The sequence below is a fragment of the Clostridium sartagoforme genome, assembly GCF_004794105.1.
GTDB lineage: Bacteria > Bacillota > Clostridia > Clostridiales > Clostridiaceae > Clostridium > Clostridium sartagoforme_B.
The window spans coordinates 1-57,671 of sequence record NZ_SRYR01000008.1; the positions used below are offsets into that span (position 1 = coordinate 1).

The 57,671-nt window shown below is 28.7% G+C and carries 55 protein-coding genes, 2 tRNA genes and 1 riboswitch; of the genes, 7 read left to right on the forward strand and 50 right to left on the reverse strand.

From position 1 onward, the window contains the following. Positions 1-2: 2 nt before the first annotated feature. The 5 genes from E5347_RS12680 to rph all read right to left on the reverse strand — a co-directional run bounded on the left by E5347_RS12680 (position 3) and on the right by rph (position 2,164). Positions 3-76: transfer RNA gene (locus tag E5347_RS12680), tRNA-Gly, on the reverse strand. A 15-nt stretch (positions 77-91) separates the two neighbouring features. Further along, a tRNA-Pro gene (locus E5347_RS12685) sits at positions 92-167 on the reverse strand. Positions 168-314: 147 nt separating this feature from the next. Next, positions 315-794 carry a metallophosphoesterase gene (locus E5347_RS12690; RefSeq protein ID WP_136007600.1) on the reverse strand — a complete coding sequence of 160 codons (480 nt, stop codon included), beginning with the start codon at positions 792-794 and terminating at the stop codon, positions 315-317. Between the two features lie 9 nt (positions 795-803). Continuing rightward, positions 804-1,415 (reverse strand): XTP/dITP diphosphatase, encoded by a 612-nt coding sequence (locus E5347_RS12695; protein ID WP_136007601.1) that lies wholly within the window; start codon positions 1,413-1,415, stop codon positions 804-806. Between the two features lie 2 nt (positions 1,416-1,417). Further along, entirely contained in the window at positions 1,418-2,164 is a 747-nt protein-coding gene (rph, locus tag E5347_RS12700; RefSeq protein ID WP_136007602.1) for a ribonuclease PH, read from the reverse strand. A gap of 96 nt (positions 2,165-2,260) precedes the next feature. On the opposite strand from rph, the gene E5347_RS12705 reads away from it, so the two are divergent. After that, a complete protein-coding gene (locus E5347_RS12705; protein ID WP_136007603.1) occupies positions 2,261-3,817 on the forward strand; it encodes a hypothetical protein in 1,557 nt (518 codons plus the stop codon). 152 nt (positions 3,818-3,969) lie between these two features. Here E5347_RS12705 and E5347_RS12710 read toward each other — a convergent pair whose 3' ends face one another. After that, positions 3,970-5,484, reverse strand: coding sequence for an ABC transporter substrate-binding protein (locus tag E5347_RS12710; protein WP_136007604.1), 1,515 nt, complete (start codon positions 5,482-5,484; stop codon positions 3,970-3,972). Positions 5,485-5,640: 156 nt separating this feature from the next. On the opposite strand from E5347_RS12710, the gene E5347_RS12715 reads away from it, so the two are divergent. Continuing rightward, positions 5,641-5,907, forward strand: coding sequence for a Vpu (locus E5347_RS12715; RefSeq protein WP_136007605.1), 267 nt, complete (start codon positions 5,641-5,643; stop codon positions 5,905-5,907). Between the two features lie 114 nt (positions 5,908-6,021). On the opposite strand, the gene E5347_RS12720 is transcribed toward E5347_RS12715, so the two are convergent. The 3 genes from E5347_RS12720 to E5347_RS12730 form a co-directional block, all read right to left on the reverse strand. Beyond that, positions 6,022-8,166: a sensor histidine kinase gene (locus tag E5347_RS12720; protein ID WP_136007606.1), complete on the reverse strand. Its 2,145-nt coding sequence runs from the start codon at positions 8,164-8,166 to the stop codon at positions 6,022-6,024. Continuing rightward, positions 8,141-8,842 carry a response regulator transcription factor gene (locus E5347_RS12725; RefSeq protein ID WP_136007607.1) on the reverse strand — a complete coding sequence of 234 codons (702 nt, stop codon included), beginning with the start codon at positions 8,840-8,842 and terminating at the stop codon, positions 8,141-8,143. Before E5347_RS12725 ends, E5347_RS12720 begins: the two co-directional genes overlap by 26 nt. A gap of 111 nt (positions 8,843-8,953) precedes the next feature. Next, on the reverse strand, positions 8,954-9,256 hold the full coding sequence (locus E5347_RS12730) for a thioredoxin family protein (RefSeq protein WP_136007608.1): 303 nt from the start codon (positions 9,254-9,256) through the stop codon (positions 8,954-8,956). A gap of 296 nt (positions 9,257-9,552) precedes the next feature. Here E5347_RS12730 and E5347_RS12735 point away from each other — a divergent pair, with 296 nt between their 5' ends. Beyond that, a complete protein-coding gene (locus tag E5347_RS12735) occupies positions 9,553-10,266 on the forward strand; it encodes a superoxide dismutase (RefSeq protein WP_136007609.1) in 714 nt (237 codons plus the stop codon). 143 nt (positions 10,267-10,409) lie between these two features. Here the strand turns inward: E5347_RS12735 and E5347_RS12740 are convergent, their stop codons facing one another. The 7 genes from E5347_RS12740 to E5347_RS12770 form a co-directional block, all read right to left on the reverse strand. Further along, positions 10,410-11,519, reverse strand: a complete 1,110-nt coding sequence (locus E5347_RS12740) for an ABC transporter ATP-binding protein (RefSeq protein WP_136007610.1) — start codon at positions 11,517-11,519, stop codon at positions 10,410-10,412. 351 nt (positions 11,520-11,870) lie between these two features. Next, entirely contained in the window at positions 11,871-13,949 is a 2,079-nt protein-coding gene (locus E5347_RS12745; RefSeq protein ID WP_136007700.1) for a HelD family protein, read from the reverse strand. Between the two features lie 107 nt (positions 13,950-14,056). Then, the gene (ftsH, locus tag E5347_RS12750) at positions 14,057-15,976 is read right to left on the reverse strand and encodes an ATP-dependent zinc metalloprotease FtsH (RefSeq protein ID WP_136007611.1); all 1,920 of its coding nucleotides are present in this window, start codon (positions 15,974-15,976) and stop codon (positions 14,057-14,059) included. A 21-nt stretch (positions 15,977-15,997) separates the two neighbouring features. Next, a complete protein-coding gene (gene lepB / locus E5347_RS12755; RefSeq protein WP_136007612.1) occupies positions 15,998-16,531 on the reverse strand; it encodes a signal peptidase I in 534 nt (177 codons plus the stop codon). Further along, on the reverse strand, positions 16,531-16,755 hold the full coding sequence (locus E5347_RS12760; protein ID WP_136007613.1) for a DUF3006 domain-containing protein: 225 nt from the start codon (positions 16,753-16,755) through the stop codon (positions 16,531-16,533). The genes lepB and E5347_RS12760 overlap by 1 nt, the downstream gene beginning before the upstream one ends. 394 nt (positions 16,756-17,149) lie before the next feature. Next, entirely contained in the window at positions 17,150-18,442 is a 1,293-nt protein-coding gene (lysA, locus tag E5347_RS12765; RefSeq protein ID WP_136007614.1) for a diaminopimelate decarboxylase, read from the reverse strand. Positions 18,443-18,670: 228 nt separating this feature from the next. Continuing rightward, positions 18,671-19,348: a hydrolase gene (locus E5347_RS12770; protein ID WP_136007615.1), complete on the reverse strand. Its 678-nt coding sequence runs from the start codon at positions 19,346-19,348 to the stop codon at positions 18,671-18,673. 411 nt (positions 19,349-19,759) lie between these two features. Here E5347_RS12770 and E5347_RS12775 point away from each other — a divergent pair, with 411 nt between their 5' ends. Continuing rightward, positions 19,760-20,956, forward strand: coding sequence for a DUF1576 domain-containing protein (locus E5347_RS12775; RefSeq protein WP_243109781.1), 1,197 nt, complete (start codon positions 19,760-19,762; stop codon positions 20,954-20,956). Positions 20,957-21,167: 211 nt separating this feature from the next. Here E5347_RS12775 and E5347_RS12780 read toward each other — a convergent pair whose 3' ends face one another. Further along, positions 21,168-21,668, reverse strand: coding sequence for an NAD(+) diphosphatase (locus E5347_RS12780; protein ID WP_136007617.1), 501 nt, complete (start codon positions 21,666-21,668; stop codon positions 21,168-21,170). A gap of 33 nt (positions 21,669-21,701) precedes the next feature. After that, positions 21,702-22,397, reverse strand: coding sequence for a DNA/RNA nuclease SfsA (gene sfsA, locus E5347_RS12785; protein ID WP_136007618.1), 696 nt, complete (start codon positions 22,395-22,397; stop codon positions 21,702-21,704). A 525-nt stretch (positions 22,398-22,922) separates the two neighbouring features. Here sfsA and E5347_RS12790 point away from each other — a divergent pair. Then, positions 22,923-23,606: a DUF1700 domain-containing protein gene (locus E5347_RS12790; RefSeq protein ID WP_136007619.1), complete on the forward strand. Its 684-nt coding sequence runs from the start codon at positions 22,923-22,925 to the stop codon at positions 23,604-23,606. Further along, positions 23,606-24,604: a DUF4097 family beta strand repeat-containing protein gene (locus tag E5347_RS12795; protein ID WP_136007620.1), complete on the forward strand. Its 999-nt coding sequence runs from the start codon at positions 23,606-23,608 to the stop codon at positions 24,602-24,604. Before E5347_RS12790 ends, E5347_RS12795 begins: the two co-directional genes overlap by 1 nt. Positions 24,605-24,655: 51 nt before the next feature. Here the strand turns inward: E5347_RS12795 and E5347_RS16930 are convergent, their stop codons facing one another. From E5347_RS16930 to E5347_RS12840, 10 genes are all read right to left on the reverse strand, one after another. Beyond that, positions 24,656-24,823, reverse strand: a complete 168-nt coding sequence (locus E5347_RS16930) for a hypothetical protein (RefSeq protein WP_168354968.1) — start codon at positions 24,821-24,823, stop codon at positions 24,656-24,658. A 205-nt stretch (positions 24,824-25,028) separates the two neighbouring features. After that, positions 25,029-25,307: a DUF3892 domain-containing protein gene (locus tag E5347_RS12800; RefSeq protein ID WP_136007701.1), complete on the reverse strand. Its 279-nt coding sequence runs from the start codon at positions 25,305-25,307 to the stop codon at positions 25,029-25,031. Between the two features lie 252 nt (positions 25,308-25,559). Next, complete coding sequence (locus E5347_RS12805; RefSeq protein ID WP_136007621.1) at positions 25,560-25,997, reverse strand: hypothetical protein; 438 nt, start codon at positions 25,995-25,997, stop codon at positions 25,560-25,562. A gap of 140 nt (positions 25,998-26,137) precedes the next feature. Continuing rightward, entirely contained in the window at positions 26,138-26,728 is a 591-nt protein-coding gene (locus tag E5347_RS12810) for a response regulator (protein ID WP_136007622.1), read from the reverse strand. Between the two features lie 12 nt (positions 26,729-26,740). Then, complete coding sequence (locus E5347_RS12815) at positions 26,741-28,573, reverse strand: sensor histidine kinase (protein WP_136007623.1); 1,833 nt, start codon at positions 28,571-28,573, stop codon at positions 26,741-26,743. A 140-nt stretch (positions 28,574-28,713) separates the two neighbouring features. Continuing rightward, positions 28,714-29,301 (reverse strand): rubrerythrin, encoded by a 588-nt coding sequence (gene rbr, locus E5347_RS12820; protein WP_136007624.1) that lies wholly within the window; start codon positions 29,299-29,301, stop codon positions 28,714-28,716. 160 nt (positions 29,302-29,461) lie between these two features. Next, positions 29,462-31,333 (reverse strand): PTS fructose transporter subunit IIABC, encoded by a 1,872-nt coding sequence (locus E5347_RS12825; RefSeq protein ID WP_136007625.1) that lies wholly within the window; start codon positions 31,331-31,333, stop codon positions 29,462-29,464. 15 nt (positions 31,334-31,348) lie between these two features. After that, the gene (gene pfkB / locus E5347_RS12830; protein ID WP_136007626.1) at positions 31,349-32,254 is read right to left on the reverse strand and encodes a 1-phosphofructokinase; all 906 of its coding nucleotides are present in this window, start codon (positions 32,252-32,254) and stop codon (positions 31,349-31,351) included. Further along, on the reverse strand, positions 32,251-33,003 hold the full coding sequence (locus tag E5347_RS12835; protein WP_136007627.1) for a DeoR/GlpR family DNA-binding transcription regulator: 753 nt from the start codon (positions 33,001-33,003) through the stop codon (positions 32,251-32,253). The genes pfkB and E5347_RS12835 overlap by 4 nt, the downstream gene beginning before the upstream one ends. A 189-nt stretch (positions 33,004-33,192) precedes the next feature. Continuing rightward, positions 33,193-33,513 carry a (2Fe-2S)-binding protein gene (locus tag E5347_RS12840; RefSeq protein ID WP_136007628.1) on the reverse strand — a complete coding sequence of 107 codons (321 nt, stop codon included), beginning with the start codon at positions 33,511-33,513 and terminating at the stop codon, positions 33,193-33,195. A 245-nt stretch (positions 33,514-33,758) separates the two neighbouring features. Here E5347_RS12840 and pflB point away from each other — a divergent pair, with 245 nt between their 5' ends. Continuing rightward, positions 33,759-35,987 carry a formate C-acetyltransferase gene (gene pflB, locus E5347_RS12845; protein ID WP_136007629.1) on the forward strand — a complete coding sequence of 743 codons (2,229 nt, stop codon included), beginning with the start codon at positions 33,759-33,761 and terminating at the stop codon, positions 35,985-35,987. 35 nt (positions 35,988-36,022) lie between these two features. Here pflB and E5347_RS12850 read toward each other — a convergent pair whose 3' ends face one another. The 22 genes from E5347_RS12850 to rlmD form a co-directional block, all read right to left on the reverse strand. Next, positions 36,023-36,910 (reverse strand): tocopherol cyclase family protein, encoded by an 888-nt coding sequence (locus E5347_RS12850; RefSeq protein WP_136007630.1) that lies wholly within the window; start codon positions 36,908-36,910, stop codon positions 36,023-36,025. Beyond that, entirely contained in the window at positions 36,897-38,342 is a 1,446-nt protein-coding gene (locus E5347_RS12855; RefSeq protein ID WP_136007631.1) for an FAD-dependent oxidoreductase, read from the reverse strand. The genes E5347_RS12850 and E5347_RS12855 overlap by 14 nt, the downstream gene beginning before the upstream one ends. A 31-nt stretch (positions 38,343-38,373) precedes the next feature. Next, positions 38,374-38,829, reverse strand: coding sequence for a metal-dependent transcriptional regulator (locus E5347_RS12860; protein ID WP_136007632.1), 456 nt, complete (start codon positions 38,827-38,829; stop codon positions 38,374-38,376). Positions 38,830-39,031: 202 nt separating this feature from the next. Further along, positions 39,032-39,772: an amino acid ABC transporter ATP-binding protein gene (locus E5347_RS12865; protein WP_136007633.1), complete on the reverse strand. Its 741-nt coding sequence runs from the start codon at positions 39,770-39,772 to the stop codon at positions 39,032-39,034. 19 nt (positions 39,773-39,791) lie between these two features. Further along, on the reverse strand, positions 39,792-40,559 hold the full coding sequence (locus E5347_RS12870; RefSeq protein WP_136007634.1) for an amino acid ABC transporter permease: 768 nt from the start codon (positions 40,557-40,559) through the stop codon (positions 39,792-39,794). 183 nt (positions 40,560-40,742) lie between these two features. Continuing rightward, entirely contained in the window at positions 40,743-41,558 is an 816-nt protein-coding gene (locus E5347_RS12875) for a transporter substrate-binding domain-containing protein (protein WP_136007635.1), read from the reverse strand. Between the two features lie 144 nt (positions 41,559-41,702). Next, positions 41,703-41,886, reverse strand: a riboswitch (Lysine riboswitch). Between the two features lie 258 nt (positions 41,887-42,144). Beyond that, positions 42,145-43,119: an ABC transporter ATP-binding protein gene (locus tag E5347_RS12880; protein ID WP_136007636.1), complete on the reverse strand. Its 975-nt coding sequence runs from the start codon at positions 43,117-43,119 to the stop codon at positions 42,145-42,147. A gap of 17 nt (positions 43,120-43,136) precedes the next feature. Next, positions 43,137-44,162 (reverse strand): ABC transporter ATP-binding protein, encoded by a 1,026-nt coding sequence (locus tag E5347_RS12885; RefSeq protein WP_136007637.1) that lies wholly within the window; start codon positions 44,160-44,162, stop codon positions 43,137-43,139. Positions 44,163-44,170: 8 nt separating this feature from the next. After that, positions 44,171-45,016, reverse strand: a complete 846-nt coding sequence (locus E5347_RS12890) for an ABC transporter permease (RefSeq protein ID WP_136007638.1) — start codon at positions 45,014-45,016, stop codon at positions 44,171-44,173. Between the two features lie 4 nt (positions 45,017-45,020). Then, a complete protein-coding gene (locus E5347_RS12895) occupies positions 45,021-45,974 on the reverse strand; it encodes an ABC transporter permease (protein ID WP_136007639.1) in 954 nt (317 codons plus the stop codon). 154 nt (positions 45,975-46,128) lie between these two features. Continuing rightward, the gene (locus tag E5347_RS12900; protein ID WP_136007640.1) at positions 46,129-47,718 is read right to left on the reverse strand and encodes an ABC transporter substrate-binding protein; all 1,590 of its coding nucleotides are present in this window, start codon (positions 47,716-47,718) and stop codon (positions 46,129-46,131) included. A gap of 809 nt (positions 47,719-48,527) precedes the next feature. After that, complete coding sequence (locus E5347_RS12905) at positions 48,528-49,325, reverse strand: MerR family transcriptional regulator (RefSeq protein ID WP_136007641.1); 798 nt, start codon at positions 49,323-49,325, stop codon at positions 48,528-48,530. 78 nt (positions 49,326-49,403) lie between these two features. After that, a complete protein-coding gene (locus tag E5347_RS12910) occupies positions 49,404-50,039 on the reverse strand; it encodes a GyrI-like domain-containing protein (protein ID WP_136007642.1) in 636 nt (211 codons plus the stop codon). A 165-nt stretch (positions 50,040-50,204) separates the two neighbouring features. Next, positions 50,205-50,540: a branched-chain amino acid transporter permease gene (locus E5347_RS12915; RefSeq protein WP_136007643.1), complete on the reverse strand. Its 336-nt coding sequence runs from the start codon at positions 50,538-50,540 to the stop codon at positions 50,205-50,207. After that, the gene (locus E5347_RS12920; protein WP_136007644.1) at positions 50,537-51,253 is read right to left on the reverse strand and encodes an AzlC family ABC transporter permease; all 717 of its coding nucleotides are present in this window, start codon (positions 51,251-51,253) and stop codon (positions 50,537-50,539) included. The genes E5347_RS12915 and E5347_RS12920 overlap by 4 nt, the downstream gene beginning before the upstream one ends. A 123-nt stretch (positions 51,254-51,376) precedes the next feature. Further along, positions 51,377-51,616 carry a hypothetical protein gene (locus tag E5347_RS12925; protein ID WP_136007645.1) on the reverse strand — a complete coding sequence of 80 codons (240 nt, stop codon included), beginning with the start codon at positions 51,614-51,616 and terminating at the stop codon, positions 51,377-51,379. Between the two features lie 177 nt (positions 51,617-51,793). Further along, positions 51,794-52,303 carry a ferritin family protein gene (locus tag E5347_RS12930; RefSeq protein WP_136007646.1) on the reverse strand — a complete coding sequence of 170 codons (510 nt, stop codon included), beginning with the start codon at positions 52,301-52,303 and terminating at the stop codon, positions 51,794-51,796. Positions 52,304-52,437: 134 nt separating this feature from the next. Further along, positions 52,438-53,250 (reverse strand): alpha/beta hydrolase, encoded by an 813-nt coding sequence (locus E5347_RS12935; protein WP_136007647.1) that lies wholly within the window; start codon positions 53,248-53,250, stop codon positions 52,438-52,440. 228 nt (positions 53,251-53,478) lie between these two features. Continuing rightward, positions 53,479-53,733: a hypothetical protein gene (locus E5347_RS12940; protein ID WP_136007648.1), complete on the reverse strand. Its 255-nt coding sequence runs from the start codon at positions 53,731-53,733 to the stop codon at positions 53,479-53,481. 9 nt (positions 53,734-53,742) lie between these two features. After that, the gene (locus tag E5347_RS12945; protein WP_136007649.1) at positions 53,743-54,321 is read right to left on the reverse strand and encodes a TetR/AcrR family transcriptional regulator; all 579 of its coding nucleotides are present in this window, start codon (positions 54,319-54,321) and stop codon (positions 53,743-53,745) included. Between the two features lie 218 nt (positions 54,322-54,539). Beyond that, positions 54,540-54,935 carry a bacteriohemerythrin gene (locus E5347_RS12950; RefSeq protein ID WP_136007650.1) on the reverse strand — a complete coding sequence of 132 codons (396 nt, stop codon included), beginning with the start codon at positions 54,933-54,935 and terminating at the stop codon, positions 54,540-54,542. A gap of 802 nt (positions 54,936-55,737) precedes the next feature. Beyond that, positions 55,738-57,120 carry a 23S rRNA (uracil(1939)-C(5))-methyltransferase RlmD gene (rlmD, locus tag E5347_RS12955; RefSeq protein ID WP_136007651.1) on the reverse strand — a complete coding sequence of 461 codons (1,383 nt, stop codon included), beginning with the start codon at positions 57,118-57,120 and terminating at the stop codon, positions 55,738-55,740. Between the last annotated feature and the right edge of the window lie 551 nt (positions 57,121-57,671).

Sequence of the window (57,671 nt, forward strand, 5' to 3'; positions counted from 1 at the left end):
AATGGAGCGGGTGATGAGAATCGAACTCACGTAACTTGCTTGGAAGGCAAGGGCTCTACCATTGAGCTACACCCGCATATTAGGTTAAAAATGGTCGGGGTGACAGGGATTGAACCTGCGACCTCATGGTCCCAAACCACGCGCGCTCCCATCTGCGCCACACCCCGAAACACTAACATCTCTCAGCGACAATGTTTATTCTACAATAGGAATGGCAATCCGTCAATATATTTTTTAAAAAACTTTGTATAAATTTAATGCCATAATATAGCAACAATATATTGATGGATTGCAATTATAGTTATCATCTTATATTAAGCTAATTCTATTAAATATATATTGGGCATTTTCCCTTCAGTTAACTCTATAAATCCCATAGTTTTCTTAGCACCACCAAAAGGTAATGCTATACTTCCAGGATTCATTAATGTCATATTTTCTAAATTGCTTACCATAGCCCTATGAGAATGTCCGAAAAGTACTATATCAGCTTCTACTTCTTTTCCCTTATAGAAAATACTATTATATTCACTTTTTACATTATACATATGCCCATGAGTAACAAAGATCTTAGTTCCAACAAAGTCTAATATCCTTTCATTAGGATATTTATTGCTTATATCGCAATTTCCTCTAACAGCATATACTTCACCATTAAAGTCTTTTTCTAATAACTTCGTATCTTCTGCTCCATCTCCACAGTGAATTAATACATCTACATCAGAAAGGTATTTCTTTACCAGCTTAATAGATGAAGCATCATAATGAGAATCACTTATTACAGCTATTTTCATTTTTGCCTCCTAAATTAAACCTTCTAATATTTTAGCAGCCTTTTGTAGTGCTACTCCCCTATGAGATATCTTATTTTTTTCTTCCATACTTATTTCAGCCAAAGTCTTATTAAAAGGTTCATATAAGAATAACGGATCATATCCAAATCCACCTTCCCCATATTCCTCTTCTAATATTATTCCATCAACATATCCCTTTACATTGAAATATTCATTTTTATCAGTTACTAAAGCTAACTCACATACAAATCTAGCTTTTCTATCTTCTCTTTTTACTCCACTTAACTTATTAAGAAGTTTTTCATTGTTCTTTTTATCATTTCCATGTTCCCCTGCATATCTTGCTGAGAAAACTCCAGGTTCTCCATTTAAGTAATCTACTTCTAACCCTGAATCATCTGACATAACAATAAAATCTTTTTCGCCTCTTCCTATAAGCTCTTTATAAATTTCTACACTTTTCTTTTTAGCATTTTCTTCAAAAGTTAAGCCATCTTCTTCTACATCTATATCTATTCCCATGTCCTTCAAAGATAATACTTCAATTGGAAACTTTTCTAATAGCCTTTTTATTTCTACTATTTTGCCCTTATTATTGCTTGCTAATACTAACCTCTTCATATTTAATTTCCCCCAGTACCTATCCATAACGCATCCATCTTCAATGCATCCTTTTGTAATTGTGTCATTTGCTTAATTCCTTTTTGAGCTAAATCTAATAATTCATTTAATTCAGCCCTATTAAAAGGTGCTTCTTCTCCTGTACCTTGAATTTCTATAAATTCACCCTCATCAGTTGCTATAATATTCATATCTACCTTTGCTTTAGAGTCTTCTTCATAACAAAGATCAAGTATCTTCTCATCATTTAATACTCCAACACTTGTGGCACTAACAAATTTTCTGATAGGATATACATTAAACGGTTTTTCCTTATGAAGTTTATTCACTGCATCTACTAAAGCAACAAAAGCTCCAGTAATAGATGTGGTTCTAGTTCCTCCATCTGCTTGAATAACATCACAGTCTATCCAAATTGTTTTTTCGCCTAATGCCTTTAGGTCCATAACAGATCTTAATGCTCTACCTATTAATCTTTGTATTTCCATAGTTCTTCCGTCTATCTTAAGTTTTGCTATATCCCTAACTTTTCTAGTACCAGTTGACCTTGGAAGCATATTATACTCTGCTGTAATCCATCCTTCTCCCTGACCTTTAAGGAAAGGAGGTACTTTATCCTCAATAGAAGCTGTACATATTACCTTAGTATCTCCAACCTCTATCAAAACAGACCCTTCTGCATATTTTGTGTACCCTCTAGTTATCTTTGTACTTCTTACTTGATCGTTTTTTCTTCCATCTATTCTCATAATTCAGCCTCCACTCTTAATATTATTAAAAATTATGCACTATTTTAACATTAAACTCATATTATTAATATAAGGATTAATGAAGAGGTGACAATTTTGCGATATATTGGACCATATTTTAGAATGAATAAATTATCTTATAAAGAGGTTAATGGCCAACTTTTCCACTTATCAAAAGAAGCCATTAGAACCTTAGTTCTAGAATCAAAATGTGGATTAGTAGATTCAATTAAAAATTATAAAAAACTATCATCCAACTTTGATATTACCACATCTAGCAACTTTTCTCCACTACTATGTATATATAGAAAATCTTCTCCTAATTATATTCATAGTAAAAATTATAATGGTTTTGATGAGGAATCCTTTAAAAAAGATATCTCACCAATAACTAATGCTTTATTGACTACTAGTGTACTTAATTTATCTACTTATTATTCTCGTTTTAAAGGTATAGATGAGAAATTATATTCATACTCAAAAGCTTATAAAACTTTAGCAAAAAATCAATTGAAATTTTATTCTCAAAATTTACGTAGTAATGAGGGAGTTTTTATTGAAAAAAGAAACCTATCAGAAAATAACTATAAGGGTTTTAACTTAGTAGATAAAAATAATAAATTTAGATTTTCAGACCAAGCCTTTATGATGGTCTCATATAATTTATATTCAATGATGTATGAAGAAGATGATTTATCTGAAGACTATAAGAAATTCTCATTAGAAATTCTGCAAACACTTATTGAGTTTAAAGAAAAAATATACGACTCTTCCTTTGAAGAAATATGTAAAGTCTTGACTGCAATAAACATGTTTTATAGCAATTCAAAAAATAAAGATGCTCAAGTACTTATAATAGACCTAACTGACTTTTTAATTAATAAATTTGATGATAAAGATTATTACGTAGAATCCTTGGACTATACATCTCTTTTCTCAATAAATTTAATCTTATCTTATAAAAATACTAATATAATTACATTTAAAGATAAATCAAAAGAAATAAACAGTAAATTATCCTCTTTATATGATGAAGAGAAGGAAGTATTTCTCAAGCTTACTAGTAAAAAAGAATTAAAATATTCTTGTTTTGATATAGTATTTTACTTTTTGGCTATCTATATTTATTCAAAAGAAGATGATAGAGAAAATGAATATAAATCCATGATATCATCACTATATAAAAAATACTTTATAGGTTCAGGTTTAATTACTTCTTGGCCTGATGCACCAACTTTAGATGAAGCTGAAAGATATAGAGGCTTAACCTTTAGTTCATCTGATATGCTTGATGAGGGTTTCTTCAGAACTACAACTACACCAACCCCATCTAGTTTAGGTGTTGCTCCTATATTTAGACGAAACATATCTTACTCTAAAAAGAAGAATACATTTTCTAATTCAAGTTCTTCTTTTGATAGCTTTAAAAACTTATTCATTTATCAATTAATTATTTTTCTTTTTAGAGATGACTTTCTTAAAGAAGTTAGTTTAATAAAATTAGAGGCACCTTTAAGAAGTTCAGAAAAATCTTCTTCTAATGATACTGATATAAATATTGAATCATCACTTAAAGTTCAAGAAAATGAGGATGATAGAATCGAAGAAGAAAATTTAAGTAATGAAGATTTATCTAATTCAGAAGAAATTTAAAGGGGCTGTTGCACAAACAGCCCAAATTAAGAATTAAAAATTAAAAATGAAGAATTATTGATGTAATTCTTACAGAATTACTAAAATTAATTTCTTTTCAAAACTCCTTCGGGAGTTTTTTCATTAATTTTTCATTATTCATTCTTAATTTTTCATTGTGCGACAGCACCATTTTCTATTTTACTAAAGTCTATATTTCCATTTCCATCTAAGCTCATATTTTTAAACTTTTTATTAACAGCAACATTATCATTATAGAAAAATAATGGCAATATCTTATATTGATTAAATAACTCATCCTCAATACTTAAAAAATTTTCTAGTCTTTCACCTTCAGTTTTCAATGAAATAAACTTTTCTCTTCTTTCTCCATCTAAAAACTTCACTAAATCATTATATATTGATACTTCATCTGTTAATGATAGATTTCCACTAATCAAAGCCATATCATAATAATTTTCTTGATTTATTTTTTCTAATTCAGATAGCTTTACCAAATCATAAATCAACTGTATATCAGTGTTATTTTCAAACCATTTTACTAAATATTCAGAAATCTCTTTGTTTTCGCTACTTTCTTCTGCTATAAGATGTATAATTTCAGGCTTCTCCCACTCCGTTTCACCTACACTCATAACTTTTCTAGCCTGTAATTTTGATAAATCATCTTTATCAGATCTAAAGTAGCTCCCTTCAGCTAGCTCCATGTACAAACTGTTATTTAATTGATAACTTTCAAAAGCTTTATTAAATAGCTTATATATTTCCTTTCTTCCTTCTAGTTGTAACCTATCATCCTTGGAATTAAATGCTAGATACATAGCCTTATTGGCTTTTAAGTTTATTAATCTCCCCTCATCATTTAGTCTGTTAAGCTGACTCTTAGGTGGATTAATAACTATATCCCTTTCTCCTATCTCAAAGGCTGCCATAGCAACCTCTTCCCCCTCATCAATTATTACTTTAATATTACTTACAATATTTAAATTTATGTAATCATTCTTCTTTAAATTAATTTCAGATAGGGACATATTAGCAATTGTATAATTACCTGAATATATTAATGAATTATAGTTATTATTAATATCTTCCCATAACAATACATTCTTTCTTAATCTATATTGGGACATAGTAAGCTCCTCAATAAATTTATCATCCTTAGAGTTTAACCTAAAAACTATATTATTTTCTCCATAACTAATTCCTACATCCTTTGAAAATGACCCACTTCCCCCTCTATACGCCTTAGCTCCATATACATTTAATAAAGCATAGATATTTTCTTCATCTTCTTCAGTTAATATTTCCCTAAAAAATGTTGCTATGTCTGAAGGAGTTATCTTAGTACCATCACTCCAGTATATATCATCACGCAATTTAAAATCATATTCTAAACCATCATCTTTAACTTCAACACTCTCAGATAAAGATGGTGATATTTCATTATTAGAGTTTAACTCAACTAGCCCTCTACTAGTTGCATTAACTACATCTTGCATCCTCTTATCTAAACTACCAACTGATTTAAGGTTATAGTTTATTTCTGGTATTGAGTAGACAAAGTCCTTTCCACTCTCTTTTTTCTGTGGTTCTGCAACATCTATAAATACTATTAAAAATAGAATTAAGCATAATGCTAACACTATAGTAGTTATAATTTTCTTCATAATATGCTTCTCCTTATATTTAATATCCTTTAAAATTATATCCACATAGATAAGTTAGTAATCATCATATATAAAAAAATTGACTTTTTAAATTTATACTTAATAATATTATTTGTGCTATAATATTTTTATATAGTGTTTCTGGAGGATGAGTTTATGGATTTAGCAGTTAAAATTTTTCAAATAGTTTTTTACAGCATTGGTGCTTTATTTATGCTGACCTTTGCTATTATAGGTGTATGGGCTTTTATAATTTTTAATAAATACTACAAAACTAAAAGAATAGAAAATTATCTTTTAGAAAAAATCTATCAAGCTATAAATCAAATTACATATAAGAATAATAGTTCTCTTAACGAAAACACTGATGAAGATTTACTTGGCTTAGATAATTTACTAGATGAAAATGCAGATAATGAATAACTTATAATGAATAATGGATAATTCATAATTGATAATTAAGGTTGCAATTTGTTCCAAATTGCTAAAAAAATAAGAAAACTCTATTTTGAGTTTTCTTATTTTTATTTCTAATCTTTATTTTTTGAATTTGGTGCTTACCTTAAATAAGTCACCATCTATTTCAATTTTAAATTCCCCGCCTTGAAGTTCTACAATACTTTTTGCTATTGAAAGACCTAGTCCTGAACCTTCTGTAGTTCTTGATTGATCTCCTCTTTTAAATCTTTCAACTATTTCTTCTGTTGTAAAATCAATTTGATATGCTGAGATATTTTTCATAACAACAGTAGCGTAGTTTTCATCATTTATTATTTCAATATAAACCCTTGAATTTTTCATGGAGTACTTAATTATATTATTTACTAAATTTTCATAAACCCTATAAGTTTTTCTTCCATCTAAATATAGCATTACTTTTTCTTCAGGCCATTTAGTTACTACATTTAAATCTGCTTTTGAAATCTTTTCTTCTAATTCACCTAAAACTTGTCTTAATAAAGAAGTTATATTTAAATCTTCTTTTTTAAAGTTCATATTTCCAGAAGCTGCTTTTGAAGCTTCAAATAAATCTTCTATTAATACTTTTAGCCTTTTTGCCTTCATCTCTAAAACTTCAATATATCTAGCTTTCTTTTCATCGCTTACATCTTCTTTAAGTAAATCAATATAATTAATTATTGAAGTTAGTGGTGTTTTTAAATCATGAGAAACATTAGTAATTAATTCACTCTTCATCTTCTCACTAACAACAGCCTTTTCTATAGCATCTTTTAACCCATCTTCTATAGTAATAAGATTATTTTCTATACTTTTTAACATTACTGTCTTACTTTCATTCTTATTATTATAATTTCCCTTAGATATCTCAAGAACTTTCAAATCCAGCTTACTGGCATCAAGAATGAATACTATAAAAATAATCACTGTCACTATTGTATAAAAAGCTAAAAATATACCAGCAGCAATTTCATACATATACCACCATGAATTTTTATATACCCATAATGAAATCAATGCAAGTATAGACATTATAACAATAAAAGATATTTTAAATTTGTTACTTTTTATAAAGTTTGTACTCTTAGTATTATTCTTTATTAATTTATATATCTTAAAAATAAATATTTTACCTAATTGTCTTCTTCCTTCTAATATTAAAATTACATCTTTAATTAAATAAAAATCTAAAACTATTAATGGTATAACATAGATAATGCCATTAACACTATATTCATCAAAACTAAAATATGGAATTATATTGAAAATTAGATTTTTTATAGAGTTTATACTGTGAATAAAAATTATTGCTCTAATATCTATAGGAACTTTAATATATAGCTTTTCTATTATAGTCATTTCACTATCTTTTCTTTTTTTATAAAGAATATATACTATAGCCAATGTAAGTATTGCATATACTGATGATTTCAATCCGTTTTTATACAGTGATTTAACTGCCACATCTCTCTGTTCCCATACATCGTATAAATAATCTCCTTTTACAGGCTTCTTAGGAAATCTATAAAACCTAAGTGTTTCCTTGTCACTATAATTCAGTGAATTATATAATTTTTCTAATCCACTAGAATACTTCTCCTTATTTACACTAGGATCTTCAGCTGGGAAATAAACATAATAATACTTATTATCCTTTATAAACTCTTCACTATTTATTTTATTTTCAATATCATTATCATTGATATTAGTTATTATATCTCCACTACTATCTTTAAAGAAAAACTCTAAATTTATATTATTACTTAATAAATATTGAAAATTATTTTTAGCGCTATAAAATAAATCATCTACATAGCTTTCATCACTTAATATTATTTTCTTTGCTTCCTCTATGAGCTTATTTATTTCTTCTTCTGGTAAGTTATCTGCTTTTCCATCTTCTCTTATACTTTTTTCTGATAATTTCACCTCTTCTTCCTGTCTTCTTTTATATTCTTCTACTTGCTTTTTATAGACATCTTCTTTCTTATTTCCATCAATATCCTTATAATTTTTACTATACTCAGCTATTACACTGTCATAATACTGAATATTACTTATTAGCGAATGATCAATTAAATAACTACTACCATAATCTCTTTCTAGCCTACTATATTCTGTAATAGTCTTTTTCAATGAAATAGCAAAACATATAACTAAAGTAACTAGTGCTATTATCCCCAAATCTTTGATAATCTTATTTTTTGTCGACTTTGTATCCAATTCCCCACACCACCTTTAAATATTGAGGATTTCTAGGGTCTACCTCTATCTTTTCCCTTATCCTCCTAATATGGACAGTTACTGTGTCTACATTATAAGGTGCTTCGTTCCAAACTCTTTCATAGATCTCTTCTATAGAAAATACCCTACCTAGATTACTCATTAATAAGCTTAAGATCTTAAATTCTAATGGAGTTAGTTTAACTTCTTTATTATCTACAGTTACGCTTTTACTTTCCTTGTCTAATTCTAAAGCTCCTACTGTAATTATGTTGTCATTATTATTTAAGCTATTTAATGATGAGAATCTAGTATATCTTCTAATTTGAGAATTTACTCTAGCAATAAGCTCTAAAGGATTAAAAGGCTTTGTTAAATAATCATCTGCCCCTAAATTTAGTCCTAGTATAATATCAGAGTCCTCAGACTTAGCTGATAACATTATTATTGGTATCTCCTTTTCCTTTCTTATTTCCATAGTTGCTCTAGTACCATTAAGATTAGGCATCATTATATCCATAATTACTAAATGGATATCTTCCTTTCTTATAGTAGCTAATGCTTCCATTCCATCATAAGCTACAAATACCTTATATCCTTCATTTAAAAGATATATTTCTATTGCTTCGGTTATTTCCTTATCATCATCTACCACTAAGATATTATAATTATTCATATATACTCCCCTATTAACTGTAGTTTTTAAATGTAGTTCAAGTAACTTCCTATACTGATGATATTAAATTAAATAAGTTACAAAGTTTATATCAAAATTCTTAAGGAATTCTTAAAAAACCATATTGTAATATCTATCTATAGAATTTTTAAACTCTAAAATGTCAAAATATCTTCCAAATCTTAATACTTCTTTACCATCTACAAATAAAATTAATATTGGTAATGTAAAAACATCATACTTTGCTGATATTTCTTTATTTTCAACTGCATTTATTTCTAAGAAATCAATTTTTTCATAATCTTTAATAAGTCTCTTAACTTTATCTCTAATTACATCACATGCTCCACAAATAGATCCACTAAAGTAAACTATACTTATTAAATTATCCTTCACATATTTTTCTACATCCATCTCTGAATTTCCTCCAAAAACAATCTATTATTCAATTGATAACTTTTATCTATAATCTTATAAAATTTTAGATTAAAGCATTTTTAATTAAATTATCTTAATTGAAATTATAAACCTTTAAATTTTATATAAGTTATTAAGATACCTATCTATCTAAAATATTTCTAACTTAGAAAGTAACTTTATATAATGTAGATTCTTTCTTACAACTTATATACTTATTTTATTATAACATTTTTAGTATTTATTAATAAATTTTCTTCCAATTGTAAAGACTAATAAAGGAGGTGTATTTTATGAAGAAAAAATATTCAATACTTTTATTAGCAACTTTATCTATAGTTACTTTTATAGCTTTAATCCCTACTATCTCTGCAAAGAGTAGTAACTTAAGTGATTCACAGTTTGAACTTAAGCCATTACCCTATGCTTATGATGCCCTTGAGCCATATATAGATAAAGAAACAATGATGCTTCATCATGATAAGCATGAAAAAGCATATTTAGATAATCTTAATAAAGCTATTTCTAAATATCCTGAACTATATAAGATTGGTATAGAAGGAATGCTAAAAGATTTAAACTCAGTTCCTGAAGATATAAGGGAAACTGTAAAAAATAATGCTGGAGGAGTTTATAACCACGAATTTTTCTGGTCAATAATGTCTCCTGAACAAAATCAAACTCCAGCTGGAGATTTGTTAAAGGCAATAAATAAGGATTTCCAATCCTTTGATAATTTCAAGGCTAAATTTAAAGAAGCTGCTTTAGGACGCTTTGGATCAGGTTGGGCTTTCCTTGTTAAAGATAAGGATGGAAAACTATCTATTATTTCTACAGCTAATCAAGACTCACCTATTTCTCAAGGCTTAACCCCTATATTAGGTATAGATGTATGGGAACATGCTTATTATCTAAAATATCAAAATAGAAGAGGGGATTATATAGATAATTGGTGGAATGTAGTTAATTGGAAGCAAGCAGAAAATAATTATTCAGATAAAAAATAGATAATATAGAATTGCTAAAAGCCAAGTACTTTATATCTTATAAGGATTTTATTCCTTATTGGCTTTAGATTATAGTATAAAGTAGAAATTTATAATAAAAATTTGCATTTAAATAGGGCTACCTTACAGTAGCCCTATTATCACTAAAATATAGTATTTTGTTCTTCTTTATCAAAAATATGAATCTTACTAGCATCAAATCCAAATTCTATAGTATCTCCTATAGCATAATTTGCTGCTGTTCTAGACTTAATAATAAAGTTTGCATTATCCTTTTTAATATGAATATAAGTTTCTGATCCTAAATTTTCAGTTAAATCAACTTGTCCAGTAACTTTTACTACTCCTGGCTTTTCTAATTCTTCTTTAGTGTAATAGATATTTTCTGGTCTAACTCCAACTATAACTTCTATATTCTCAGCATTTTTCTCTTTAATCTTTTTAACCTTATCTTCAGGTATTTCTAAAAGCTTATCAAACACCTTTACATAATGTTTTCCATCCTTAACTAATGTTTGTCCATAAGTCATATTCATTTGAGGACTTCCTATAAACCCAGCAACAAAAAGATTTGCAGGATGGTTATATATTTCATCAGGAGATGCAACTTGTTGTACCACTCCATCTTGCATAACTACTATTCTTGTACCTAATGTCATGGCTTCAGTTTGGTCATGAGTTACATATATAAATGTTGTTTTTAATTCATTATATAGCTTAGATATTTCTATTCTCATTTGAACTCTTAACTTAGCATCAAGGTTTGATAAAGGCTCGTCCATTAGGAATACTTTAGGATTTCTAACTATAGCTCTTCCCATAGCTACTCTTTGTCTTTGTCCTCCAGATAAAGCCTTTGGTTTTCTATCTAAAAGATGTTCTATATCTAATATCTTAGCTGCTTCTCTAACTTTTTCTTCTATTTCTTGCTTTGGTAGCTTTCTTAATTTTAATCCAAATGCCATATTTTCAAATACAGTCATATGAGGATATAAAGCATAGTTTTGGAATACCATAGCTATATCTCTATCTTTAGGTGCCACATCATTAACTAGATTATCACCTATGTATAATTCTCCTTCTGATATCTCTTCAAGACCTGCAATCATTCTTAAAGTTGTAGACTTACCACAACCTGAAGGTCCAACAAAAACTATAAATTCCTTATCTTCAATATCTAAATTAAAATCCTTAACTGCCTCAAATCCATTATCATATATTTTTTTAATACCTTTTAATTTTAAACCTGCCATATTTATCTCTCCTTTTACTTATCATAATAATTTAATAAACCTACCTTGTTTATCGTTTTCAATCATGATTTAATTATAACTTTCTATAACTAATATGCAATTGTTTTCATAATATCTTAGTTTATTTCCTTATATTGAATAATAAATTGACAGTTTTTTTGTGCATTTTTACAAATAGATATTTAGAATCATTTCTGCTATTGTTTTAATGACTTAAAAGAAAATACTTTTTTATTCTTTATTAATAATTTATCAAGTTCAGAGTGATAGTTAACTTAACAATTCACCTAATAAAAAGAGGGCTGTTACACAATATTTGTGTAGCAGCCCAAATTTTAATAGTTTCTAAGATTATCTTACCTTCACTACAGATAATCTATGAAGAGCTCTTGTACTCATAATATACTTAATTAAATTATCAGTATTTTCATCAAAATCTACAATTATAACGCCATCAAATTCTAAACCCTTAGCATAGTATGAAGGCACCATAACTTTTCCACCTCTATATACTATATCTGAATTATTAAATGCTAATATCTTAGTATATTTTTTTATTTCAGGTGCTATTCTATTTAACTCTTCCTTATCCTTAGTAATAACAGCTATATTTTCATACTTTTCTTCTTGGTAATCTTCTAATAAGTTTAATATAACATCTACTAGCTCTTCCATATTATCTTTTGGAACTGTAGTTTCTAATACATCAAACTCACCTTTTCTTACGAATGGAACTACTGCATTTTCGTCTAATAACTTACTTGCATAATCCATTATTTGATAAGTAGATCTATAACTCTTTTTAAGTTCAAATAATTCAAAGAACCCACCAAAGATTTCTTTAAGTCTAAGCATTGCAGGCACTTCTTCAGCTTTTACTAACCTTTGATTTGAATCTCCAACAATAGTATAACTTCTGCAGCCTGTTAGTTCTTTTATAACTATAAATTGAAGCATATTATAATCTTGAGCCTCATCAATAACTACATGTTTTATTTCATAATTAGATTTCTTACCATCAAGCTTTATCATTAGATATAAAATACCAGCTAAATCTAGATAAGATAGCTTATCAATTTCTAAAGCTTTCTTATATATATCAACTATAGATTCATTTTCTATCCACTCTTCAATTTGAGATTTAACCTTCATCACTTCTCTTACAACATCTCTTATAGCAAGTCTTCTTCTAAATTCAATGTTATTTTCCTCAATTTGAAGATCTTCTGGAGATAAAGCTTCTCTTTCTTCTTTTGCTTTTAAATTTATTGCTCTTACTGCATCATCTCTTTTATCTTTTAACTTTGAAACTAATATTCTTTTTACCTTTTGGCTTCTTCTAAATATAGGCATATACTTATAATGAATATTAAATAACTCTTCAATTTCTTCTCTAGATACAATTTCTTCATTTAAGAAATTAACTGGTCTTAAGTTAAAGTAACATTCTTCTATTTCATTTGCCTTTTTATCTAGGAATTCTATAAATTCATTAGATGATTTATATTTAATTTCATCTATAATCTTTTCATTTCCTTTTAGAACTTCTTCTAAATAAGATGTAATATCTGAAACTTCCTCTTGCAAGTTAATTTCTTTATATGCAAAAGATAAGAAGGTTTCATTTTTAACTGCTGTTTCACCTAAATTAGGTAATACTTCTGAAATATAATCCATGAAAATATCATTAGGACCTAAAATTAGAACTTTATCAGTTAATTGATTTCTGTAATTATATAAAAGGTAGGCAATTCTATGAAGTGCAATAGTTGTTTTTCCTGAACCTGCTACTCCATTAACTACTATCGCCTTACTTCTATCAGCTCTTATAATTTCATCTTGCTCTTTTTGTATAGTATTAACTATATCCTTTAATTTTTCCCCTGATTTAGATGATAATACCATTTGTAATATTTCATCTTGAATATTAATATCTGAGTCGAAGAATCCTTCAAGCTTAGCCTTCTTTACCATTAGCTGTCTTCTTCCTATTATATCTACAGGTATCTCTCCATTAGGTGTTTTATAAGAAGTCTTTCCTAACATTCCCTTATAAAATAATGAAGCTACTGGTGCTCTCCAGTCAACTACTGCTGGATCATAGCTACCTTCAGGTGTTAATCCATATCTACCTATATATAAACTTTCAGCTATATCATCATCAATAAAGTTTACCTTACCAAAGTAAGGTGATTCTTTAAGCTTAACAAATTCTCCCAGCTTTCTATCAATAGTTTTATAACTTTCTTCTTTAATATATCTTTCGTGATCAAAATACTCTATAAGCTTATCTTCATCATCTCTATATTCTTCAATATATTTCTTTCTATAATCTAATATATAATCAGCTATAGCTTTTCTCTTTTCTATATAATTTAAAGTTTCCTGATTTAATATATCTAAAGTCTTTTGTAAATTTTCTTCTTCCATTAATAATTCTATTCTATCCAAGGTTCTATCCCCCTTATCTATTTACCAAAGAAAGAGTGTAGCAAAATTATGCACACTCTCTCTTAGTATTGACTAACTTTTAAATTTTAGACTTCTATAATATCCTCTTCTTTTTTATCCTTATCAGAATCTACTCTTTTACCTTTTTTCAGTCTAAGCTCCGGATATTTTTCAAATACAAATTCCATAAACTCATCACCAAAAATTGTTTCTTTTTCTAATAGGTATTCAGAGATTTTATCTAATAAATCCCTATTTTCTCTTAAAAGCTTTCTAGTATTTTCATGACAAGTTCTAATTATGCTAAGAATCTCTTCATCTATTAATGTAGATGTTTGATCACTACATTCTCTAACTGCTCTTCCATCTAAATATCTATTTTGTACTGACTCTAAAGCCATCATATCAAACTTATCTGTCATACCATAGATTGTTACCATGCTTCTAGCAGTTTGAGTAGCTCTTTCTATATCATTAGATGCACCAGTTGAAACTAAGTTAAATACTTCTTCCTCTGCTGATCTACCACCTAACATAACCATTATTTGATTAGTTAGTTCTTCCTTAGAAACTAAATATTTTTCTTCTTCAGGAAGTTGCATTGTATATCCTAAAGCTCCCATAGTTCTTGGAACTATAGTTATTTTATGAACAGGATCAGTATTATCTAAAAGAGCTGCTACAAGGGCATGCCCAACTTCATGGAAAGCAACTATTCTCTTTTCTAAAGTAGATAATATTCTATCCTTCTTTTCTTTACCTGCAATTATTACTTCAACAGCTTCTCTTAAATCTTCTTGCATTACAAATTCTCTGCCATTTTTAACAGCAGCTAAGGCACCTTCATTAACTATATTAGCTAAATCTGCACCTACAGCACCAGGAGTACTCTTTGCAATTTCCTCTAGACTTACATCATCACCAAGCTTTACTCCCTTAGAGTGTACTTTTAGTATATCTATTCTTCCCTTTAAATCTGGTCTATCTACTATTACTCTTCTATCAAATCTACCTGGTCTTAACAATGCCTTATCTAATATTTCTGGTCTATTAGTTGCAGCTAAAACTACTATAGCCTTTGTAGAATCAAAACCATCCATTTGAGTTAATAATTGATTTAAAGTTTGTTCTCTTTCATCATTAGTTTGAAGCTGAGAATCTCTACTTTTACCTATAGAATCTACTTCGTCTATAAATATTATACAAGGAGCATTTTTTTCTGCTTCTTGGAATAAATCTCTAACCTTAGCTGCTCCCATTCCAGCAAACATTTCAACAAAGTTTGAACCTGAAATTGATAAAAATGGTACATTAGCTTCCCCTGCAACTGCTTTTGCAAGTAAAGTCTTTCCTGTTCCAGGAGGCCCAACTAATAAGGCACCCTTAGGTAACTTTGCTCCTATATCTATGTATTTTTCTGCATGATTTAAATAATCTATTATCTCCTTTAATGACTCTTTAGCCTCATCTTGACCTGCAACATCATTAAATGTAATTTTTATATCATTTTCCTTATAGACCTTAGCATTGCTTTTTCCCATGCCCATCATAGGTCCACCCATGCTCATTTTCTTTCCAAGTCTTCCAAATACAAATCTAAAAATACTAAATAATATTAAAGGCATTATGACCCAATTAAAAATAAAATCAGACATAAAGTTACTTTGAATTGGTTCTGCCTTATAATCTACCCCTGCTTCATTTAGTAAATTTATTAAATTAGGATCTTCCACATTACCTGTATATAGTAATTTCCTTCTATTTGATTTTTCATCCTCATCTTCTTTAGGTAAAATTTTTATTTCCCCTGATGATATAATTACACTTTCTACTTGATCTTCTTGTATCATAGAAAGAAATTTATTATACGTTATTTCATCTGTTGTCATAAAATTCTTAGTTGAAGTAAATGCATATAAAAATAAAAACGCTAAAATTATATACAACATACTACTATTTTGCTTTTTTCCGTTATTGTTATTTTCTTCAGTATTTTTGTTATTCATATTTCTTCCTTTCTATATTCTCTACTTTATCCTTCCTATTTCACTAAAAGGATATACTTTTATTTGAGCTTTTCCACTTATATCTTCTCCATCGATATAAGGGTTAATCCAATATCTTGAATCCTTTGACCAAAGCCTATTATCCCCTAAGAAGAAATATTTACTTTCTGGAACTTCATATTCCCCATTAAAATTATCTGCTGTTCCTATATAATCTTCTTTTAAAACTTCTCCATTAACTGAAACTATTCCATTTTCAATTTTAATCTTATCTCCAGGTAGACCTATTAATCTCTTTATTAAATCTGCTTGAAGCTCTTCTGAATAAAATACTACAATATCTCCTCTTTTTAAATTATCTAAGTCATAAACTCTTGTTACAAATAGCCTATCATCAACATTTAACGTAGGTACCATAGATTCTGATGGAATTATAACTTTAAATAATAAAAATTTATTTATAAGAAATGCTATTATAATTGCAGAAATTATTGGAATTCCCCATTCACTAATAAAACTTTTTTTAGTTACTTCTTCTTTTTCATCAATTTCCATTAATCCTCCCACAATCCTTTCAATAAATTATTTATTTCTTCATTTCTTTTTTTAGTCTCTTCTTCATCTATAAAATATAGGTCATCCTTTTTATAAAGAACCTTACCCTCTTTTAAATCACCTTTTACATTTATAATCTCTACGTTAATTATATTCTCTTCGTTATCTTCTAATACTGCATAACTACCTTCTATTCTATCTACTGTATAAAACACCTTTTTCATCCCAATACCAATAATCACCTCTCTTTTTTTAGCTTATATTATAGTATAACATATTTACAATAATTTTAAATAGACTAAAAATTAAAATACTATTATATAAGTTGATTGTATAATTGCCTAATTGAACTATCTTACATATTAAGGAACTTAATAGAATATAAAAAAACTATTGCAACTTATATATGATTCATAATTTATAAATAAAAAAGAGTTGTCGCAAAACAACAACCCTTTAGCAATTAATAATTAACAATTAACAGTTAACAATTGTGGATGTAATTCCTTCGGAATTACTTAAATTAAATTTAATTTCTAAAACTCCTGTGGAGTTTTTTCATTAATTACACATTATCAATTCTAATCCTCCTGGGGAGTTCTTCATCAATTATGCATTCTAAATCTCGTCTTTTACTAAATCTTCGTAAGTTTGTCTCTTAGAAACTATTCTTGCTTCTCCATTTCTAACAAAGACTACAGCTGGCTTTAATATTCTATTATATCCACTTGCCATTGAGAATCCATAAGCTCCTGTAGATAAAACAGCTAATATATCTCCACCTTCTGCTTTCTGAATTTCTATATCATTAATTAATATATCTCCAGACTCACAGCATTTTCCTGCTACTGTAACCTTGTCATTAGCAGGTGAATCTGCTTTGTTTGCTATAAAGGCTTCATACTTTGCACCATAAAGAGCAGGTCTTATATTATCAGTCATACCACCATCTACAGCTACATACTTTCTTATTTCTGGTATTTCTTTAATTGATCCTACTGTATATAAAGTTGTTCCTGAATTTGCTACTATAGATCTACCTGGTTCAATTGTTAATATAGGTCTTTTTAAATTTAATTCCCTGCAAACTTCATCAACTCTATCTAAAATAACATTACAATAATCTTCAATTGACTTTGGCTTATCTCCTTCAGAATAATATATTCCAAAGCCACCACCTAAATCTAATTCTTCTATTAAATGTCCAGTTTCTTGCTTTATTTCGTTTATAAACTTTAACATAACTTCTGCAGCATCTCTAAAAGGTTCTGTTTCAAATATTTGAGATCCTATATGGCAGTGTAATCCCACCAAATTAACACTTTCTAAAGATAACCCTTGCTTTACCGCCTCTAAGATTATGTTTCCAACAGGCGCAAATCCAAACTTAGAATCAATTTGACCTGTCTTTATATAATCATGAGTATGAGCTTCTATTCCAGGTGTTAATCTTAAATATATATCTTGCTTCTTATTATATTTTTCTGCCACTTCATTTATCTTAGACATTTCCCATAAATTATCTACAACAAATCTTCCTATTCCTAATTTAATTCCTAATTCTATTTCATCTAATGTTTTGTTATTTCCATGAAAATATATCTTATCCATAGGGAAATTAGCCTTATATGCAGTATATAGCTCTCCACCTGAAACTACATCTAAGTATAAACCTTCTCTATCAATAAGTTTACACATTTCTACAGTTAAAAAAGCCTTTCCCGCAAAAGCAACTCTATTTTTTTCTTCTTTAGCCCTAAATGCATTTATATAGCCCCTGCAATTATCTAACAAAAGTTGTTCATCCATGACATATAATGGAGTTCCAAACTCCTTGGCAAGGCTAGTAGCCTTGACCCCTCCAATATACAAATCACTTCCTTCTATCTTGCTCGCCCCAAATAACTTCATAAAACAACCTCCAATTTTTTATTTTATATAAAAGTATTTAATATAAATTCATATCTTAACTGCTTTTAGCACGAAATATATTCTAATAAAATATATAATCTTTTTTACAACTTATACAATAAAACCACTATGGAATTCCATAGTGGTATCTTAACTTAAAAGTTTAATTATATATATATTATTATACACCATTTTCAGAATTATTCTATAATTATAAAAATTTATTTTCTAATTTTCCCCTCTATATTTATCCATTAAATCACCCATAATATCTCCTGATAGTGGTGGTGTATAAGTGATAGCATTAGCTCCTGCTTCAATAGTTCTCATTATACTTTCTTGAGTTGGACCTCCAGTTGCAATAATAGGGAAGGTAGGAAACTCTTCTCTTATCTTTCTTACTATTGCAGGTGTATGTTTACCACCTGATACATTAAGTATAGTAGCTCCAGCTGCAATTCTTTCTGAAATGTTTTCACATTCAGATACTATTGTAACTATTACAGGTATATCTATTACTTCTCTAACATTTTCTATTATTTCATTTGATGTAGGTGCATTTACCACTACTCCCATGGCTCCTTTAAATTCTGCATCTAAGGCTAAGTTAACTACTCTTTTTCCTTGAGTGATTCCACCACCTACTCCACAAAATACTGGTACATCTGCAGCCATAACTAAAGCTTGAGTTATAATTGGTTGAGGAGTAAAGGGATACACTGCTATAATAGCATCAGCATTTGTATTTTTTATAATTGCTACATCTGTAGTGAATAATATAGATTTAATTCTCTTACCAAAAATTTTAATTCCACTACACTCTCTAATACAAGAAGGCACTTCAATTACATGGCTTCTTAATGTGCCTTTTATCTCTGGTACTTGTTTAATTCTCTTTCCATCCATATAAAACTCCTCCTATTTATCTTTATAAATTCTGATTTTTTAATTATAATAATATTATACTACTTTTATATTTCTTTAAGGTATACATAACTAAATTATTTTATAAAATTGTACTAGTATAATCAATACAATTTTCAAAAAAATTTTTTCCAATTAATAATGTATATCATTATGATATTAAAAAGCTTTAGTTAATATAATATAAAGTAGAATACTAAAATTAAATACCTAGTTATTTAATTTCTTATATAAATTAAAAACTGTCCTGTTACTCACACATTATAGTATAAAAGCTAATTTAATTAAAGAGAGACTGATTTTAAAAGCTTATATACTAATTTTTATTGAGAGGTGATTTTTATTAAAGAGAGGCGATTTTATCTCCCCTACGTAGTAATTTCTATAATTAATTTGTTTTTTTTATTATCTGCTTTTATCTTAGATTCTCCAAGCAAGATTTTATCTGGACTAATAACTATACTCAAAAGCCCAGATATTCTTATTACTGATTATGTTGAGCTTGGTGGTATTGGTGCTGCCCTAATTAATTCTAGTCTGACAAGCTTTATTCCTATGATTATATTAATTCTTTTAAAAGTTAAACCAAATGGCGCTATTATAATGTCAATCTGGCTAATAAAAGGATTTGCTTTCTTCGGGAAAAATATACTGAATATTTGGCCTATTATGATTGGCGTCTATTTATATTCAAAATATAAAAAAGAACCTTTTTCAAAGTATGTATTAACAGCACTTCTTTCAACCACCCTTGCACCTACAGTAAGTCAATTTAGCTATACAGGTCATTTTCCTAGTTATTCTGGAGTAATTCTTGGCTTCTCCCTTGGAATATTTACAGGTTTTATATTGCCCCCTATAGCTAATCATTGTTTTAATTCTCACAACGGGTACAACCTATATAACGTAGGATTTGCAGCTGGATTATTTGCTACTCTATTAATGGCAATCTTACGAGCTTTAGGCATAGAATTTCCATCAAGATTAATATGGAATGTAGGTTCAAATCATATATTTTCTATAATATTATTTACCACATCACTATTCTTAATTATTATTGGTTTATACAAAAATAAAAATCTAATTAAAGATATAAAGAATATTTTTAAGAAATCAGGCATTTTGCCTAGTGATTTCTACCAAGACTTTGGCCGAACTGCTTACTTCAACATGGGAATCCTAGGTTTAGTATCCACAACCTTAGTGTTAATTGTTAATGGAGACTTAAATGGACCAACTATCTCTGGGATTTTCACCATTATTGGTTTTGGAGCCTTTGGTAAACATTTACTTAACGTTATCCCAGTTATTGCAGGGGCTTTAATAGGGGCCTATATTAATACTAATCCTATAAATTCTCCATCCTTAATATTAGCAATACTATTCTCAACAGCCCTTGCTCCTATTGCAGGAAAATTCGGCTGGATAGCAGGAATATTAGCTGGTGTCCTCCACGTAAATATGGTTAGTAACATTGGATATCTTCATGGTGGATTAAATCTATACAATAATGGCTTAGGTGCAGGGTTTGTAGCAATGCTCTTGGTACCAGTTCTAAAAGCCTTCAAGAAAAATGGACAAGTAAATTAAAATGCGAATAAAACCGCAAATATAAATATAATATGCTCCATAAGACAAATGGCTGTAAAAAGAAGTTCTAAGGCTCGTAAAAGTGCTAACGCACAATGAAAAAATGAAAAATAAAGGAGGTTTTGTATTGCAAAACCTCCTCTATTTATTAATATATTTTTCATTCTTTAATTTTTTCATTTTAAAATGCTCCACATTTCAAAACTCTCTATTATTGATTTTCTAATATTTTTTTCAATGCATTTTTAACTACTTTTGTACCAATAACATCTTCTTTCATTTCTTCTAATGCATTTGATAGCTTGGTCCACCCCATACCTTCAACTTCGCAGGACTTTTGAATTTCACCACTAACGTATTCAGCCATAAAAGTAATCATTAGTATCTCCTTATCTTTTACATAATCAGATCCAAGATACTCTATGTTTTTAATATCTATTCCAGCCTCTTCTTTAACTTCTCTATATACAGCCTCTTCAGCTGTTTCATTATTACCTACATACCCCGTTAGAAGAACCTTAGAATTTTCATATATATAGCTTTGTTTTAATAATAAAATTTCATCTTCTTTAATAACTGCTACCATAATACATGGTTTAGGTATATCAAAAAACATCATATCATCATGGGAACAATAAGGTACTCCACCCTCATCCCAGCTATACTTCTCCTCTAGCCCTCTTCCGCATATAGGACAAAATTTATACTTCATACTTCACCTCTTACTTAGCAAAAACTAGGTTAATTACAATATTATATCAATTTTTTTGTTAATTTCAATCATGTTTTTATCTACCTTACAATTATAAACCATAATATCAACACCATTTTCTCTTGCTAATCTTAATGCTCTTCCGAACTCTGGGTCTCGTTCATCATTAGGAGAAAATGTCTCTACATTATCTAATTGTACTAAAAAAAGTATTCCAGCACCGTATCCTTCCTTTTTGGCTTCTATTAATTCTAATATATGCCTTGCCCCTCTTTCAGTAGGTGCATCAGGAAACATGCAGTGTCCATTGTCTTCTAATGTTACTCCCTTAACTTCTAAAAAATAATTTTCTTTTTCATCTTCTGTGGATAACTTAAAATCAAATCTACTTTTTCCATAAGTTTTCTCTCTATTAATTTTACTATATTTATGTAAAGTATCAATTTTTCTATTTAATAACGCTTCGTTAACTACTTTATTAGGTATTTGGGAATCTATATTTATTAACATATCACCTTTCATAGCTGCAATTAAATCATATTTAGTCTTTCTTGTAGGATTTAACTCTTCTCTTAAAAATATCTTAGTTCCTTCTTTTAATATTTCTCTACATCTACCTGTGTTAGGTACATGTACTGTTAACTCTTCTCCATTTAATAATACCTTTGCATTAAACCTATTTGGCCTTTCTATAAATATTCCTTCATAAATTTTCTTATCAAATTCCATAATTTCTCCTTATCTCTATAAAACAACCTAATTATTCAACAAATTTTTCAAATTTATCCACCACTTATATTAAAGTTTTCCACAGGTTAATTCTTAAAACATATGGTTTTTTCTTTATTCCTGGTATTATTGTAACATTATCCACATATTTTATCCACATTTTGTCCAAACTGTGCATAACTTTATAAACAACTTTTAAATTGTATTTTTCTTACTTTCTATATTATTACACATACTTATATTTTTCCTTATATATCATCATATTGTTACAAACATATATTCACTCCATATATATTGTGTCAATATCTTTTTTAAAGTTTTCAACAATTTTTAATAGTTGTCCACATTTTGTGGATAACTTTCCACAATTTTAACATAATTCACTTCTTAACTTTTACTTATCTACACCTTAAAATTTCCTTAAAGGATGTTTCAATCTATTGTATTGATAGCTAGTATTTTTTATACTTAAGTCAACATAATTGAATTTTAAAATAATTAATCTTAAATATAAAGGAGAATATTATGAGTAAAGAAGAATTTTTAGGAATACTCAAAAATGGTTTGAATGACTTTCCTGAGGGAGAGCTTAGCGATATATTATTTTATTATAAAGACTACTTTGATTTAGCCACAGAACAAGGAAAAAACTATGATGAAATTGTTAATGAATTAGGTGATCCTTATGATGTTGTAAGGAAGTATAGGTACAATAAAGAAAATCCTATACTTAGCCCCTCAATAGTAGTAAGTGATTCTAGTGATAATCAACAAGTTAGTAGAAACTTTAAATCAAAGAATAATTATGAAAAGAACTCTTACATTTATAAGAAAAAGAATAATCATTCTAGTAATTTAATATTTTCCTTACTTATCATTGCTCTTTCATTTATATTATTAGGACCTTCTATTTTAGGAATTGCTGGCGTTATTGGAAGTATATTTTTAGCTGTAATAGTTTCATCTTTTTCATTATCAGTAGCTGGGACTATAACTCTAATAGGAAAAGTTGTACATGGAATTGGATTAACAATCTTACCTGAATTTATTGTGGACTTCCCTAATTCAGTATTAGCATTCTCAGTTTTAGGTAGTATATTTTTATTTATCTTTTCAGTACTATTGTTATATTACTTTATAAAACTATTAATACATTGGAGTAAAAAATTCTTTAATTGGTCGTCTAGAAAAATAAAGGGGGAAAGATAATGGAAAACAAAAAAATAATTAGCAGTAAAATGAAAATATTTATGGCTTTTCTCTTACTTTCATCAATTATTTGTTTTACTACTGCTTTTATTCAGCTTTATTATAGTGATTTTAAAGTAGATAATTATTTCAATATCAGTCAGTATTACAACAATGCTTTATATTGGAGTAAAGACTTTAATGATTTAAGTGGTGATGAAGTTTATTCAAAGTCAATTGATTTAAAGGATATAGATAATACTAATATAGACTTTAATAATTATCCTACTGTTGTACAAACATATCCAGGTGATAACTTAAGTATTTCAATTTATTCAAAGCATAATCCATCTTCAGCTCAAAATAAACAGATTGAATTACTTTCAAATTCAGTAGATAATAAAACATTAGTAGTTACCCCTTCACAAAATATATCATCAATAAATGAATATAGAAATAATATTAGCTTTTTAATAAAGGTACCTTATTCATATTCAAATAATATAAATATTAATACTTCTAATGGTAATATAGAATTAAGTAATTTAATCCTGAAAAACTTAAATATTAAAACTACTAATTCAGATGTATCAATAAATAATTTAACATCAGAAGCAACTAACATTTCCACTACTAACGGAAGTATAGTAACTAATGGACTTAATGCTAAAAATTTAATACTAAATACTACTGATGGAAGTATATCCTCTACAGATAATTTTACTAATGGTACTATTTCCACTATAAATGGTTCCATTTATACATTAATATCTAGTAACCCAAGTAATTTAAATATAAACTCTACTTCAGGAAGCATTAATCTATCAATACATAAAGACTCCAACTTAACATTATCTTATTCGACTATAAATGGAAGCTTATATATTGAGTCTTATGAGGATGATTCAGATTATCTAAACACTGCTAATACCATGAAATTTGGTAATGGAAATGGTAAAGTTAATGTTAAAACTGTAAATGGGGATTTAAACTTATCTGAAGGTGCTATCTCAGGATAAAAAATTAAGAATGAATAATAGGGGCTGTTTTTGCAACAGCCCCTATTAATATTATTTTACTGCATATTTATCTTTATAGCATGATAGTAAATATTGAACTGCCAATGTAGTTGGCCCTGCAACTGCTGTTACAACTGTCCATATAATCTTATTTTGACCCTTTTCTTCTGCTAATTTAAAAGATGCAAATGCTGATAATGCTAATAATAGTAATATCATAATTTATTTTTATCTCCCTTATCTTTAAATAGTTCCTTAATCCAATTCAATTCTACATAATAAATTAATAACTTTCAATAAAACAATGATAGATAAAAAGTAAACTATTTATGAAGACTTACTAAAATTTAAAGCATTGCATCAAATAAAAAAGAGCACTAAAAATGATTTATAATCTCTTTAGTACTCATATATAATTTTATGCTTATTCCACAGTTGGCAGAGAACTTAAATTGTTGTTTTCACTTTGATCAGGAAGACTTCTTAAGTATTCTTCACCTTTTTTTGATACTCCAATAGCAACTCCAGAGATATTCCCTTCCCTAGCCATTTTCACGCCTTCTTCTTTAGATACTCTCTCACCACTATTTAGCTCATAGCCAACTACTTCACCTGATTTTTTAATTAAGGCCTTTATTGAATTTGCATTGTCTTTAGCTGTAGGTACCTCTTTATTAATATTTGCAGGTAGTCCTCCAATCATATTATCATTCTGATTATTCAAAATAACACCTCCTAAAGTTTATAGTGTTATTTTGCTCAATTAAAATTCTTTAATTCACTTTATTTATTCTTAAATAATCATATTAGTGAAAAATTCAAAAGCAAATTCCTCTACCCACAAATCATCTTTATTAAATTCCACAAAAGCTTTAATGTTCTTAAGTTTACCTATTATAACACTTGAATATATAAAAAAATAGAAATACTTAGTACTCCTATTTTATTTATAGAATTATAAAATTATTTCTGCTTGTTCCTTTAAAAGTTCAATATTATTTTCCGCATCAACTGTAGTAAAGTTATAAACATCTGTAAAGTTATAGAAATAGTTAGCTATTGCAATCCTCTTAGCTCTAGGAATACTAAACTCAGCTGCTATTTTTTCTAAGAAATCAACTTCTTCATCTTCATACTCCCCATCTACTAAAGCTAATCCTACTAATTCAAAATAAATTATTCTCTTTGCCCTATCACTTGAAGATTTTAAACTTTCAATAATATCTTCATATACCATTTCCTTAATTCCAGAATCCACCAATCCTAACTCTTCTTTATACTCATCTAAAAGAGCTTTTTCTTCTTTTGCAAATTCATTATCAATTCTTGCAAATATTGATACTAAATTTAAAAAAGCATTTGCCTCATCCTTATTTAATTCTTTTAAAAACATATTTCATAATCTCCTATTATCATAAAATTTTACTATACTATAATTATATATTAGTTATAATTAATTTAAAATATACTATATATGAATTTTTCAGACTATTTGTTCAAATTTTCTACATATCATTATGTTTTATTCGCATTTTATTTAAAAAGTTTATATATCTCTCTAAATCTAATCATTTCCTCTTCATTTCCTATTTTCTCATTTAATTTGCTTATTAGCAAATAAGTTTCCTTATAATATGGATTTATACTAAGAGCCTTTTTTAATAAATTAAATGCCTCATTAGTGTTCTCTTTCTTATCTAAGAAATCCCTTACCTCATCTAGTAACACATCTATATCTTCATCTATACTTCCTATTTTCTTCTTATTTTCAATTTCATCTAATACTAAGTTTATTCTTTCAGGTGAAAATGGTTTTTGAAGATATATTAAAGCTCCGAGCTTAGTACATTCCACTGCATTTTTAACTGTTGCAAATGCAGTCATAATCACTACTGGACAGTTATTTCTAATATATTTTATATTCTTAAGTATTTCTGTTCCACTTAATCCTGGCATTCTTATATCTAAAAATATCAAATCTATTTTTTGATTCTTATCATTAATAATTTCAAGAGCTTCTCCACCATTATCTGCAGTTATAACATCATACCCCCTAAGTTCAAGGCATGTACTTAGTAACACTCTAATATTCTTAGTATCATCAACAACTAATATTCTCTTCATCTTTTTCATCTCCTAGTTATTATCTATAGAAATAGGTATAGTAAATATAAATTTACTTCCAATCCCCACTTCACTTTCACACCATATTTCTCCACCATTAATTTCAACTATATCTTTAGCAATAGATAGCCCCAGCCCCGTACTTTCTTCAGGAATTTCAAATTCTTCAACTCTAACAAATTTTTCAAATATCTTAGTTAAATAATTTTTAGGAATTCCTCTTCCTGTATCAGTTACTTCTATATATATTTTATCTAGCTTTCTATAAGAAGTAAGTATTACTTCCCCTACTTCTGTGTACCTTATTGCATTAGATATTAAATTATTAAGAACCCATTTTATTTTTTCTCTATCTATCATTACCAATGGAAGTTCCTCTTTAATATCTAGCTTTAGTTCAATACTTTTTTCCTCTGCTTGATTAAGAAAGCTTGAAATAACTTCTCCAAGTAACTTATTAATATCATTTTCCTTAATATTAAAACTATATTTATTTGCTTGGATCTCAGATATCTTTAATAAGTTTGATACTAACTCATTTAAGTTTTGAACATCTTCTCCAATTGTTTTAACTATTTCTTTTTGCTTATTATTTAAATCGCCTATATTTTTATTATTTATTAATCCAATTCCCATCATTATTGATGTAAGAGGAGTTTTTAACTCATGAGAAACAGCTCCAATAAACTCTGTCTTTACTGCTTCAAGTTCCTTTAAATCTGTAACATCTTTAAATAAAACAGATACTTCTTGTACATCTTCTCCGCTTATTTTTATAGCATTAATAGTTAAATTAAAGAAATACTTCTTATTATTTTTAGTAACTTCAATGATTTTTCTTTTATTATCCTCACCTAAACTTTCCTTTATAAATTTAAAGGCCTCTGGGATAGGAATAACCTCTAAGAAACTTCTATCCTTATAGCTATCACTATAAATGTGAAAAAACTTTTTACCTTTATCATTAATAAACTTTATTTTAAAATTATTATCTAATAATACTATTGGATCAGATATACTTTTTATTATATTTATCGACTTGTCCTTCTCAGCTTGTAGACTTCCCTTAGATTCGATCTCAAACTGATATAATCTATTTACCATATTATTAAATTCTAATGCTAACTCACCTATTTCATCATTATATACTATAGGAGCCTTCTTATTTAAATTACCTTCTTTAGCTGACTTAATTGCATCTAACAATAAATTAATAGGATTAAAGAACCTATTAGTTAGAAACATAGCAATAGATCCTCCCAGCACTGAAACTATTAATGCCATAAAACCTATTATAAAAATAGATGTTTGAGCCATACTTCTTAAACTTTCCTTTTTACTAAATAGAATTTCTTCATTTATGTCTGATAATTTCTCCAGGGAAGTATTAATAGTATCAATTTGAGGTACTATCTTATCATAATAATACTCTACTATTTCTTCATGATTACTACCATTACTTATATCCTGAAGAGATGAAAATAATTTTCCAAATTCAATATATTGATTATTTATTTCATCTACAACATCAAGTTCTCCTTCTTCTGTAACATTTCCCTTCTCAATATAAAACCATTTATAAAATTCATCATCATTTTTATGAAATAAATTTAATGCTTCTTCCTTATTTCCTTGAAGATAAATTAAGATGGCTTTATCTTGATTATTAATAGCATTTATCATATTATTTACAGAATCAATGCTCATATAGTTATTACTTATAAATCCATTTATATAATTTCTTATTGAATTTGTACTTACAGTGGATGCTGCTCCTACTAATATAATAAGTAATACTAAAGCAAGATATATCCCTGTGAACTTTTTTTTCAAAGACTTAAACATAATAATACCCCTTTATGTGTTTCTAGCATTACATTAATTATATCTCTTAAATAACTTATTAATCTATATGTATTGTTATTATATATTAATTATAAAAATTAAAAGAACCCGAAAGTAAAACTTTCAGGTTCTTAGAACTATTAATATGCTTCAGTACATACTTCAAAGTAAGCTTTTGGATGTAAGCATGCTGGACATAATTCTGGAGCTTCTTTTCCTTCGAAAATAAATCCACAATTTCCACATTTCCAAAGAACTACTTCTTCTCTCTTAAATACTGTTCCATTTTCTACATTCTTTAATAATGCATTATATCTTCTTTCATGCATGTTTTCTACTTCACTAATCTTATCATAAGCTGCTGCTACAGCTGGGAATCCTTCTTCTCTTGCTATTCTAGCAAATTCAGGATAATCGTGAGACCATTCTTCATGTTCTCCTGCAGCTGCTGCTCTTAAATTGTCTGCAGTACTTTCATATAACCCTACTGGATATGCTGCATTGATTTCAATAGCTTCTCCTGCAAATTCATCTTTTAAGAATTTATAAAATCTTTTAGCATGTTCTTTTTCTTGTTCTGCTGTTTCCATAAATATGTTTGAAATTTGAACAAATCCTTCTTTTTTAGCTACACTTGAATAATAAGTATATCTAGTTCTAGCTTGGCATTCACCTGCGAATGATTTCATAAGATTTTCTGCTGTTTTTGTACCTTTTAGACTCTTCATTATACCACACTCCTACAAAATAAATTTAGTTTAATTTGGTTTAATTTATATTAAACTTCCTATAATTCTATTATATTACAACCTTGTCCTTTTTTCAAAGAATTAATTTACAAATAACAGTAATTATTCAAATCTTACATTAAATGATTTCATTTTACTACTAATATTTACTTTTCTTTAGAAGTGCTAAAACTATCATACCTAATAATGAACCAACAACTAATGCAACAAAGTATCCTAAAGGATTGCTTATAACTGGTAATACAAATATACCACCATGGGGAGCTCTAAGCGCACAACCAAAGAACATTGATAACGCACCTGCAGTTGCTGATCCTACCACACAAGCTGGAATAACTCTTAATGGATCTGCTGCTGCAAAAGGTATTGCTCCTTCTGTTATAAATGATAATCCCATAATATAGTTAGTTAATGCTGATTGTCTTTCTTTCTTAGTGAACTTATTTTTGAAGAAAGTTGTACATAGCGCAATTGCTAAAGGAGGAACCATTCCACCAATCATAACTGCTGCCATAAATTCGAATTGTCCATTTGCTAAAGAAGCTGTTCCAAAAACATATGCTGCCTTATTTAAAGGACCACCCATATCAAATGCCATCATTCCACCTAAAACTGCTCCAAGTAATATTCTACTACTCTCACCCATGTTATTTAAAACATTTGTAATTCCATTATTTAAGGCTGCTACTGGAGGATTTATTATAAACATAATTATTGCACCAATCATTAATATTCCAAAGAATGGATATAGTAGTACTGGCTTTAGACCTTCAAAACTATTCGGAAGTTTTTCAAATAACTTCTTTAATCCAACTATTAAATATCCCGCAATGAAACCTGCAAGTAATGCTCCTAAGAATCCTGAACCTCCCTTATTAGCAAGCATCCCACCTACAAAACCTACTGCAAGTGCTGGTCTATCACCTATACTCATTGCAATATACCCAGCTAATATAGGTAACATAAAGTCAAAGGCAGTTCCTCCAACAGTTTTCAAGAATGCTGCAAATGGTGTATTCATACCAAAGTTTGCAGGATCTATGCTATAATCATCAAATAAAAATGCTAGAGCTATTAATATACCTCCACCAATAACAAATGGTAGCATATGTGAAACTCCATTCATAAGGTGCTTATATATTTGATGTCCTATACCTTCTTTTTCTCCAGTAGATTCTTCATCTGAACTTTTTGACCCATTATGATGATAAATAGGTGCATCTCCTGATGTAGCTCTACTTATTAATTCTTCAGACTTATGAATTCCATTAGAAACCTTAGTTTGAATTACTTTCTTTCCATCAAATCTTGCCATTTCAACTTTTTTATCAGCTGCTATAATAATGCATTCAGCTTCTTCTATTTCCTTAGAAGTTAATACATTTTTAGCTCCACCTGAACCATCAGTTTCTACTTTTATTGAAACTCCCATTTCCTTCGCCTTTTCTTCTAAGCTTTCAGCTGCCATATAAGTATGGGCAATTCCGGTAGGACATGCTGTTACTGCTAATACTCTATATCCATCTTTATTTTCTTCTTTTACTTTATTAACCTTTTTGTTTTCAAATTCATCAATTAATTTTATAAATTCTTCTGGTGTTTTTGAATTTTCTAGAGCATTTCTAAACTTTTCATCCATTAACATAGTTGAAAGTCTTGCTAAAACTTCTAAATGTAAATTGTTCTCTCCATCTGGGGCAGCTATTAAAAAGAATATTTTGGCTGGATTACCATCTAAGGAATCATAATCGACTCCATCATTAACTATCATAGCTGCTAAACCTGCATCCTTAACAGCCTTCGTTTTAGCATGTGGTATCGCTACCCCATCTCCAATTCCAGTAGTACTAAGTTCTTCTCTAGCTAAAACAGCTTTTTTATACTCATTCTTATCTCTTAAATTTCCTGAGGCATCCATTAAATTGACTAACATATTTATAGCATCTTTTTTAGAATCAACCTTAGGATTTATTGCTATAGATTTTCTATTTAATAAATCTGTAATTTTCATAATTAATCCTCCATCCTATAATATTTCTTTTAACAATTCATACACCTTATCTTTAGTTGCTAATCCTTCTGAAAAAGCACTAGCACTTCCTGTTGCAACTCCCATCTTAAAAGCTTCTTCAAAATTCTTATTCTTTAAATATCCTGCTATAAAGCCACCAACCATAGAATCTCCTGCTCCTACAGAATTAACTAGCTTTCCTTTTGGAGCTGATGATTTTATAACTCTATTATCTTCTGTTATGAATATGGCCCCATCTCCAGCCATAGAAATTAGCACATTCCTAGCTCCCATTTCTTTAAGTTTTTTTGCATAAATAATAATTTCTTCTTCATTTTTAATTTCAATATTAAATAAGTCCCCTAATTCATGGTGATTTGGTTTAATTAAAAATGGTCTATATCTTAAAACATTTAATAATAAATCTCTTGTTGCATCTACTATAATCTTTACTGCTTTATCTTTTAACCTTTCCATGATTATTTCATATATATTTTCCGGAAGGGTATTTGGAATGCTTCCTGCTAAAACTAATACATCACCTTCTTTCAATAAATCTAATTTTTTATATAATTTATCTAAATCGTTATCAGTAATATCTGGCCCTTGACCATTTATCTCTGATTCTTCATTAGATTTTAACTTAACATTTATTCTAGACAAACCATTATTAAGCTTTATAAAATCTGTTTTACATCCCATACGCTTTACTTTATTTTCTATTTCTTCTCCAGTAAAACCAGCAATATATCCAAGTGCTATATTTTCTACATTTAAATTGTTTAAAACTATAGAAACATTGATTCCTTTTCCTCCTGCATATATTTCTTCATAAGATGTTCTATTAACTTGCCCTAATTTGAAATCATCAACCCTAACTATATAATCTAAAGCTGGATTAAATGTTATCGTATATATCATAATTTTAAGACCTCCACTATTTCAGTTTTATCATAATACCTAGTATCTTCTATTTCTGTAGTAATTATTATTGCTTCGTCTACTTCTGCAAATGTAATGCAACTTATTTCATTAAATTTTGTTTTATCTGCAAGTATATATGCGTTTCTTGTCCTTTTAATAGCTTCTTCTTTAACTAAAGCTTCTTTCATATCTGGAGTAGTAAAGCCTCTATTTTCAGAAATACCATTAGTTCCAAAAAAGCCTTTAGTAAAGTTATATCTCCTTAAACTATTTATAGCCTCAACACCTACTATTGCTTCAGTAGAAGTTTTTAACTCACCTGCAATAATATAAGTTGTAAATCCTTTACCTATTAATCTCTTAGCCTGATTTATACCGTTAGTTACATATACTGCACTTGTTTCTTCTAAATAATCTATTATTAAATTTGTTGTTGTTCCTGAGTCTATATATACAAAATCATCCTTAGTTACTAAACTAGCTGCATACTTTGCAATGATAGCCTTATCTTGCATATTTAAATTTTCTCTTATGGATAAGTTATCATCCTTTGTATTAAACTCATTTTCAACTAGAGTAGCACCTCCATGAACTTTCTTAAGCTTACCTTCTGCATTTAATGAATTTAAGTCTCTTCTAATTGTTGACTCTGAAGTATCTAACATTTTTACGAGTTCACTTACATATACCACCGAATTTTTATTAAGCTCCTCTAATATTAGCTTATGTCTTTCTTCTGTTAACATAAAAATCACTCCTTGATTAAATAATACTACTTTCCAAAATCGTTTTCAAGAATTTTCGTTCAAATTAATGCAAAAACATTCAAATATTTTTTGTATATAATCACAAACGTTCATCTTTTAATAAAAATGAAAAAATAGACCTATTATATATCTATTAAATCTTTTTTCTAATATAAATATATAATAAGTCTATCTTTTTACTTCAATTACATTTTGTATTAATGGTCTACATCTCCCACAAGTAGTTCCTGCCTTAGTAATTTCTCCTACTTTTTCAACAGTATCCGCACCATCATTAACTGTTTTTATAACTTCTTTCATAGAAATATTATTGCATCTACATACAGATTCTAATATTCCTATAACTTGACTTGTACATCCTCCACAGCAAGTTGCAGCGCCAGTTTCCATCATAATATCCTCTAAATTTCTAGCTCCTTCAAGCATTGCCTTTCTTATCTCTAAGTAGCTAACATCTCTACATCTACAAATTTTTATTTCCCCCGCCATAAAAAACCTCCAATTTTTTTTATAATATACCTTTATATTTTTGAAATTTTCTATATAATTATAAAGGTATGATATTATATAATCAACTTATTTTGCATTTTGAATGTATATTATATTGTTAAATTTTAAACATTTTTCTTGTATTAACTATTATTTGATGCTATAATTTAAATGATAAGCATTATTTGTTGAGAATATATTTCAAGCCTTTAGTGCTACTAATTTCTAAAAAAGGGGTGCAATGTATGAAGCAAGAATGGATTAACTTTAAAGAAGGTCAATGGACTAAATCTGTTGATGTTAGAAACTTTATCCAACTTAACTACACAGAATATAAAGGTGACGACAGCTTTTTAGCTGGAGCTACTGATGCAACTAAAAAATTATGGGATGAAGTAAGTGAATTATTCAAAAAAGAAAGAGAAAACGGTATTTTAGATTTAGATACTGAAACTGTTTCAGGAATAAATGCATATAAAGCTGGCTATATAGATCAAGCTTTTGAAAAAATCGTTGGGGTTCAAACTGATGCTCCATTAAAAAGAGCAGTTATGCCTTTTGGTGGAATAAGAATGGCTGAAAATGCTGCAAAATCATATGGCTATGAAGTAAGCCCTAAAATTTCTGAAATATTTACTAAATATAGAAAGACACATAATCAAGGTGTTTTCGATGCTTATACAGATGAAATGAGACTTGCAAGAAAATCTGGTGTTATCACTGGTCTTCCAGATGCTTATGGTAGAGGAAGAATCATAGGTGACTACAGAAGAGTTGCTCTATATGGAGTAGATAGATTAATTGAAGATAAAATGGCTCAAAAGAAGAGTTTAGAAGTTAAATGCATAGATGAAGATATTATTAGATTAAGAGAAGAAATCTCTGATCAAATCTTAGCTTTAAAAGAACTAAAAGGCCTAGCTGAAACTTACGGATTTGATATTTCTAAGCCAGCAACTAATGCTAAAGAAGCTATTCAATGGTTATACTTTGGATTCCTTGGAGCTATAAAAGACCAAAATGGTGCTGCTATGTCTCTTGGAAGAACTTCTACTTTCTTAGATATATATATAGAAAGAGATTTAAAAGCTGGATTAATCACAGAAGAAGAAGCTCAAGAATTAGTTGACCATTTTGTTATGAAATTAAGACTTGTTAAATTCTTAAGAACTCCAGAATACAACGATTTATTCTCAGGAGATCCAACTTGGGTTACTGAATCAATCGGTGGTATGGGATTAGATGGAAGAACTTTAGTTACTAAGAACTCTTTCAGAATTCTTAACACATTATATACTTTAGGACCATCACCAGAACCAAACCTAACTGTACTTTGGTCAACTAGATTACCTCAAGGATTTAAAGATTTCTGTTCTAAGGTTTCTATTGATACAAGCTCAGTTCAATATGAAAATGATGATTTAATGGCTCCATACTGGGGAGATGATTATGCAATTGCTTGTTGTGTATCTGCAATGAGAGTTGGTAAGCAAATGCAATTCTTCGGTGCTAGAGTTAACTTAGCTAAAACTTTACTTTACGCTATAAACGGTGGTAAAGATGAAAAGTACGGAATGCAAGTAGGACCAAAACTTGCTCCTATCACTAGCGAATACTTAAATTATGATGAAGTAATGGAAAAATTCGAAATAATGACAGATTGGTTAGCTAACCTTTATGTTAATACTTTAAATGTTATCCACTACATGCATGATAAGTATTCATATGAAAAATTACAAATGGCTTTACATGACAGAGACGTATTTAGAACAATGGCTTGTGGTATAGCAGGACTTTCAGTTTGTGCTGACTCACTTTCAGCTATTAAATATGCTAAAGTTAAGCCAATAAGAAATGAAGAAGGAGTTGCTATTGATTTCGAAATCGAAGGCGATTTCCCTAAATACGGAAATGATGATGATAGAGTTGATGAAATAGCTGTATATCTAGTTGAAAATATGATGAATAAGATCAGACAAAACAAGACTTACAGAAATGCATACCACACTCAATCAGTATTAACTATAACTTCAAACGTTGTTTATGGTAAGAAGACTGGAACTACTCCTGATGGAAGAAAAGCAGGAGAACCATTTGCTCCAGGTGCTAACCCAATGCACGGAAGAGATAACAGTGGTTCATTAGCATCATTAAACTCTGTTGCTAAATTACCATATGAGCATTCACAAGATGGTATTTCAAATACTTTCTCAATAATCCCTGATGCTTTAGGAAAAACTCCTGAAGACAGAATTAAGAACTTAAGTTCATTAATGGATGGATATTTTGGCCAAGATGCTCATCACTTAAATGTTAATGTATTTGATAGAGAAACTCTATTAGATGCTATGGATCATCCTGAATTATATCCTCAATTAACTATAAGAGTTTCAGGTTATGCTGTAAACTTCATTAAGTTAACTAGAGAACAACAATTAGATGTTATAAACAGAACATTCCATAAATCAATGTAATATAAAAGGCTGCTGAAAAAGCAGCCTTTTTTCATCTAGCTATTTACATATTCAAAGCTAGCCATATTACTATCTAAGTCAAATATTAATTCATCTTTTTTATAAAACTTAAAGTTTGCTTTACAAATCAAGTTTTCATATATAGTTCTAACCATTTCTCCTCCATTAGGAGCTAGAAGGCCTTGTGGAGATAATTCTTTTATTTTTACTTGTAGTTTATAAGCCCCTCTTTTTATTACTAATCCTTTTTCATCATATGAGACTAGCTTAACTCCATTATATGTAGCCAATCTATACTCTCTACCTTTATAATAAACTACTGCTATACATCCCTTAAATTCAAAACCTAAAAATGGTATATTAGCAATAGATACCATAATGCTAGTATCCTCTAATGAAAAATCATTACATTGTACCCATAAATACCTCTTAGGAAATGATCTCCCCCAATCTTTTTCTATGTATCCAAGATCATTATTAAAAATTATTTCTTTATTATTTAATGTTAAAGTTCCATTTACTTCATGATTTAAGCTTAAAACACCATGGAAGCATTCCATAAATGGAAAGTATGCAAAAGGCCCCATAATATCCCCCTTTATTGGAGTAATATCACTATAAATAAGCCTACCCTTAATATTAATATCTTTACTTTTAATATTTAAAATTAACCCCTTCGTAGAAAAAATACTATCTTTTATTTTTATTGTAAGCTTATCATCACTTATAGAAAAATCTTTAAAATCATAATTAACATTATATGCTTTTTCTTCAGTTATTATTTGAATAAAAGCATACTTACTTTCGTCTTTACTAATATTAATTCCAGGTATAAGGGCTATACTATTCTCTTTAGATTGTTGTTTAAAATACCAACCTTCAAAAAAACTTTTCTTCTTATGATAATTATCACTCTTCTTCATACTTTAACTCTTTAATTGAAGGTGAATCTAATAAACTTCCCTTGTAATCAAACCTTGATCCGTGGCAAGGGCAATCCCATGATAAATCATCATTATTCCATTTTAATTCACAGCCTAAATGAGGACATTTATTAGATACTGTATGAACTTCTCCATTTTCAGTTTTATAAATTCCAACCTTCTTTCCTTCATGTATAATTACATCTGCTTCACCATTATTAACATTTTCAATAGTTGATAGTGGAAGTCTTACCTTTTCCGCTATAAAATTATAGGTAGTTTCAAATCCATCTACAGCTAAGTTCTTAATTGATGCTGTAAAATCAAATCTAGTCGGTGAAAATATTTCATTAAAATCATACTCTTTTCCTGTAATTAAACCACTTATTATAATTGCAGAAACCATAGATGATGTCATTCCCCACTTATTAAATCCAGTTGCTACATATACATTAGGCATTTCTTTTGAATAATATCCTATAAAAGGAATACCATCAGAAGTAATACAGTCCTGAGCTGACCAGTGATACTCTTCAGTTGAATTTTCATAATGCTTTTTAGCAAAATTTCTAAGCTTATCATAAGATCCACCAGCTTCATTATCACCAGTTCTACCACCAGCACCACCAAGTATTAAGTAATCCTTATATCTTCTAAAGGAATATCCTCCATCCTTTTCATCTATGTACATTCCATTTAATATTTGAGCATTTTTCAATGCAATAACATATTCTCTTTCTTGATGCATCCTTAAGAAATAAAACCCTGGAACATTTATAATTGGGAAATGAGTTGCTACTACTATATGCTTTGCTTTAATTTCCCCCTTATCAGTTATTACTGTATTTTCCTTAACTTCTATAGCTTTGGTATTTTCATATATAGTTAAATCCTTTGCTATAAAATTTAAAAACTTTACAGGATTATAATTAGCTTGATTTTTAAACTTAACAGCCTTTGCAACTTCAAAGGGAAGCTCTGTTTTATCTACTAATTCTGCATCAATTCCTAATTTCATAGCTGCTTCATATTCTTTGATAATCTTTTTAGGGTCATCTAGAGAATAAACATAAGCATCTTCTTTTTCGAATTCACAATCAATATTATTCTTTTTTATTATTTCTTCATAATTCTCTAAAGCAAGTTTATTGGCATCTGCATATTTCTTAGCATTTTCTTCTCCAAACTCCTTAATTAATTTATCATATATAATATTATGTTGTATTGTTATCTTAGCAGTAGTGTTAATAGTATTTCCCTTTAATACCTTTCCCCTATCTATTACTATTGCCTCTACTCCTTTTTCCTTAAGCATATATGCTGTAAGTAACCCTGCAATTCCTCCCCCTATAATTAAAACCTCAACCTCCTTAGAATTATTTAATGCTCCTCTATCTTTAATATCATAACTTTCACTCCAAATTGATTTCATAGTATCACTCCTAAATAATAATATTTTCTTATTATTTAGTCTTACCTAATTTCTCTTTAATTATTGGATGATTATTAATTATTTCTATAAAGTTTTCAATTTTCTCAAAGGTATCTTTACTTAATACATGTTCTATCTTTTCTGTTTCTTCTAATACATTTTTAGTAACTCCTATAATTTTTAAAAACTTTTCAACAGTATTATGTCTATATAATAAATATTCTCCATATATATTCCCGTCTTCAGTTAATCTTATATATCCATATTTCTCATAAGTTACTAAACTTATATCATTTAATTTCTGTATCATCTTAGTTGTGGATGCAGGTCTAACATTAAGCTCCTTAGATAAATCCCCTACTCTAGTGAATCCCTTATCAGAAGATAATCTATAAATCATCTCGATATAATCCTCCATAGAAGCTGTTATAATCCCTATATTAGACTTCAAATAATTATTAAATGTATAAAATCCACCTGCCACAATATTTCCCCCAAATATTTATTCCTTCAATATATCTATATTTTAGATTACAATATTAATTCATAAATATTTCAAAGCTTCCACATTTCAAGGTACTATCGGTATAAATGTATTTATATTCAACTATTCTATAAACATAACAAAGAAACTCCTTACTAAACTTAACATAATCAAGTTTAGTAAAGAGTTTCTTTATAGAATATTATTATAAATTTCTTAAGGTACGCTTTAAGAATTCGCGAGTACGTTCTTTCTTAGGATTATTAAAGATTTCTTCTGGTGCTCCTTCTTCTTCTATTATTCCATCATTCATAAATACTACTCTATCTGCTACTTCTCTTGCAAATTCCATTTCATGTGTAACTACAAGCATTGTAAGACCTGTGTGAGCAAGTTCCTTCATTACCTTAAGAACTTCTCCTACCATTTCAGGATCTAAAGCTGAAGTTGGTTCATCAAATAATATTACATCTGGTTCCATAGACAATGCTCTTGCTATTGCAACTCTTTGCTTTTGACCACCTGATAATTGCTTTGGTTTAGCATTTATATATTTTCCCATTCCAACTACATCTAAGAATTTCATAGCAATTTCTTCAGCTTCTGATTTACTTCTTTTTAAAACCTTAACTTGTCCAACAACGCAATTACTTAATACATTATGATTATCGAATAAATTAAATTGTTGAAATACCATTCCTAGCTTAGTTCTATACTTATATATATCGTGATTATCATCTAATATATTTTCATTATTATAGATAATTTCTCCACCTGAAGGCTTTTCAAGTAAGTTTACACATCTTAAAAGAGTAGATTTACCTGATCCAGATGAACCTATAATACATACAACTTCACCTTTCTTAACTGAAAAGTTAATATCCTTTAAAACCTCATGGTCCCCAAAGGATTTATTTAAATGTTTTATTTCTATAACATTCTCCATTTGATCTCCTCCTTAAAAACTAAACTTCTTTAGCCTTTCTTGCTATATCTTCCACCCTAGCTACTTGCATTTGATTTCCTGCAATAATGTAGTTTTCTGGTCCATCTATCTTCTTTTCTATAAATCTTAGTATTCTTGTAATTGTAAATGTCATTATAAAATAAAGAATACATGCTACGAAGAATGACTCAAAGTATCTAAAATTATTCCCTGCTACTGACTTAGTTTGGAAGAATAATTCAGATACAGCAATAACATTTAATACTGACGTATCTTTAATATTTATAACAAACTCATTACCTGTAGCTGGTAATATATTTCTTACCACTTGAGGTAAAACTATATTTTTCATAGTTTGAAAATGGTTCATCCCTATAGCTTGAGCTGCTTCAAATTGACCCTTATCTACAGATATAATACCACCTCTAACTATTTCAGCCATATAAGCTCCAGTGTTAATTGAAACTATTAGTAAACCTGCAAATGTTTTATTTATATCTATTGAAAAAGCTGCTGCAGATCCGTAATAAATCACCATAGCTTGTACAATCATTGGTGTACCACGGAAAAACTCTATATATGCTGATAAAATTCCATTTACTATTTTTAAAATTATTCTTTTTGCTCCCTTTTCTGGAACTGGTATAGTTTTTATAACACCAATAACAAGCCCTATTAGAGTACCTACTAAAGTACCTATTATAGATATATATAATGTCACCCATGCCCCACGAAGAAACATAGGTCCATTCTCTTGCACTATTCTAACTATCCAATCTAAACTCACGATAAAACCTCCATTTATAAATTAAGAATTAAAAATTAAAAGTGAAAAATTAAGGAGGTTTTGCACTGCAAAACTTAAAATTCAATTTGTGCGAAACACCTTTTATTCAAAACTCCTTAGGAGTTTTTTCCTTGATTCTTCATTTTTCATTCTTAATTTTTCATTATTTTGCTTTGCAAAATATTATTGTGCTGCTGGTTGATTTTTAATAGCTTCGTCCATTATTTGTAATCTTTCTTCCTCTGAAATTCCTTTTAATGCTTCATTTATTTTATCTTTTAATTCACTATCTTTCTTTAGCCCTACAGCAATTGCAGTATCTTCTTCAGAAGTAACAAAACCTTCTTTGAATTCTACCATTGTAAAGTTATCATTTGCCATTTGAGCACTTAATGCTTCTGGTCTTTCAGTTACATAGCCATCAATAACTCCTGATTCTAAGGCAACTCTCATAGCTGGGAAATCACTCATAGCTGGTTGCTTATTAACATTAGGTATTTGGTCTACAACTGTATAATGGAATGTATTTAATTGTCCTGTTATCTTAGCTCCTGAAAAATCTTTTAATGTTTGAGCATTTTCATAAGCTCCACCCTTTTTCACTAGCATAACTAAATCTGATTTATAATAAACATCTGTAAAATCTATAGTTTCTTTACGTTCTGCTGTTGGTGACATACCAGCAATAATTGCATCTATCTTATTTGATACTAATGAAGGAACTAGCCCGTCCCACTCAGTTTTAACAACAACTAATTTCTTGCCTAAAGAATCAGCTAACTTCTTTGCAATTTGAATATCATATCCACCAGCATATTCTGAACTTCCATCTATTTTAACTGCTCCATTAGAATCATCTAATTGAGTCCAGTTAAATGGTGCATATCCAGCTTCTAATCCGATTCTAAGTACATCTTCTTCTTCCTTAGATCCACAACCTGTTAAAGTAAACACTGTAGTAACAATAAATAAAAGTAATAATGATAATTTTTTCTTCATGATAAATCTCTCCTTATTTTTTAAAATAAAAATACCAGCCCTATGAGGCTGGTGCTATCTTAAATAATCAGATAAGATATTATAAAAACAAATGAGCCCTTGGGCTCATATTAAATTCATAATTACTTAACCCTCATCTTTCCCATTTGAGATAGCACAACTTAATAAACCGGGAAGCTTATTAAGACAGTCCTGCAGCTCTTAACTACAGACCCAGCAAGTAATACTGAGAAATATTACAAACTTCGGCAAAATCTCCTTCTCCTTAGCTTCAAAGCATTCTCAAGCTCCACTAAAGACTGTTAGGTTTTGCGCCTCTACCTCACAGCAAAGTGAGGTATTTATTAAATTTACATTAAGTTTACATCTTATTAACATTAATGTCAAGAGCTTATCCCATATTTTATTTTTTATATATAATTTATATAATATATATTTTTTACACGAGAAAATCTACAATATCTCATAAAACAGCTATTGAAAATAAGCAACAATTCAAAATTTACAGTAAAAAAATGAATAATCTATGAAATTATTTATTCAAAATTATCAAAAATTGAAACTTCCCTCAATATATCTCTATTTTTTAATATAAGTGACAAGCCACTTGATGATTATCGCTTATCTCCTTCATTTCTGGCTCAACTTGTCTACATTTTTCTGTTGCATATGGACATCTAGTATGGAACCTACAGCCTGAAGGTATATTAATTGAGCTTGGTAAATCTCCCTTTATTATTTCTATTTCTGACTTTCTAGTTTCTATTGGATCTGCTATTGGTATAGATGAAATAAGTCCTTTTGTATATGGATGAAGTGGGTTTTCATAAAGTTCTTCACTTTCTGCTATTTCTACTATTTTGCCTAAATACATAACTCCTATTCTATCTGAAATATGCCTTACCATTGATAAGTCATGAGCTACAAATAAATAAGTTAATCCTAGCTTTTCTTGTAAGTCCTCTAACATATTTACAACTTGTGCTTGAATAGATACATCTAAGGCAGAAATAGGCTCATCACATAAAATAAATTCTGGTTCTGTAGATATAGCTCTAGCAATTCCTATTCTTTGGCATTGTCCACCACTAAATTCATATGAAAACTTATTTTTATCACTTTTCTTTAATCCAACTAACTTTAAAATCTCATCTATCTTATTTTCTCTCTCACTCTTACTTAGGTTAGTATGAAGTTTTAATGGCTCTTCTATTAACTCCTTAACAGTCATATAAGGATTTAACGAAGAATAAGGGTCTTGAAATATAGTTTGAATCTTACTATAGAATTTCTTCATATCTCTTTTCTTAATATCTGCTATATTAGTTCCATTAAATATTACTTCACCTTCCGTTACATCATATAACCTAGTTATAGTTCTCCCTAATGTTGATTTACCACAGCCAGATTCTCCTACTAATCCAAAGGTTTCTCCTTTATTAATGTAAAAAGATACTCCATCTACAGCCCTTATCACCTTATTTTCCTTATTGATAATGCTTTTCTTTACAGTAAAATACTTTTTCAGATTTTTTATTTCTATTAACGGTTCCTCTTTCATTCTCTTCTCTCCTTATATCAATTTATTAAAAAGCATCTAGCCTTATGAGTATCAGAGAACTCTTTAAAATCTGGAAGTCCATTAAGACATAACTTATTTGCATGCTGACATCTATCTGCAAAAGGACATCCTTTAGGAGGATTTAAAAGAGATGGTGCTGAACCCTTAATAGTTCTTAATCTTTCTTTTTCTGAGCCATTATTTCTTGGAATTGAATTTAATAATGCCTTAGTATAAGGATGTTTTGCTTCATAGAATATTTCATCTATACTTCCTTCCTCCATTATTAATCCACCATACATAACTGCCACTCTATCACAAATACTTGCTACAACTCCTAAATCATGTGTAATTAAAATAATTGACATATCATTGCTTTTTTTAATATCTTTTAATAGCTGTATAATTTGTGCTTGAATAGTTACATCTAAAGCAGTAGTAGGCTCATCAGCTATTAGCAATTTAGGTTTACATGCAATAGCCATTGCAATTAAAACTCTTTGTCTCATCCCGCCACTAAATTCATGTGGATATTGATTTATTCTTTTTTCAGGTTCTTGAATTCCTACTTCTCTTAGAGCTTCTATAGCAACTTTCTTTGCCTCATTCTTTTTTATACCTCTAGTTCTTACAATAACCTCTATCAAGTGTTGCCCTATTTTCTTTAATGGATTTAGTGAGGTCATTGGATCTTGAAATATCATTGAAATTTCTCTTCCCCTTACATTTTCTCCTTTATCTAATATATCTATATCATTAAATAAAACTTTCCCGCTTTCTATTACAGCTCCACCTGGCAATAAATTCATAATAGATTTCATTAATACGCTTTTCCCACTGCCAGACTCTCCAACTATTCCTAGTACCTCACCTTTTTTAACATTTAAGTTAACCCCCCTAACAGCTTGAATTTTCTCTCCTTTTACATAAAAGTTAGTCTTTAAATCCTCTATTTTTAATAAATTATTTTTTTCAACATTAATATTATTTAATACTTCCTTAATAACATCATTTTCATAAATTTCAACTTCTCTATTTAACATACTTAGCCCTACCTTTCTGCGACCTTAGGTTCTAGATACACTCTTAAAACATTTCCTACCTTATTAAAAGAATATATTGTAAATACTATTAGAATCCCTGGTAAAATAGCCATATAAGGTGAACTTTGCAAATTACTTTGAGCATTTTGAAGCAAGTTTCCCCAAGATGCTGTAGGTGGTTGTATTCCAAGTCCTAAAAAGCTTAATGCTGATTCAGTCATAATAGCTCCAGCTATACTTGAGGTAGCAGCTATTATAATGGTTGGAAATACACTTGGTATAATATGCCTAGTTATAATCCTCCAAGAAGTCTCACCAATGGAATTTGCATATAAAACATACTCTCTCTCCTTAATTGATAAGGTTTCTGCTCTAACTAACCTTGCTGTTTCCATCCAAGAAAATAAGCCTATAACAATAATTATTGCTTGTAGTCCTGGCTTTAAAAATATACTTATAACAGTAACTAATATCATCCATGGAATTGAAGATATTACATCTACTGATCTCATAATAAGATTATCTACCCAGCCTCCAAAGTATCCACTTATAGTTCCTATAGCGACACCTATACTTGTTGAAATTATCATAGCAAGGACTCCTACAATTAAGGAACCCCTTCCTCCATATATAGTTCTAACAAAGTAATCTCGTCCTAACTCATCAGTTCCAAAAATATGACTAGCACTTGGAGGTTTGAGTATATTACTAGTGTTTGTAGCACTTGGATCCATTGGTATTAAAAAGGCAAATATTGATATTAAAATAATTAAAGTTAAAAATATAATTGCTAATAAAGTACTTTTATTCTTTGTTATTTCATATTTCAAATTACTAAGTCTTCTATTTTTCATATCACTATCTCATCTCCTTTATCCTTGGATCTATTAAGAAATAAAGTATATCTGATATTAAATTCCCCAATATAACTAAAGTTGATGATAGTAATAGAACTGCCATTATTACTGGATAATCTAAGGATTGTACAGCTGTTACAAAGTAAGGACCGACCCCAGGCCAGCCAAATACTGTTTCTGTAATCATGGCTCCAGTTATTAGCATTGGTAAAGCCATTCCCATCTTAGTTACTATAGGTAACAATACATTTTTAAATACATGTTTAAATAAAATTTCTCTTTTAGTAGCACCAAATGCTTTTTGTACTACTACATAGTCTTCTGATATTTGTCCCAAAGTAGATGATCTTACATATCTAATTAGCTCTGGCATAAATGCTACTACTAAAACTGTACCTGGCATAATAAAATGAAGTAAAAAATCTGATAATGATGGCTTCATTCCTATAGTACTCATCCCCAATATCGGTAATAATCTAAGCTTATAACCAAATATAAAAATTAATATCATAGCAAACCAAAAACTAGGAATTGCAATTCCAATTGAACAAAAACCATCTATTATCTTATCAATTAATTTATTTTTATTAGCTCCTGAAATTAAACCAAGGACAATTGATATAAACAAGGCAATTATATATGACGGTAACACTAAGCTAATAGTTGCAGGTATTCTACTTATTAAATCTTGTGATATACTTCCATGTGTTATTATTGAATACCCAAACTCTCCACTTAATATCCCCTTAAGCCATAGAAAGTACTGAATATATATAGGCTGATCAAAGCCATATTTTATATTGATTAACTCAACTGCTTCCTTAGACATCATTGGAGTAATCATAGTATCAATGGCATTATATGGTGCCAATTGAATTAATGTAAAACATATTATTGAAATTAAAATAACTAATGGTATGGCTTGTAATAATCTCTTTATTATATATCTAGCCAATTGTAGCCCCCCCTTATTAACAATTAACAATTAACAATTAAGAATTAAGAATGAAGAATTGTTGATGTAATTCTTTCAGAATTACTAAAATAAATTCCTTTTTTCTTCATTCTCAATTTTACATTGTGCAACAGCACATTATTAATTATTAGATTTATTTATAGTAAAGCTTTGACATATCTTCAAAAGTATAAACTGGTACTAACTTAGCATCATCTACTCCAGCTAAATTAGAACTCATAACTACTATTCTCTTATTTTCTAAAATCGGGTAGTAATAAGCATTGGCTTGTAATTTTTGCTGAATCTTATTATATATTTCAACTCTCTTAGCTTCATCACTTTCAACTCTACCGGCATTAAATAATTCATCTATTTCAGCATCCTTATTATGACTATAGTTAGATATACTATCTGAAGTAAATAATGAATTAAACGTATCTGGATCTATTCCCATAATATATCCACCAAGGAACATATCATAATCACTATCTTCCTTCCTCATTTGTTGACTTATTGCCGTTCCTTCTCCTCCAGCTAATTCAACATTAATTCCTATTGCTTTTAAGTTTTCTTGAATTATTGTTGCCTCTTTTTGTGAAGGTACATCATTAGCAATATAACCAATCTTTAATGTCAACCCTGAAGCTCCAGCTTTTTCCACAAGTTCCTTAGCTTTTTCCACATTATAATCATACTTTTCCACATCATTAGTGTGGAATGGGTTAGCATTAGGTAAGAATGTATACGCTTCTTGTGCATATTCTTTTGAACCAAATGCTGCATTAATTAATTGTTCTCTACTTAATCCATAGAAGATAGCTTCTCTAATACTCTTATCTTGTAACTTTGGTGATTTAGAGTTAAGAACTAAATATGCTACTCTTCCCTCATCATATTTATAATCAGTTAAATCATCACCTTTAATTAAGTCATTCAAATCACTTGATTGGACTGATAATGCATTTATTTCTCCCTTTTGTAATGCAAGCTTTGCAGTATTAGCATCAGGTATAATTCTAAAAATAGCATTATTTATCTTTGGCTCACCTAAAAAGTAATTTTCATTTTTAACCATCTTTAAGTATTGACCAGCTTTATATTCTTCAAATTTATATGGACCAGTTCCAACAGGTGTTGCATTCTTAGGACTATTTTCTATATCAGTTTCTCCTTCATAAATGTGCTTAGGCATAATGAAGATATTAGCTATAAGTTCTATTCCTGGTGCACTTACTTCTGGTAATATAAAATTAACTGTATAGTCATCAACTTTTTCTACCTTTAAAGGCTTTCCATTGAAAATCAATTGACTATATGCCCATCCAGCATTTTTTTCTTTTAACATTTCATTGTAAGTAAAGACTACATCATCTGCTGTAAAATCTTCACCATCACTCCATTTAACATCTTTTCTAAGATTAGCAGTATAGGTAAGCTTGTCCTCTGATTGAGTCACACTTTCTGCTAAGAAATAATTTATTCCATCTGCATTATACATATATAGTGGTGAATAAAGTGCTTTAATAGTCATTAGTCCATAACGATCACTTGTTGTGATTACATTAACTGAATTTCCTGGATCACCTGCAATACCATAAACGAAAGTATCTGGCTTTTCAGATGATGTTTCCACCTGATAAGTATCCCCTCCCTTAGTACCACAGCCAACTAGTAAAACTACCGCTGCAATACTTAATACAAGTAATTTAGATAAATTTTTAAACCCCTTTTTAATTCCCATTTTAATCCTCCATAAAAATTATTATTTTTCTTTTAAAATCGCTAATTATTCCCTAATAAAATTATCTTCCTTAGTTTTTTAATTGCTTATCCATATAAAGTCTTTCTTCTAAAATTATCTTTTAATTAATCTTAATTAAACACATAAATTGAATTCACTTTTTCTTTTATTCCGGATGTAAAAGAAAAAAACTCCGCCTCTATATTCAGAGGCGAAGCAATTGCTACACGGTTCCACTCTGATTTTTATCCTAACTAAATCATTTGCATTTTATAAATAGTCAGTACAAAATCTATAAGTACATAAAAATACCTTTACGCTATAACGGGCGCCCCCGCTGAAGCCTACTATTATTTCAATTCAGAGCTCAAAGATGCACTTCAGTTAATTTCCACTTAAAATCTCTTTCAGCCAAGGAGATTTCTCTCTTAAAGTTTTCTTTAACCTACTCTTCTTATCATAACCTATTATTCCTATCGGATTTATGCTATATTGCTATTATATGCAGAGTGGATTTTTTTGTCAATACTATTTTTCCCAAAATAAATATTTAAGAAAATTAGAAAATTAGAAAGTTTGAAATTTTATTAAAGCTAATTTGAAATATAAAAGACTAATGTAATCAAATTTAAATTTGGTTACATTAGTCTTATAAATCTTAATTACTATATTTTCTTTGTCTTAAAATAACTAAGGTAAGTAAATATTACTACTCCAAAACCTAGAACTATTAACATATTTATTAAATTACTTTCTATTAATTTATATTTTTAAGATAAAGATCCACCAGGAAGGCAGGTTAATAATTGTTAATTCTTAATTGGGATAATTACTTCCGTAATATAGTTCTCTGGATTCCCTTTAAAAACCATGCCTGGTCCTTTATGATATATCAATCTTGATGGTGCATTTATTTCAATATTATTTTCTTTAGCATAGTCTATTATTGCCTTATAAGCATTATTTATATTATCATATGATCCTTTATGAATAGTCGATAAAGCATTAATTTCTGGTAGCTCTTTAACTTCAAACTTAGATGATGTGATCTTCTTCTTTAAAGGTACACATATTTCTATATCAGCTTCTTCTTCATATCCCTCATCATAATATAAATTTAAAACAGGCCCCGTCCCATTAGATTTAGCTTCTTTATATAAGCTAGAAATATATTCTCCCACATCAGAATATTTCCCCTTAAATCTAAAAGTAATTACATTAACCTTTTGAAAATTTTTTTGATCCACTAAATAATCCATAGTATATTCCTCCTTAAATAAAGTAGAAGGAATATTTCTATTAATTAGATTTACTAATTCTTTTTCTTTTTTTATATTTTCTAAAATTGCCTCTCTTTTTTCATTAAGAAAATACTTCAGGTCTTCTTCAGATGTATAGTTATCTACTACATCTTTAATTTCTTTAATAGAAAAAGAAAAATTTTTTAGAAGAACTATTAACCTTGCTTTCTTTAAATCTTCATCACTATAAAGTCTATAATTTGCTTCATTCTTTGAAGATGGTTTTAAAATATCTTGCTCATCATAATAGTGCAAAGCTTTAATAGTTAAGTTAGTTATTTTTGAAAATTCTCCAATCTTATACATAGTTTACTCCTCCTCTTATCTATACTATAACGCCTCCTGTATAGGTAAGAGTCAACACACTTTTGATTATATTTTTAATTAATCAATCTTTTTAATAGGATGTCTAACTACCGTTTTCAATCTACTTATATCACATTTTCTTGGATCACTTATATAAATTTCATGATGATATCTTTCTTCATTAATATCAATTTTATATCCATTTTCTAAAGCAAACTTATGCATAGCTTCAACGGTTTCAGGCTCATCATCATAAGGCCCCATATGCATACATTGAACACAAAGTCCTTCATCATAAGTTAAAAATTCAACTTTTGAATAATCAGTTTTCTTCTTCTTTGTAGCCTCTTCTATAGCCCAATGAAAATCTTCCTTTGTAATGAAATCAGGTAATCTAATAATTGAAATCCAATTAAAACTATCTTTATTGGAATAGTCAACTCCCTTAATTCCTTCTTGCCACCAGAACCCCTCTAAAGGTGGAACAACATATTGAAAATAATCTTTAATTTTATAATCACCCTTATAACTCATCTTTAAAGTATAAGCAATTCCATAAAGCAATCCTATGGATTTTTTATATTCTCCATCCTCTTCATTTGGATCACCCTTACCCCTTACAGCAATAAAATTCATACTTGGAATCTCAACTATAGTAGGTTTCTTAGGTGGCATATAGAATTCCTTATATTCCTTTTTATAATCAAATGCCATTTTTCTTCCCCTCTTTCAAATTAGTACTATAAAACTTTTTACAAATATAGAATCAGTTAACTATACATATTTATACTTATAGTTATTGATTCTACAATTAGATTATTTAATCCTCTTTATATTTCTACTATATAATCTACTGTATAGGGGAGAGTCAATATATTTTTAGATAAAAATTACTTGAACAAGAAACATGTATATAACTGTACCTGCTCCAATACTTAATAGAGTATTTTCCTTCCAGTAATGAAGTCCAATAATACACACAATAGCTATAGCTTCTGGAAGCCAAAGTGAAGTGCTAGTAAAACTTACATTCTTTAGACAATAAATAACTAAAAGTCCTATTGCTGCATAAGGTAAAACTTCTCCAAGATAATTGATATATTTATTATCTTTATTATGATTTTTAAATATTATAAAAGGTAAAAATCTAGTTATCATAGTGCCTATAACTACCATCAAAATCGTAATTAATATTTGAATAGGTGTTAATGTCATTGTACCCCCTCCTCTGTTAGGCTCTGCTCTTCCTCAGATCTCTTTTGGGTTATTGATAATACAGCTATAATTGCAATCATAGCAGGAATTATAAAACCGCCTGGCCCAAATATAACTAAAGAAACTACTGAACACAAAATACCAATAATAGCTGCTTTATGATCTTTATTACTTTTCCATTGTCCAACAAATATTACTACAAACAATGCAGTTAAAACAAAATCTAATCCCTTAGTATTAAATGTAACCACATTACCTAGTAATGAACCAATTACAGATCCTACTGCCCAATATGTATAATTAAGCAAAGTTATAAAAAATCTAAACCACTTATCACTTACTCCTTCTGGTGGCTCCTTAGAACATACTATTGAAAATGTCTCATCACATAATCCAAATATAAGGTATGGCTTTAACTTTCCAGCATCCTTATATTTATCCAGCATTGAAATACCATAAAATAAATGACGGGCATTTATCATTAATGTCATTAATAATGCGTATATAGGGTTAAAAGCAGTAGTAAGAAAGGTAACTGCTACAAATTGTGCTGAACCAGCATAAACTACTAAGCTCATTAGAAGTGTCCAGCCAACGCCATATCCCTTGCTATTCATTAATATACCATAGGCAATACTCAAAAAAATAAAACCTGTGAAAACAGGAATAGTTAATGGAAATGCTGCCTTTAACGCCTTAATTTTTTCTTCCATATTTTTCACCTCACTAAACTAATCAATTGTACATTTTTATATCCATCCTATTTCTTTCCTAAATCCTAAAATAATTAATATATTTTAGATTAACTTTTTTCATTTAAAAATTTGGGTTACCAACTATACTACCATTTTATTCTTTTTATGTAAAATATAATTCTTTTTAAGAAAAGGCTTATTTATCATACCTTTTGCTCCAATATAACTTTTATTAGATAGTTCATTTCTTTCTTCTTCGCTTAATCTATTAAAGAAGCTTATAAAATCTACACTCTTTGTATCATACATAAAAATACTATTGTTATACTCACTAACAATTTCTTTAAGCGCATCGGCTACGCCATTTTTATTAGGATTCATAGCTATTTTTTCTTCAACAACTTTATATCTGAATCATTCTACTAAACCTATTTGCATATTAATATCTTATAAATAAAAAAATTCTCATATAAAAATAATTAAAGCAGACAAATTGAATTGTCCGCTTTAATATTAGATTCGTATAACAATAAATGTGCCATAATATAATATTTTATACTAAAGATCGTTATATTTATCTGTATCATACTTCAATAATAGTTGTGTTAAGTGCTCAGCATGTTCCTTTTCATCATTAATTATTGAATATAATGTATATCTGACATCATTATATGGAATTGTATTTATATGCTGTTCATATAGGATAACAGCTTCAAGCTCACCTTTTATATCTTCTCTTACATTGTTTAATATTATCTGCTTATCATAGTTTGGTTTATATGTTTGCATAGGCAACTTAGGACCTAATTTATCACTAATATGATCTTGATACGCTTTATATTGCATTGGATCATATTTACGAAGCAAAGAAAGAATCATACCATAATGTTTTTTTTCATCTCTCATAATACTTCTCCAAGCATCATTAATTTCTTCCATGTTCGAATTTGCAATATGGTCAGCATAACCGTTTATCGCATCAATTTCAGCTATTAATATCTCCCTTAATTTATTTGTATCAAGTGATGCAATCCCCTGTGGTTGTCCATCCGGATTAGTGTAACTCATTTTATACCTCCTATATTGGAACTGACTTAAATTTATATACTGTTTTATGATATATTATTCATCAGTATTTAATTATATTCATACAACATAGGATATGCTTATTTCTCATTTTGCTTTGATAAAAATAATGTTTTTTATTCATTTCTTAAATCACTAAACCATTTTAACACATTTTGAATTTCTCTATCCCAGCATGTCCAATTATGCTCTCCACTTGAATGATTAGAATCTAAATCCATTCCAATAGCCTTCATTTTATCCTCAAATTCCAAATTACAATCATATAAAAAATCTTCTGTCCCACACCATGAATAAAGCCTAGGTCTTTCTTCAATTTTAATTTCTTTATTCTCTAATATAGAGCCTGCAAGATAAACTAAATCACTTTCAGATCCTCTTATATTTTCAAGACTTCCATATATCCCCTCCCAAAAAGGCCTTTTACTTTTAAATCTTTCCATATTTGAATCACTTGCAATTTCTAATGGACCTGATAATGACGCAGCTGCCTTAAATCTTTCTGGCTTGGATAAAGCTAACTTAAAGGCTCCATGTCCCCCCATAGATGCTCCCACTACAAATGTATCTTCCTTTTTATCTGATATATTAGCAAAATGCTCCTTACAAAAACTAGGAAGTTCTTCTGAAATAAATGTCCAGTATTTAGGACCATAAGCAGTATCTCTATAGCCTCCTAATTGAGTTGTCGGCATAACTACTGCAAACCCATACTGTGATGCATACCTTTCTATGGAGGTTCTACGCATCCAAATACTTTCATCATTTCCTAAACCATGTAATAAATATATTACTGGATATCCATCTTTATTATAATTATCATAATCCTTATCATCTATTTGCTCTGTTTTCATCTGAGGAATAAGAACATTTAAATTAGTATTAATACCTAATGCATTTGAGAAATAATTTACTTCAAATAAAACCATCAATATCCTCCTTAAAATTATTACTATTATGTTATTATATACCTAAATATTCAAAATATATAGATAATTTATATTAAATAATAATAACTTTAAATAACTCTAAAAATAATCCTTAACTATAATAACAACAATTATTAACTATGTTTGTATTTTCAATTGGAATTGCTGAATTAAAAGAAAAGCTGCATAAGATTGAGTTTAATAATTCAATCTATACAGCTTCTTAGTTTACTTAGATTCAATTCTTTTTAAATTAATAATATTAGAAATCCCTGTAACTACACCAGCAATTATTGTACCTATGCCAAAGATTGCACCTTGTGCTAATCCATATATTCCACCTATAACTAAAACTCCACCTATACCTAACCCTGCAATAGAGCCAATCTTTGCAATTTTTTTAGATGGATATATTCCTTCTGCTGCTTTCTTTGAAATTTCCATATACTTTTTATTGTGCTCTTTCAAATTTATAGTTTTCATATTACCCTCCTATTCAAAAATACTATCTATAAGATTATCAATCATAAAGTCAAATACATTTATCGGATCACATAACATACTCTCCTTTTGAGTTATAGTAATTAACATTGCAGATAAAACAGAAATAGCTAAATCTTCTTCAATCTTTAGTTTAAGAAAAGGCTTATCTAACATACCTTTTGCACCAATATAACTTTTATTAGATAGGTCATTTCTTTCTTCCTCACTTAATTTATTAAAGAAGCTTATAAAATCTACACTCTTTGTATCATATATAAAACTACTATTGATATACTCACTAAAAATTTCCTTAAGGGCATCAGCTACGCCATTTTTATTAGGGCTCAGAGCAATTTTTTCTTCAACCACTTTATATAAGTTTTCTTGAACTTCTTTTAATGTATTATAAAAAAGTTCTTCTTTAGTTTTAAAGAAAATATAGAAAGCTCCTTTAGAAATTCCAGCATTTTTACATAGTTCATCAACACTAGTTTTTTTATATCCGTACCTTTGCCAACTATATTTACATTCTTCTATTAGTTTATTAGTAATTATTTTCTTCTCATCATCAGTGAAACCCTTAGGCATATTATCACCTCTTTCAAATATATATGACTAAAAATATTTTTATAGTTATATATATTATATACTTATTCACAGACTGGATCAATTGTGATTTATATTTATATTTTTTATAAAGAAAATCATAGCTTCCAGTACATTATAAATACATTTTTAAGAATTAATCTGAGGAAGGTCAAGGTCTTAAATAAAGCTATCTAAAAGTAACATTCTTTATAATATTTCTAACCTATGCTTACATACTGCTTATCTTCTATTAAAACATGCTGAACTAACCATTCTGTGAGAAACTTCATTAACTCAAGTAAATGACTTTGTTTATCTTCATCAATAATATTATAATCTATTGAGTCAATTTTATTTATCAATTCTTCATGTTTTAACTTATGTTCAAAAAATTTCTTATATCTAATAGACACCATATATTCTTCTTCAGCTTCAAAGTGATATTTAGTGTAACTTTTTAATTCTTCTATGGCTGTTATAATTTGATCGTATTTATCAATGATAAACTCATTATTATATAGCTCATAAATTCTATTAAATAATCTAAATAACTCTTTATGCTGCTTGTCTATTAATTCTATCCCAGTCTTATACTTGTCGATCCATTCAATCATATTTACAAATCCCCTTTTAGAATGATAAATAGCCTAACTTTTGAAATTTTTCTTTTTATCATTATTATTATCTAACTAAATTTGTACTTTAAATGGCTGATTTAAAATAATCTATTCTATATTCCCCAATATCATTTTGACTATCTCTCCCCTTAATGTTCCTCAGAAATAATTACAAAATAATTATAATATAGTCACATTATAAACTTCAATAAAATACTTGTAAAATTGTGTTAAATTTTGTCGTTAATTCACTTTGCAACTCATTTCAAAATGAAAATTTAACCCTTTACTAATATACTTATATATGTAATTTAATATATTATATTATGTTGTACTGTGTTAGATTGTAACTCTTATTAAAGTTATTTAGCATTTTTTAAGCAAAAATAACCAGTCAAGAATAACCTTTCATTCTCAACTGGTAATATCTTTAATACTTATTTAATTCTAACTTAATTTATCTTATTGATTCTTATTAACAATTTCAGCAGGGGATTGCTTCCAATCAGACTTCACAAGTTTGTCTTCTTGGTCAATCTTTGCATGGAACGTACTAATTACTTTTCTTCGTCGCTCTGCTCCTTGATAAGTAAAGTTACGTTCTCAGCAGTAGGTTCCATTCCAATCATACTTCGCTCAGCTTGTATTCTTGGTGAACCCTTGCATGGAACGTACTAATTACTTTTCTTCGTCGCTCTGCTCCTTGATAAGTAAAGTTACGTTCTCAGCAGTAGGTTCCATTCCAATCATACTTCGCTCAGCTTGTATTCTTGGTGAACCCTTGCATGGAACGTACTAATTACTTTTCTTCGTCGCTCTGCTCCTTGATAAGTAAAGTTACGTTCTCAATATGACTTGTCATTGGGAACATGTCTACTGGCTGAACTTCTTCTGTTTTATATCCTTGTTCTTCTAGTATCTTTAAATCTCTTGCTAAGGTACTTGGATCACAGGATACGTACACTACTTTCTCAGGCTTTGCTTTTCCTATAGCTTCTAGTAGTTTTATATCACAGCCCTTTCTTGGTGGATCTACTACTATAACTTCTGGTACAATTCCTTTTTCAATTAATTCTGGTATTACTTCTTCTGATTTTCCTACAAAGAATTCTGCATTTTCTATATTATTTATCCTTGCATTTTCCCTTGCATTGATTATTGCTGGTTCTATTATTTCTACCCCATATACCTTCTTTGCTTTTTGAGATAGGAATAATGTTATAGTTCCAGTTCCACAGTAAGCATCAAATACTGTTTCCTCTCCTGTTAATCCTGCATATTCTAAAGCCTTTGAATAAAGCTTTTCTGTTTGTACAGGATTTACTTGGAAGAATGATAATGGTGAAATATTAAACTTAAAGTGATCTATGTAATCTGTTATTGTATCTTCTCCCCATAGAGTTATACATTCTTGACCTAATATTACATTAGTATTTTCTTTATTTACATTTAAAACTATACTCTTTATTCCATCTATCTTTTCTACTATTTCATTTATAAATTCATTTATGTATGGAACCTTATCTTTAGTAGCTACTAAAACTACCATTACTTCATTTGTTGTGAAGCCTTTTCTAATCATTATATGTCTTATTAAACCTTTTTTACTAAAAACTCCATCAACACTTGCTGGCTGAATATTATATTTCAACATCCATTGTCTTGCTAAATTAGTAACTCTATCTGCCACCTTATCTTGTATTAAACAAGTATCTAAATCTATTATGTTATGACTTCTTGAGGCATAGAATCCTATATTAAGTTTTCCCTTTACCATTCCTACTGGCAATTGAACTTTATTTCTATATCTTTCTGGATTATCCATTCCAATTGGATATTTAACTAACTCTTCAGATAATCCACCTATTTTAGTTATACAATCTTTAACTCTTTCAAACTTATAATCTAATTGCTTTTTATAACTCATATGCTGAACTGTACATCCACCACATCTTTTATAAATACCACATTTAGGCTCAACTCTTTCTGAAGAAGGTTCTATTACTTCTAGTAACTTTCCATAGGCATAATTTTTCTTTACTTTTACTATTAATACCTTAACCTTTTCTCCTAAAATTGCTCCTTCTATAAATATAGGATAGCCTTCTATTTTAGCTATTCCTTCACCTTCGTAACCAATGCTTATAATATCTAATATATATTCTTTATTCTTTTCAACCAAATTACTCACCTCGTAAACTTTGTAAATTTGTTTATTCCTAGAGTTTCATCTTATAATAGCACAAAAAATTATAATTTTCTATTATCTATATTTCAATTAGTAATCCATAACCACATTCTTATAATATTGTAAGCTTGAACTTTTTTGTAGTAAATTATCTAAATTCAAAGCATATAGTTTTTATTTTTATATAAGTTGCTTGGATAATTTCCTAACTCAAATATTCTAAACATAGTCTATCTAATAAAAAAATATAAAAAAAATGGCATCTTTTCAGATGCCCAAGTTCAGAATTTTGTTGCCACTTAATTCCATATTAATATTATTATAATATTCATATCATAATATACATTATAACTTAACTTTTATCAATATAAATATGAACATTTTGTTAATTATCCATATTAATATAAATTTTATACTTTATTTATACTAATATTTAACCATAAGTCGCCTATATAGTTTTTAAATGATAATAATAATCAATTAAATAATAATTTTTGAAATTTATTAAAAGTAAACGATAAATTATTCTTTATTTCCAATGTAAT

Excerpts from the sequence above, each read along its gene's own strand:
- E5347_RS12690 (WP_136007600.1), bottom strand. The coding sequence starts at position 794 with ATGAAAATAGCTGTAATAAGTGATTCTCATTATGATGCTTCATCTATT.
- E5347_RS12695 (WP_136007601.1), bottom strand. The coding sequence starts at position 1,415 with ATGAAGAGGTTAGTATTAGCAAGCAATAATAAGGGCAAAATAGTAGAA.
- rph (WP_136007602.1), bottom strand. The coding sequence starts at position 2,164 with ATGAGAATAGATGGAAGAAAAAACGATCAAGTAAGAAGTACAAAGATA.
- E5347_RS12710 (WP_136007604.1), bottom strand. The coding sequence starts at position 5,484 with ATGAAGAAAATTATAACTACTATAGTGTTAGCATTATGCTTAATTCTA.
- E5347_RS12715 (WP_136007605.1), top strand. The coding sequence starts at position 5,641 with ATGGATTTAGCAGTTAAAATTTTTCAAATAGTTTTTTACAGCATTGGT.
- E5347_RS12725 (WP_136007607.1), bottom strand. The coding sequence starts at position 8,842 with ATGAATAATTATAATATCTTAGTGGTAGATGATGATAAGGAAATAACC.
- E5347_RS12730 (WP_136007608.1), bottom strand. The coding sequence starts at position 9,256 with ATGGATGTAGAAAAATATGTGAAGGATAATTTAATAAGTATAGTTTAC.
- E5347_RS12735 (WP_136007609.1), top strand. The coding sequence starts at position 9,553 with ATGAAGAAAAAATATTCAATACTTTTATTAGCAACTTTATCTATAGTT.
- E5347_RS12740 (WP_136007610.1), bottom strand. The coding sequence starts at position 11,519 with ATGGCAGGTTTAAAATTAAAAGGTATTAAAAAAATATATGATAATGGA.
- E5347_RS12745 (WP_136007700.1), bottom strand. The coding sequence starts at position 13,949 with ATGGAAGAAGAAAATTTACAAAAGACTTTAGATATATTAAATCAGGAA.
- ftsH (WP_136007611.1), bottom strand. The coding sequence starts at position 15,976 with ATGAATAACAAAAATACTGAAGAAAATAACAATAACGGAAAAAAGCAA.
- lepB (WP_136007612.1), bottom strand. The coding sequence starts at position 16,531 with ATGGAAATTGATGAAAAAGAAGAAGTAACTAAAAAAAGTTTTATTAGT.
- E5347_RS12760 (WP_136007613.1), bottom strand. The coding sequence starts at position 16,755 with ATGAAAAAGGTGTTTTATACAGTAGATAGAATAGAAGGTAGTTATGCA.
- lysA (WP_136007614.1), bottom strand. The coding sequence starts at position 18,442 with ATGAAGTTATTTGGGGCGAGCAAGATAGAAGGAAGTGATTTGTATATT.
- E5347_RS12770 (WP_136007615.1), bottom strand. The coding sequence starts at position 19,348 with ATGGATGGAAAGAGAATTAAACAAGTACCAGAGATAAAAGGCACATTA.
- E5347_RS12780 (WP_136007617.1), bottom strand. The coding sequence starts at position 21,668 with ATGAAGTATAAATTTTGTCCTATATGCGGAAGAGGGCTAGAGGAGAAG.
- sfsA (WP_136007618.1), bottom strand. The coding sequence starts at position 22,397 with ATGGAATTTGATAAGAAAATTTATGAAGGAATATTTATAGAAAGGCCA.
- E5347_RS12790 (WP_136007619.1), top strand. The coding sequence starts at position 22,923 with ATGAGTAAAGAAGAATTTTTAGGAATACTCAAAAATGGTTTGAATGAC.
- E5347_RS12795 (WP_136007620.1), top strand. The coding sequence starts at position 23,606 with ATGGAAAACAAAAAAATAATTAGCAGTAAAATGAAAATATTTATGGCT.
- E5347_RS16930 (WP_168354968.1), bottom strand. The coding sequence starts at position 24,823 with ATGATATTACTATTATTAGCATTATCAGCATTTGCATCTTTTAAATTA.
- E5347_RS12800 (WP_136007701.1), bottom strand. The coding sequence starts at position 25,307 with ATGATTGGAGGACTACCTGCAAATATTAATAAAGAGGTACCTACAGCT.
- E5347_RS12805 (WP_136007621.1), bottom strand. The coding sequence starts at position 25,997 with ATGTTTTTAAAAGAATTAAATAAGGATGAGGCAAATGCTTTTTTAAAT.
- E5347_RS12810 (WP_136007622.1), bottom strand. The coding sequence starts at position 26,728 with ATGAAGAGAATATTAGTTGTTGATGATACTAAGAATATTAGAGTGTTA.
- E5347_RS12815 (WP_136007623.1), bottom strand. The coding sequence starts at position 28,573 with ATGTTTAAGTCTTTGAAAAAAAAGTTCACAGGGATATATCTTGCTTTA.
- rbr (WP_136007624.1), bottom strand. The coding sequence starts at position 29,301 with ATGAAGAGTCTAAAAGGTACAAAAACAGCAGAAAATCTTATGAAATCA.
- E5347_RS12825 (WP_136007625.1), bottom strand. The coding sequence starts at position 31,333 with ATGAAAATTACAGATTTATTAAATAGAAAATCTATAGCAATAAATCCT.
- pfkB (WP_136007626.1), bottom strand. The coding sequence starts at position 32,254 with ATGATATATACGATAACATTTAATCCAGCTTTAGATTATATAGTTAGG.
- E5347_RS12835 (WP_136007627.1), bottom strand. The coding sequence starts at position 33,003 with ATGTTAACAGAAGAAAGACATAAGCTAATATTAGAGGAGCTTAATAAA.
- E5347_RS12840 (WP_136007628.1), bottom strand. The coding sequence starts at position 33,513 with ATGGCGGGGGAAATAAAAATTTGTAGATGTAGAGATGTTAGCTACTTA.
- pflB (WP_136007629.1), top strand. The coding sequence starts at position 33,759 with ATGAAGCAAGAATGGATTAACTTTAAAGAAGGTCAATGGACTAAATCT.
- E5347_RS12850 (WP_136007630.1), bottom strand. The coding sequence starts at position 36,910 with ATGAAGAAGAGTGATAATTATCATAAGAAGAAAAGTTTTTTTGAAGGT.
- E5347_RS12855 (WP_136007631.1), bottom strand. The coding sequence starts at position 38,342 with ATGAAATCAATTTGGAGTGAAAGTTATGATATTAAAGATAGAGGAGCA.
- E5347_RS12865 (WP_136007633.1), bottom strand. The coding sequence starts at position 39,772 with ATGGAGAATGTTATAGAAATAAAACATTTAAATAAATCCTTTGGGGAC.
- E5347_RS12875 (WP_136007635.1), bottom strand. The coding sequence starts at position 41,558 with ATGAAGAAAAAATTATCATTATTACTTTTATTTATTGTTACTACAGTG.
- E5347_RS12880 (WP_136007636.1), bottom strand. The coding sequence starts at position 43,119 with ATGAAAGAGGAACCGTTAATAGAAATAAAAAATCTGAAAAAGTATTTT.
- E5347_RS12885 (WP_136007637.1), bottom strand. The coding sequence starts at position 44,162 with ATGTTAAATAGAGAAGTTGAAATTTATGAAAATGATGTTATTAAGGAA.
- E5347_RS12890 (WP_136007638.1), bottom strand. The coding sequence starts at position 45,016 with ATGAAAAATAGAAGACTTAGTAATTTGAAATATGAAATAACAAAGAAT.
- E5347_RS12900 (WP_136007640.1), bottom strand. The coding sequence starts at position 47,718 with ATGGGAATTAAAAAGGGGTTTAAAAATTTATCTAAATTACTTGTATTA.
- E5347_RS12905 (WP_136007641.1), bottom strand. The coding sequence starts at position 49,325 with ATGTATAAGATTGGAGAATTTTCAAAAATAACTAACTTAACTATTAAA.
- E5347_RS12910 (WP_136007642.1), bottom strand. The coding sequence starts at position 50,039 with ATGGCATTTGATTATAAAAAGGAATATAAGGAATTCTATATGCCACCT.
- E5347_RS12915 (WP_136007643.1), bottom strand. The coding sequence starts at position 50,540 with ATGACATTAACACCTATTCAAATATTAATTACGATTTTGATGGTAGTT.
- E5347_RS12920 (WP_136007644.1), bottom strand. The coding sequence starts at position 51,253 with ATGGAAGAAAAAATTAAGGCGTTAAAGGCAGCATTTCCATTAACTATT.
- E5347_RS12925 (WP_136007645.1), bottom strand. The coding sequence starts at position 51,616 with ATGAATCCTAATAAAAATGGCGTAGCCGATGCGCTTAAAGAAATTGTT.
- E5347_RS12930 (WP_136007646.1), bottom strand. The coding sequence starts at position 52,303 with ATGAGTTACACTAATCCGGATGGACAACCACAGGGGATTGCATCACTT.
- E5347_RS12935 (WP_136007647.1), bottom strand. The coding sequence starts at position 53,250 with ATGGTTTTATTTGAAGTAAATTATTTCTCAAATGCATTAGGTATTAAT.
- E5347_RS12940 (WP_136007648.1), bottom strand. The coding sequence starts at position 53,733 with ATGAAAACTATAAATTTGAAAGAGCACAATAAAAAGTATATGGAAATT.
- E5347_RS12945 (WP_136007649.1), bottom strand. The coding sequence starts at position 54,321 with ATGCCTAAGGGTTTCACTGATGATGAGAAGAAAATAATTACTAATAAA.
- E5347_RS12950 (WP_136007650.1), bottom strand. The coding sequence starts at position 54,935 with ATGATTGAATGGATCGACAAGTATAAGACTGGGATAGAATTAATAGAC.